This is a genomic window from Methylobacterium iners, from assembly GCF_022179305.1.
GTDB classification, from domain to species: domain Bacteria; phylum Pseudomonadota; class Alphaproteobacteria; order Rhizobiales; family Beijerinckiaceae; genus Methylobacterium; species Methylobacterium iners.
Genome location: NZ_BPQP01000029.1, coordinates 1 through 54862, shown reverse-complemented (window position 1 = coordinate 54862; position 54862 = coordinate 1). Strand labels below are relative to the sequence as shown.

General features: G+C 63.9%; 56 protein-coding genes, 2 tRNA genes and 1 pseudogene (1 of these 59 cut by a window edge). 19 read left to right on the top strand and 40 right to left on the bottom strand.

What is annotated here, in order from left to right:
• From MFF55_RS10195 to MFF55_RS10185, 3 genes are all read right to left on the bottom strand, one after another.
• On the bottom strand, window positions 1-2590 hold the 5' portion of the coding sequence (locus MFF55_RS10195) for a bifunctional metallophosphatase/5'-nucleotidase (RefSeq protein WP_238243973.1). 410 nt of this gene lie to the left of the window's left edge; the window shows 2590 of its 3000 coding nt (coding positions 1-2590); its start codon is at window positions 2588-2590; the stop codon falls past the left edge of the window.
• A gap of 343 nt (window positions 2591-2933) precedes the next feature.
• On the bottom strand, window positions 2934-3794 hold the full coding sequence (locus MFF55_RS10190; protein WP_238243972.1) for an SDR family oxidoreductase: 861 nt from the start codon (window positions 3792-3794) through the stop codon (window positions 2934-2936).
• 35 nt (window positions 3795-3829) lie between these two features.
• On the bottom strand, window positions 3830-4333 hold the full coding sequence (locus MFF55_RS10185) for a cupredoxin domain-containing protein (protein WP_238243971.1): 504 nt from the start codon (window positions 4331-4333) through the stop codon (window positions 3830-3832).
• Window positions 4334-4599: 266 nt separating this feature from the next.
• On the opposite strand from MFF55_RS10185, the gene MFF55_RS10180 reads away from it, so the two are divergent.
• Window positions 4600-5478 (top strand): DUF6662 family protein, encoded by an 879-nt coding sequence (locus MFF55_RS10180; RefSeq protein WP_238243970.1) that lies wholly within the window; start codon window positions 4600-4602, stop codon window positions 5476-5478.
• An 18-nt stretch (window positions 5479-5496) separates the two neighbouring features.
• On the opposite strand, the gene eno is transcribed toward MFF55_RS10180, so the two are convergent.
• The gene (eno, locus tag MFF55_RS10175; RefSeq protein ID WP_238243969.1) at window positions 5497-6786 is read right to left on the bottom strand and encodes a phosphopyruvate hydratase; all 1290 of its coding nucleotides are present in this window, start codon (window positions 6784-6786) and stop codon (window positions 5497-5499) included.
• 275 nt (window positions 6787-7061) lie between these two features.
• Here eno and queF point away from each other — a divergent pair, with 275 nt between their 5' ends.
• Window positions 7062-7526: a preQ(1) synthase gene (gene queF, locus MFF55_RS10170; RefSeq protein WP_238243968.1), complete on the top strand. Its 465-nt coding sequence runs from the start codon at window positions 7062-7064 to the stop codon at window positions 7524-7526.
• A 70-nt stretch (window positions 7527-7596) separates the two neighbouring features.
• Here the strand turns inward: queF and MFF55_RS10165 are convergent, their stop codons facing one another.
• From MFF55_RS10165 to MFF55_RS10100, 14 genes are all read right to left on the bottom strand, one after another.
• Window positions 7597-7911 carry a hypothetical protein gene (locus tag MFF55_RS10165; protein WP_238243967.1) on the bottom strand — a complete coding sequence of 105 codons (315 nt, stop codon included), beginning with the start codon at window positions 7909-7911 and terminating at the stop codon, window positions 7597-7599.
• A 66-nt stretch (window positions 7912-7977) separates the two neighbouring features.
• Window positions 7978-8829: a 3-deoxy-8-phosphooctulonate synthase gene (kdsA, locus tag MFF55_RS10160; protein ID WP_373874777.1), complete on the bottom strand. Its 852-nt coding sequence runs from the start codon at window positions 8827-8829 to the stop codon at window positions 7978-7980.
• A gap of 10 nt (window positions 8830-8839) precedes the next feature.
• Window positions 8840-9343 carry a hypothetical protein gene (locus MFF55_RS10155; protein WP_238243966.1) on the bottom strand — a complete coding sequence of 168 codons (504 nt, stop codon included), beginning with the start codon at window positions 9341-9343 and terminating at the stop codon, window positions 8840-8842.
• Window positions 9344-9393: 50 nt separating this feature from the next.
• Window positions 9394-9720, bottom strand: a complete 327-nt coding sequence (locus tag MFF55_RS10150; RefSeq protein ID WP_238243965.1) for a BrnA antitoxin family protein — start codon at window positions 9718-9720, stop codon at window positions 9394-9396.
• Window positions 9707-9979 (bottom strand): BrnT family toxin, encoded by a 273-nt coding sequence (locus MFF55_RS10145; protein ID WP_306421412.1) that lies wholly within the window; start codon window positions 9977-9979, stop codon window positions 9707-9709. Before MFF55_RS10145 ends, MFF55_RS10150 begins: the two co-directional genes overlap by 14 nt.
• A 49-nt stretch (window positions 9980-10028) precedes the next feature.
• Window positions 10029-10496 (bottom strand): hypothetical protein, encoded by a 468-nt coding sequence (locus tag MFF55_RS10140; RefSeq protein WP_238243964.1) that lies wholly within the window; start codon window positions 10494-10496, stop codon window positions 10029-10031.
• 162 nt (window positions 10497-10658) lie between these two features.
• Window positions 10659-12191: a Do family serine endopeptidase gene (locus tag MFF55_RS10135; protein ID WP_238243963.1), complete on the bottom strand. Its 1533-nt coding sequence runs from the start codon at window positions 12189-12191 to the stop codon at window positions 10659-10661.
• Between the two features lie 92 nt (window positions 12192-12283).
• The gene (locus MFF55_RS10130; protein ID WP_238243962.1) at window positions 12284-13021 is read right to left on the bottom strand and encodes a DUF2459 domain-containing protein; all 738 of its coding nucleotides are present in this window, start codon (window positions 13019-13021) and stop codon (window positions 12284-12286) included.
• 192 nt (window positions 13022-13213) lie between these two features.
• On the bottom strand, window positions 13214-15937 hold the full coding sequence (locus tag MFF55_RS10125; protein WP_238243961.1) for a valine--tRNA ligase: 2724 nt from the start codon (window positions 15935-15937) through the stop codon (window positions 13214-13216).
• Window positions 15938-16003: 66 nt separating this feature from the next.
• Window positions 16004-16624, bottom strand: a complete 621-nt coding sequence (locus tag MFF55_RS10120) for a PopZ family protein (RefSeq protein ID WP_373874776.1) — start codon at window positions 16622-16624, stop codon at window positions 16004-16006.
• 127 nt (window positions 16625-16751) lie between these two features.
• Window positions 16752-18137: a TolC family outer membrane protein gene (locus MFF55_RS10115; RefSeq protein ID WP_238243960.1), complete on the bottom strand. Its 1386-nt coding sequence runs from the start codon at window positions 18135-18137 to the stop codon at window positions 16752-16754.
• A gap of 188 nt (window positions 18138-18325) precedes the next feature.
• Window positions 18326-18964, bottom strand: a complete 639-nt coding sequence (locus tag MFF55_RS10110) for a protein-L-isoaspartate O-methyltransferase family protein (protein WP_238243959.1) — start codon at window positions 18962-18964, stop codon at window positions 18326-18328.
• A gap of 185 nt (window positions 18965-19149) precedes the next feature.
• Window positions 19150-20376 carry a matrixin family metalloprotease gene (locus MFF55_RS10105; RefSeq protein WP_238243958.1) on the bottom strand — a complete coding sequence of 409 codons (1227 nt, stop codon included), beginning with the start codon at window positions 20374-20376 and terminating at the stop codon, window positions 19150-19152.
• Between the two features lie 425 nt (window positions 20377-20801).
• Window positions 20802-20875: transfer RNA gene (locus tag MFF55_RS10100), tRNA-Cys, on the bottom strand.
• Between the two features lie 211 nt (window positions 20876-21086).
• On the opposite strand from MFF55_RS10100, the gene MFF55_RS10095 reads away from it, so the two are divergent.
• A tRNA-Asn gene (locus MFF55_RS10095) sits at window positions 21087-21162 on the top strand.
• A gap of 86 nt (window positions 21163-21248) precedes the next feature.
• Here the strand turns inward: MFF55_RS10095 and MFF55_RS10090 are convergent.
• From MFF55_RS10090 to MFF55_RS10050, 9 genes are all read right to left on the bottom strand, one after another.
• Window positions 21249-22412, bottom strand: coding sequence for a site-specific integrase (locus MFF55_RS10090; protein ID WP_238243957.1), 1164 nt, complete (start codon window positions 22410-22412; stop codon window positions 21249-21251).
• A 1589-nt stretch (window positions 22413-24001) separates the two neighbouring features.
• Window positions 24002-24295, bottom strand: coding sequence for a hypothetical protein (locus MFF55_RS10085; protein WP_238243956.1), 294 nt, complete (start codon window positions 24293-24295; stop codon window positions 24002-24004).
• Window positions 24295-24483 (bottom strand): hypothetical protein, encoded by a 189-nt coding sequence (locus tag MFF55_RS10080; RefSeq protein WP_238243955.1) that lies wholly within the window; start codon window positions 24481-24483, stop codon window positions 24295-24297. The genes MFF55_RS10085 and MFF55_RS10080 overlap by 1 nt, the downstream gene beginning before the upstream one ends.
• Window positions 24480-24944: a hypothetical protein gene (locus tag MFF55_RS10075; protein WP_238243954.1), complete on the bottom strand. Its 465-nt coding sequence runs from the start codon at window positions 24942-24944 to the stop codon at window positions 24480-24482. Before MFF55_RS10075 ends, MFF55_RS10080 begins: the two co-directional genes overlap by 4 nt.
• A gap of 28 nt (window positions 24945-24972) precedes the next feature.
• Complete coding sequence (locus tag MFF55_RS10070) at window positions 24973-25398, bottom strand: hypothetical protein (RefSeq protein WP_238243953.1); 426 nt, start codon at window positions 25396-25398, stop codon at window positions 24973-24975.
• Window positions 25399-25551: 153 nt separating this feature from the next.
• The gene (locus tag MFF55_RS10065; protein WP_238243952.1) at window positions 25552-25932 is read right to left on the bottom strand and encodes a hypothetical protein; all 381 of its coding nucleotides are present in this window, start codon (window positions 25930-25932) and stop codon (window positions 25552-25554) included.
• 180 nt (window positions 25933-26112) lie between these two features.
• The gene (locus tag MFF55_RS10060; protein ID WP_238243951.1) at window positions 26113-26319 is read right to left on the bottom strand and encodes a hypothetical protein; all 207 of its coding nucleotides are present in this window, start codon (window positions 26317-26319) and stop codon (window positions 26113-26115) included.
• A 365-nt stretch (window positions 26320-26684) separates the two neighbouring features.
• Window positions 26685-26960, bottom strand: coding sequence for a hypothetical protein (locus MFF55_RS10055; protein ID WP_238243950.1), 276 nt, complete (start codon window positions 26958-26960; stop codon window positions 26685-26687).
• Window positions 26957-27604, bottom strand: a complete 648-nt coding sequence (locus MFF55_RS10050) for a hypothetical protein (RefSeq protein WP_238243949.1) — start codon at window positions 27602-27604, stop codon at window positions 26957-26959. The genes MFF55_RS10055 and MFF55_RS10050 overlap by 4 nt, the downstream gene beginning before the upstream one ends.
• A 180-nt stretch (window positions 27605-27784) precedes the next feature.
• Here MFF55_RS10050 and MFF55_RS10045 point away from each other — a divergent pair, with 180 nt between their 5' ends.
• From MFF55_RS10045 to MFF55_RS10020, 6 genes are all read left to right on the top strand, one after another.
• Window positions 27785-28063: a hypothetical protein gene (locus MFF55_RS10045; RefSeq protein WP_238243948.1), complete on the top strand. Its 279-nt coding sequence runs from the start codon at window positions 27785-27787 to the stop codon at window positions 28061-28063.
• Entirely contained in the window at window positions 28063-28347 is a 285-nt protein-coding gene (locus MFF55_RS10040) for a hypothetical protein (protein WP_238243947.1), read from the top strand. Before MFF55_RS10045 ends, MFF55_RS10040 begins: the two co-directional genes overlap by 1 nt.
• Window positions 28347-28598 (top strand): hypothetical protein, encoded by a 252-nt coding sequence (locus tag MFF55_RS10035; protein WP_238243946.1) that lies wholly within the window; start codon window positions 28347-28349, stop codon window positions 28596-28598. The genes MFF55_RS10040 and MFF55_RS10035 overlap by 1 nt, the downstream gene beginning before the upstream one ends.
• Before the next feature lie 30 nt (window positions 28599-28628).
• Complete coding sequence (locus tag MFF55_RS10030; protein WP_238243945.1) at window positions 28629-28895, top strand: hypothetical protein; 267 nt, start codon at window positions 28629-28631, stop codon at window positions 28893-28895.
• Between the two features lie 226 nt (window positions 28896-29121).
• Window positions 29122-29628: a recombinase family protein gene (locus MFF55_RS10025; RefSeq protein ID WP_283206722.1), complete on the top strand. Its 507-nt coding sequence runs from the start codon at window positions 29122-29124 to the stop codon at window positions 29626-29628.
• Between the two features lie 96 nt (window positions 29629-29724).
• On the top strand, window positions 29725-31053 hold the full coding sequence (locus tag MFF55_RS10020; protein ID WP_238243943.1) for a recombinase family protein: 1329 nt from the start codon (window positions 29725-29727) through the stop codon (window positions 31051-31053).
• A gap of 859 nt (window positions 31054-31912) precedes the next feature.
• On the opposite strand, the pseudogene MFF55_RS10010 reads toward MFF55_RS10020, so the two are convergent.
• Window positions 31913-32242, bottom strand: a pseudogene (locus MFF55_RS10010) (MFS transporter); the annotation flags it as partial.
• Between the two features lie 138 nt (window positions 32243-32380).
• Between MFF55_RS10010 and MFF55_RS10005 the strand changes: the two are divergent.
• Window positions 32381-34390, top strand: coding sequence for an AAA family ATPase (locus MFF55_RS10005; RefSeq protein ID WP_238243942.1), 2010 nt, complete (start codon window positions 32381-32383; stop codon window positions 34388-34390).
• Between the two features lie 88 nt (window positions 34391-34478).
• Here the strand turns inward: MFF55_RS10005 and MFF55_RS10000 are convergent, their stop codons facing one another.
• The 3 genes from MFF55_RS10000 to MFF55_RS09990 all read right to left on the bottom strand — a co-directional run bounded on the left by MFF55_RS10000 (window position 34479) and on the right by MFF55_RS09990 (window position 37042).
• A complete protein-coding gene (locus MFF55_RS10000) occupies window positions 34479-34772 on the bottom strand; it encodes a recombinase family protein (protein WP_238243941.1) in 294 nt (97 codons plus the stop codon).
• A 750-nt stretch (window positions 34773-35522) separates the two neighbouring features.
• On the bottom strand, window positions 35523-35789 hold the full coding sequence (locus MFF55_RS09995) for a DUF2312 domain-containing protein (protein WP_238243993.1): 267 nt from the start codon (window positions 35787-35789) through the stop codon (window positions 35523-35525).
• Between the two features lie 62 nt (window positions 35790-35851).
• Window positions 35852-37042, bottom strand: coding sequence for a competence protein CoiA family protein (locus MFF55_RS09990; protein ID WP_238243940.1), 1191 nt, complete (start codon window positions 37040-37042; stop codon window positions 35852-35854).
• An 89-nt stretch (window positions 37043-37131) separates the two neighbouring features.
• Between MFF55_RS09990 and MFF55_RS09985 the strand changes: the two genes are divergently transcribed.
• Both MFF55_RS09985 and MFF55_RS09980 read left to right on the top strand, forming a co-directional pair.
• The gene (locus MFF55_RS09985; protein WP_238243939.1) at window positions 37132-37317 is read left to right on the top strand and encodes a hypothetical protein; all 186 of its coding nucleotides are present in this window, start codon (window positions 37132-37134) and stop codon (window positions 37315-37317) included.
• Window positions 37318-38268: 951 nt separating this feature from the next.
• Window positions 38269-38901 carry a 2,3-bisphosphoglycerate-dependent phosphoglycerate mutase gene (locus MFF55_RS09980; protein WP_238243938.1) on the top strand — a complete coding sequence of 211 codons (633 nt, stop codon included), beginning with the start codon at window positions 38269-38271 and terminating at the stop codon, window positions 38899-38901.
• 385 nt (window positions 38902-39286) lie between these two features.
• Here the strand turns inward: MFF55_RS09980 and MFF55_RS09975 are convergent, their stop codons facing one another.
• The 3 genes from MFF55_RS09975 to MFF55_RS09965 all read right to left on the bottom strand — a co-directional run bounded on the left by MFF55_RS09975 (window position 39287) and on the right by MFF55_RS09965 (window position 42575).
• Entirely contained in the window at window positions 39287-39991 is a 705-nt protein-coding gene (locus tag MFF55_RS09975; protein ID WP_238243937.1) for a sigma-70 family RNA polymerase sigma factor, read from the bottom strand.
• A 348-nt stretch (window positions 39992-40339) separates the two neighbouring features.
• The gene (locus MFF55_RS09970) at window positions 40340-40591 is read right to left on the bottom strand and encodes a hypothetical protein (protein ID WP_238243936.1); all 252 of its coding nucleotides are present in this window, start codon (window positions 40589-40591) and stop codon (window positions 40340-40342) included.
• Between the two features lie 1417 nt (window positions 40592-42008).
• On the bottom strand, window positions 42009-42575 hold the full coding sequence (locus tag MFF55_RS09965; protein WP_238243935.1) for a Ros/MucR family transcriptional regulator: 567 nt from the start codon (window positions 42573-42575) through the stop codon (window positions 42009-42011).
• Window positions 42576-42887: 312 nt separating this feature from the next.
• Here MFF55_RS09965 and MFF55_RS09960 point away from each other — a divergent pair, with 312 nt between their 5' ends.
• Together MFF55_RS09960 and MFF55_RS09955 are read left to right on the top strand one after the other, a co-directional pair.
• On the top strand, window positions 42888-44012 hold the full coding sequence (locus tag MFF55_RS09960; RefSeq protein WP_444980373.1) for an extracellular catalytic domain type 1 short-chain-length polyhydroxyalkanoate depolymerase: 1125 nt from the start codon (window positions 42888-42890) through the stop codon (window positions 44010-44012).
• 288 nt (window positions 44013-44300) lie between these two features.
• Complete coding sequence (locus tag MFF55_RS09955) at window positions 44301-44573, top strand: hypothetical protein (protein ID WP_306421411.1); 273 nt, start codon at window positions 44301-44303, stop codon at window positions 44571-44573.
• Window positions 44574-44605: 32 nt separating this feature from the next.
• On the opposite strand, the gene MFF55_RS09950 is transcribed toward MFF55_RS09955, so the two are convergent.
• Window positions 44606-45898, bottom strand: a complete 1293-nt coding sequence (locus tag MFF55_RS09950; protein WP_283206721.1) for a glycosyltransferase — start codon at window positions 45896-45898, stop codon at window positions 44606-44608.
• 353 nt (window positions 45899-46251) lie between these two features.
• Here MFF55_RS09950 and MFF55_RS09945 point away from each other — a divergent pair, with 353 nt between their 5' ends.
• Together MFF55_RS09945 and MFF55_RS09940 are read left to right on the top strand one after the other, a co-directional pair.
• Window positions 46252-46578 carry a hypothetical protein gene (locus tag MFF55_RS09945; RefSeq protein ID WP_238243933.1) on the top strand — a complete coding sequence of 109 codons (327 nt, stop codon included), beginning with the start codon at window positions 46252-46254 and terminating at the stop codon, window positions 46576-46578.
• A gap of 44 nt (window positions 46579-46622) precedes the next feature.
• Window positions 46623-47237, top strand: coding sequence for a 5-formyltetrahydrofolate cyclo-ligase (locus MFF55_RS09940; protein WP_238243932.1), 615 nt, complete (start codon window positions 46623-46625; stop codon window positions 47235-47237).
• 49 nt (window positions 47238-47286) lie between these two features.
• Here the strand turns inward: MFF55_RS09940 and MFF55_RS09935 are convergent, their stop codons facing one another.
• The 5 genes from MFF55_RS09935 to MFF55_RS09915 form a co-directional block, all read right to left on the bottom strand.
• Window positions 47287-48327: an SDR family oxidoreductase gene (locus MFF55_RS09935; protein ID WP_238243931.1), complete on the bottom strand. Its 1041-nt coding sequence runs from the start codon at window positions 48325-48327 to the stop codon at window positions 47287-47289.
• Window positions 48328-48534: 207 nt separating this feature from the next.
• Window positions 48535-49584, bottom strand: a complete 1050-nt coding sequence (locus MFF55_RS09930) for a ketopantoate reductase family protein (RefSeq protein WP_238243930.1) — start codon at window positions 49582-49584, stop codon at window positions 48535-48537.
• A 1266-nt stretch (window positions 49585-50850) separates the two neighbouring features.
• Complete coding sequence (locus MFF55_RS09925) at window positions 50851-51126, bottom strand: hypothetical protein (protein ID WP_238243929.1); 276 nt, start codon at window positions 51124-51126, stop codon at window positions 50851-50853.
• Between the two features lie 306 nt (window positions 51127-51432).
• Window positions 51433-51936 (bottom strand): monooxygenase family protein, encoded by a 504-nt coding sequence (locus tag MFF55_RS09920; RefSeq protein WP_238243928.1) that lies wholly within the window; start codon window positions 51934-51936, stop codon window positions 51433-51435.
• Window positions 51937-52071: 135 nt separating this feature from the next.
• The gene (locus MFF55_RS09915; RefSeq protein ID WP_238243927.1) at window positions 52072-52575 is read right to left on the bottom strand and encodes a hypothetical protein; all 504 of its coding nucleotides are present in this window, start codon (window positions 52573-52575) and stop codon (window positions 52072-52074) included.
• Between the two features lie 761 nt (window positions 52576-53336).
• Between MFF55_RS09915 and MFF55_RS09910 the strand changes: the two genes are divergently transcribed.
• The 3 genes from MFF55_RS09910 (at window position 53337) to MFF55_RS09900 (ending at window position 54775) form a co-directional block, all read left to right on the top strand.
• On the top strand, window positions 53337-53723 hold the full coding sequence (locus tag MFF55_RS09910; RefSeq protein WP_238243926.1) for a hypothetical protein: 387 nt from the start codon (window positions 53337-53339) through the stop codon (window positions 53721-53723).
• Between the two features lie 48 nt (window positions 53724-53771).
• Complete coding sequence (locus MFF55_RS09905) at window positions 53772-54440, top strand: general stress protein (protein WP_238243925.1); 669 nt, start codon at window positions 53772-53774, stop codon at window positions 54438-54440.
• A 134-nt stretch (window positions 54441-54574) separates the two neighbouring features.
• Window positions 54575-54775 carry a hypothetical protein gene (locus MFF55_RS09900; protein ID WP_238243924.1) on the top strand — a complete coding sequence of 67 codons (201 nt, stop codon included), beginning with the start codon at window positions 54575-54577 and terminating at the stop codon, window positions 54773-54775.
• Window positions 54776-54862 lie beyond the last annotated feature (87 nt).

The following is a 54862-nucleotide window of genomic DNA, read 5'->3' as shown; positions in this document are numbered from 1 at the left end:
CGATCTCGCCGGCGCGACCCACGGCGGCGTTGATGGTGCGACCCTCGGACTGGCCGAACTCGAGGTAGTGGGTCAGCGGGTTGACGTTGGCCGCGCGCACGTCGGCGTTGCGGGCGAGGTAGCCCTGCGTGTCGAAGGCCGCACCCGGATCGCGGCCCTCGCGGAAGCCGAACCCCTCGTAGTGGGTGAGCGGGTTGAGGCCGGCGGCGCGCACGTCCGAGTTGGCGGCGAGGTAGCCGGTGGTGGAGAAGAAGGCGTTCGGGTCGCGGCCCTCGCGGAAGCCGAACTCGGCGTAGTGCGCGTCCGCGTCCCGACCGGAGGCCGCCACGTCCGGGTTGTTGGCCAGGTAGAACAGGTCGTCCACCAGCGGCGCGCCGTCCCCCGTCGTCACCGTGCGATCCGTGAACTCGAACCGCTCGATGCCCGTCGCGACGTGACGGAAGCCATCGGGCCCGATCACCACGTCGCCGGCGCCCGTGCCGATCACCCGGGCGTCGGCGAGGCGGAAGTCGAAGATCAGCGCGTCGGTCCCGCCGCGCCCATTGAAGGAATCGTTGCCCTCGGAGATGCGGAAGCTGTCGTTGCCGGCGGTCCCGACCACCGGTGCCGAGTCGAACACCGCATCGGCCCGCAGGCGCAGGTTCTCGATACGGATGTCCTGCGAGGCGGGGGTGTCGGCGTCGTCGAAGGCGCGGTCGGGCGTGCCGTGCTCGGCGCGCACGAAGTCGGTGAAGGCCCGCTGCTCGCCCAGCGCGTTCGCCGGCACGTTGGCGGGCGCCGTGAAGTCGAGGCTCTCGTTGACCGGCGCCGAGAGGGTTCCGTTGTCGAGGAGAAAGCGGAAGTTGTCGCCGTTCTGCTTGGTCGGGTAGCCGTCGCCGCCATTGGCCGTGAAGTTCAGCGTCACAATGCTGATCGTGGCCGGCGCGTCCGCGACGAGGCGGCCGTTCTCGACGACGCGGGCGATGACGCGGTCGTCCTCGTCCACGAGGGCGACGTTGCGCACGCGCTGGCCGGCCGGCAGGCTCGGATCGTAGGAGAACTGGACGCCGCCAATCTGCGGGAAGCCGCCGTTGCCCGGCGGCAGCCCGGCGCCGTAGTTCAGGATGTTGAGGAGGCCCTGCGGCGTGGTGTCGAACACCATGAGCTTGTTGTCGAAGCGCAGCGCGTTCTCGGTGTCGAGCTGGGAGATGCCGCCGAGCGGCTTGTTGGCCGAGGGCACGGCCTCGGGCGGGCCCTTGGCGCCGGCATTCGGGTCGTTGCCGCCGCCGTCGTTGACCGAGCCGATCGAGGCGCGGATGCCGCCGCCGTTCTTGAGCGACACGATGAAGGGCTGGTTGGGAAGGGCGTTGGCCGCCGCTGCGGCATTGGCGTCGGCGGTGAGGTTGCCGAGATTGGTCTCCTCGGAACGGCCGGCCGTGCGGTCGCCCTCGAGATAGACGTCCGTGAAGCCGAAGACGTTGCCTTCCTTGGCGCGGATGACGCCGTCCACCGCGCCGGTGATCTGCTGGACGCGGGCGCCGATCGAGCCGGGCGCGAAGGCCTGGCCGATATCCGTGCCGTAGGCCGCCTGCAGGGTGGCCTGGTTTGAGGCGTAGGCGCCGTTGATGGCCGGGTTCAGGCTCGCGGGTACGATGCGGCCGGCCGCGTCGAAGGTGACGACGAGGCGGCCGAGATAGGTCGATTCGCTGTCGGTGTTGACGATGAGGGTCGGGTTGCCGTCGGCACCCGTGGTGGCGATCGGGTAGGGGCCGGCGAAGTTCGCGTCGTGGCCCGGGAAGGCGCCGGGCACGTCGGTGGAATCGCCCAGCCGCGTGTGCGAGCCGGCCGCCAGGATGACGTCCACGTTGCGCAGGAGCGGCGCCAGCGCGATCTCGTTCGAGAGGAGCTGGAGGTGGCTCTGCAGGATGATCCGGGTGACGCCCTGCGCCACCAGCGCGTCGATGACCGGCTGCAGCTGGCTCGCCAGCAGCGCCATGTCGTCCCGCTCGGTCTGGTTGTCGCCGGGCTGGCCGTTCAGGGGAAACCCGCGCACCTCGGTGCCGGTCGGCGATGAGATCCGCTCCAGCACCTGCGTCGTCGCGCCGACGAGGCCGACGCGCTCGCCGTTGATGGTCACGACGGCCGAGGGCGCGATCCGGCCGCGGATCGCGTCGACGTTCTGGCCGCCGGCCACGACGCTGCCCCGCAGCGCCGCATCGCCCGAGAAGTCGAGATTGGCCGAGAGGTAGGGGAACTGCGCGCCGGGGAAGCCGCCGCCCGCGGCGTAGGCGCCCTGCAGGGTCGCGGAGCCGAGGTCGAATTCGTGGTTGCCGATGGTCGAGGCGCGCACGCCGAAGGCGTTGTAGATCGCGATGTCCGGGCGCCCCAGCGCCGTCGTGCCGCCGACGGCCGCGTTGAGCGCCGGATCGGCGCCGGCGGTGAGGAACGGGCCGGGGATGAAGTTGTCGCCGCCCGCGAGCACCAGGGTGTTGGCGAACTGGTTGTCGAACCGGTCGATCAGCGCGCCCATGATCGGTGCGGTGGTCGGCGTCAGGGTCGAGCCCTCGCCGTCGGACATGTGAAGAAGCTGAAGCGTGAAGCCGCCGGCCATGACTTGGTCTCCAGACGATCGGGTATTCGGACCGGCCGCTTGGCGGCAGGCACCGTTATCAGCAGGAAAGTCGAAGGGAATCAGACCGGACAAGGTCCGCTATACTGCGGCTCCCCGGGATGTTTCCGCCCTGTTTCGCTGGGTAGCTGAGCCGTATGACGGTCGCATGAAGGTGAGCGCGCAGGCACGACTTGCTTGCGGCGAGCAAGGCCTCCGGCCAAGGCGGAAGGCCTCAGATTCGCAATGAAAAAACCCGCCCGGCGTCTGGATCGACGCGGCGGGCGGGTTCATCTCGGCCGAGGGGTTGAAGTCCCCGTAGAATCGAGACGCGTCGAGGGCGACCTCAGATGATCGGCTTGCCGCCGGTGACGGCGACGGTCGCGCCCGAGACGTAGCTCGATTCCGGACCAGCCAGCATGACGTAGACGGGCGCGAGCTCGCAGGGCTGGCCCGGCCGCTGCATCGGCACCTGGCTGCCGAAGGACTTCACCTTCTCCATCGGCATGGTCGAGGGGATCAGCGGCGTCCAGATCGGCCCCGGCGCTACGCAGTTCACGCGGATCTCGCGCTCGGCGAGCATCTGGGCGAGGCCGCCGGTGAAGTTCTGGATGGCGCCCTTGGTGGTGGCGTAGGCGAGCAATTGCGGGCTCGGACTGTCGGCGTTGACCGAGGTCGTGTTGATGATGGCCGAGCCCGGCCGCATGTGCGGGAGCGCGGCCTTCACGAGGTAGAACATCGCGTGGATGTTGATCGCGAAGGTGATCTCCCACTCGGTGTCGCTGATGTCCTCGGGCGCGGCGAAGGTGGCCTGGTGGGCCGCGTTGTTCACGAGGACGTCGACCCGCCCGAAGGCCGCCACCGCCTTTTCGACGATCGCGCGGCAATGGCGTGCGTCCGCGATATTGCCGGGCACGAGCACCGCCTTGCGCCCGGCCGACTCGACGAGGCGGCCTGTCTCGCGGGCGTCGTCGTGCTCGTCGAGGTAGCTGATCAGCACGTCCGCCCCCTCGCGGGCGAAGGCGAGGGCCACCGCCCGGCCGATGCCGCTATCGGCCCCGGTGATGATCGCCTTGCGGCCTTCGAGCCGGCCGGAGCCCTTGTAATGCGCCTCGCCGTAATCGGGGCGCGGGTCCATCTCCTCGTCGCGGCCCGGGGGCTTGATCGGCCGCTGGTTCTCGAACGGGGGCTTGGGGAAATCGACCATCGGGATCCTCCGAATCGTCCGCCGCGGGTCTTCGCTCAGTTCGCCGGGGCGGCGAGGGTGAGCGTGCCCTTGAAAGGGGCGTTCCGGTCGTTCGTGCTGGTGCAGGCGTAGGGGTACTGGCCCTCGGCGAGCGTGCGCACGCGCAGGAGGCCCTCGCCGCCCTGCTTGATCAGGTAGCCGTCGTCGCTCGCCACGTGGACGAGGTCGCCGTCGTGGTGGAGCACGTTCTTGTTCTCGAACATCTTCGGCGCGGTGAGCGTCACCTGATGCTTCGTGCGGTTGACGATCTGGAGCTGCACGTTGGTCTGGGCCGGCAGGCGCAGCTCGGCCGGATCGCAGCGGATGCGGCCGTCGACGAGCTCGGCCACGAGCTGCACGGGCGGCTGCAGATCCTCGTTCTTCGGCGCGCTCGTCGGCTTCTGCTCGGCAAGAGCCAAGGTTCCGCCGAGACAAAGCGTCGCCACGGCCGTAGCGGCCCAGCAGAGCGGCCGCAGGGCCGCGCGTGTTCCGGGCGTTCCCTGACGCGAATGCGTGGTCATGCTTGAGCAATCCTTGGAATGGTCGATGGAGGACGCAAGGTCCCGGCAGATCGTCTGGGAGGAACCGCGCTGCGGCGCGCCTGTTCCGATGCGGCGGCGCCCGGCCGCGGCAGCGATCCGCCAGGCCCGCGCGGCCCGCTTGCGTCCGGGCGCGTCGCGAATGCCACGCTGCGGGGAATTCGTCTGTCCGGACCCGGGTGCGACCGTTGGCAACACCGAGCGATCGGCGTCTAAGGCTGGGGCAGGCACCACCGAAGCGATCCACCATGAACCGCGCAGCCCCGATCCTCGCCGCCCTGGTGCTGATGCTCCAGCCGGTCCTGGCCGCCGACGTCGACACCGAGAACCTGTTCGGCTTCACCGAGGGCGCCGATACCGGCGAGGAGGGCGAGCAGGACGTCTTCCTCGACACGATCGGCCGGTTCGGCAAGCGCAAGGCCGGTCCGGGCTCCTCCCGCTACGGGGTCGCGGACACGAAGCTGAGCTACCAGTATGATCCGACGGGCAACTTCAGCATCGAGCTCGGCGTCTACGGCGACGCGCGGCGCGTGCGCAACATCGCCGACCTCGACGACAAGGCCTTCGCGACCTTCGACGGCGTCGAGGTGGACCTGAAGTACCAGTTCCTCAAAGGCTCCAAGGACCAGCCCTTCGGCCTCGCGATCGAGACGCGGCCGCGCTTCGCCCGCACCCTGCCGATCGAGGGGACGGGGGCGAACATCTTCGACGTCGAGACCCTGCTGCAGGCCGATCTCCAGATCGTGCCCGACAAGGTCTGGCTCGGTGCGAACCTAAGCTTCGAGGGCGCGGCCGGGCGCCTGCGCGGCTCAGGGCTCGGCGACCGCTCCTCGCTCTTCACGGTCTCGAACGCCCTCTCCGTGCGGGTGGGCGAGAACACCTTCCTCGGCCCGGAAATGCGCTACCTGCGCGCCTATGACGGGTCCTACCTCAACCGCTTCGAGGGCCACGCCGTCTTCGTCGGCGCGGGGCTCCACCACCGCTTCACCGAGAAGACCTTCGTGACCCTCGCCTATGCGGGACAGGTCTGGGGCCGCGATCGCGATCCGGCCTCTGCCGGCCGGAGCTTCGATCTCGCGCATTTCGAGCGGCACAACGTGCGCGTGAAGCTCGGCGTGATGTTCTAGGGCCTCCCGACGCCGCGATCAGCGCCCCGCCAGCGGCCGCAGGGCGCCGCGACCGGCATAGCGGGCCTGGCCGCCCAAGCCCTCCTCGATGCGGATGAGCTGGTTGTACTTCGCCAACCGGTCCGAGCGCGCGAGCGAGCCCGTCTTGATCTGCCCGCAATTGGTGGCGACGGCCAGATCCGCGATCGTCGAATCCTCGGTCTCGCCGGAGCGGTGGGACATCACCGCCGTGTAGCCGGCGCGCTGGGCCATATCGACGGCGGCCAGCGTCTCGGTGAGCGAGCCGATCTGGTTGACCTTGACCAGGATCGAGTTCGCGGTCCCTTCCGCGATACCGCGAGAGAGGCGCGTGACGTTCGTCACGAAGAGGTCGTCGCCCACCAGCTGGCAACGGTTGCCGACCTTGTCGGTGAGGAGCTTCCAGCCGGCCCAGTCGTCTTCGGACATGCCGTCCTCGATCGACAGGATCGGATAGGAATCGACGAGGCCGGCGAGGTAATCGACCTGCGCCGCGATGTCCCGGGTCTTGCCCTCGCCCTCGTAATGGTAGGCGCCGTCCTTGAAGAACTCGGTCGCGGCGCAATCCAGCGCCAGCACCATGTCGGCGCCCGGCTTGAATCCGGCCGCGGCGATCGATTCCATGACGAAGTCGAGCGCCGCCTCGGCCGAGGGAAGGTTCGGGGCGAAGCCGCCCTCGTCGCCGACATTGGTGTTGTGGCCGGCCTTCTTCAGCGCGCTCTTGAGGGTGTGGAACACCTCCGCGCCCATGCGCACCGCCTCGGCGAGGGAGGAGGCCCCCACCGGCATGATCATGAATTCCTGGAAGTCGATCGGATTGTCGGCGTGCGCCCCGCCATTGACGATGTTCATCATCGGCACGGGCAGCACGCGCGCCTGGGTGCCGCCGACGTAGCGGTAGAGCGGCAGGCCGGCGGTCTCGGCCGCGGCCTTGGCCACCGCGAGGGAGACGCCGAGGATGGCATTGGCGCCGAGCCGGGCCTTGTTGGGCGTGCCGTCGAGCTCGATCATCGCCTCGTCGATTGCCGCCTGATCCTCCGCATCCATGCCGCCGATGGCGTCGAGGATCTCGGTGCGCGCGGCCTCGACCGCCTTGCGCACGCCCTTGCCGGAGAACCGTGCCTTGTCGCCGTCGCGCAGCTCCACGGCCTCGTGGGCGCCGGTGGACGCACCCGAGGGCACGGCGGCGCGGCCGAAGGAGCCGTCCTCGAGGAGCACGTCGACCTCGATCGTCGGGTTGCCCCGGCTGTCGAGGATCTCGCGGGCGGCGATGTTGGTGATCGCGGTCATGCAGACCCCTTCTTGAAGCGTGATCCTGCGGGCCGCGTGCCCGCGGCCCGAGGGACGATCCCCGATCGCCCTCCTGTCTCGCCCTGCGATTCGCCAACGGCGCAGCCAGGGCCGCAGGCTTATCCGCCAACCTCAAACGTCCGGCAAGCGCCGGCCCGGGGCGGAAAGCACGGAGGCCAGTGAAGAATCTTCATCGGCGGCTCAAGAAATAGCCGCGACCCCGGGTCCCGCGCAGGAGAGATGCGCGAGCGGGGAGGGAGGGCTATAGCACCGGCATGACGCAAGAGACCCGACCCGACGCCCCGCTGCAGCTCGGCCAGAACGTCGCCTCGCCCGCGAGCCCCGACGCGGCGCAACTCGACCGGGTGCCGAACCCGCATCCGGACACCGATTACCTCGCGCGCTTCACCGCGCCCGAATTCACCTCGCTCTGCCCGGTGACGGGCCAGCCGGATTTCGCGATCCTGGTGATCGACTACGTGCCCGATCGATGGCTCGTGGAGTCGAAGTCGCTCAAGCTCTATCTCGGCGCCTTCCGCAACCACGGCGCCTTCCACGAGGATTGCACGGTCGGCATCGGCAAGCGCTTGACCGAGTTACTCGCACCGCGCTGGCTTCGCATCGGCGGCTACTGGTACCCGCGCGGGGGCATCCCGATCGACGTGTTCTGGCAGACCGGCGCGCCGCCGGCCTCGCTCTGGGTGCCGGACCAGGGCGTGCCGCCCTACCGCGCCCGCTAGGAGTCCTCACGAAAAAGGGCGGCCGGTGATGAACCGGCCGCCCTCTCATCCTGCGCCGCTGGCGCGTCGATCAATAACCGTAGCCGTAGGCCGGACGGCCGTAACCGTAGCCGCGGCGGCCGTAGCCGTCGTCGTAGGTCGACCGACGGTAGCCCTCGGCGGCGATGGCGCCGGCCGCGAGACCCGCGATCCCGAGGCCGACGGCCGCGCCGGTCCCGATGCCGCGGCGTCCACCGCCTCGATAGGCGTAGCCACGACCATAACCGCCCTTGGCATAGCCGCCATTGCCGTAGCCGTAACCGCGGGGTCCCGCGTCAGCCGAGGTCGAGACGGCCATCGCGCCGAGCGAGAGCGTCAGGGCAGAGACGAGTGCGAGCTTTCGCATGAAGATCCTCAGGTTGTTGCTTCCGATTAGGAAAGCGAACGAACCCGGAAAGGGGAGGTTCCGAAATTAGGCGGACGCCTTGGCCAGCCGGTCGAAGGCCTGGAGCTGGGCGAGGAGGGCCGGCATCGCCCTCAGGGGCACCATGTTCGGCCCGTCGGACGGGGCCCTGTCGGGGTCGGGATGGGTCTCGATGAAGATTCCGGCGACTCCCACCGCCACGGCGGCGCGGGCCAGCACCGGCACGAACTCCCGCTGCCCGCCGGACGTCGCGCCCTGGCCGCCCGGCTGCTGCACGGAATGGGTCGCGTCGAATACCACCGGCGCGCCGCCCGTGACGCGGGCCATGATGGGCAGGCTGCGCATGTCCGAGACCAGCGTGTTGTAGCCGAAGGAGGCGCCGCGCTCGGTGACGATGACGTTGGGATTGCCGGCCCCCGTCACCTTGGCGGCGACATGCGCCATGTCCCACGGCGCCAGGAACTGCCCCTTCTTGACGTTGACGACCCGGCCGGTGGCGGCGGCCGCGAGGAGCAGATCCGTCTGCCGGCAGAGGAAAGCCGGGATCTGGAGCACGTCGACGACTTCCGCCGCGAGCGCGCATTGCCCGGCCTCGTGCACGTCCGTGAGCACCGGCAGACGCAAGCGCTCCTTGATCTCGGCGAAGATGGGCAGGGCCTCGGCGAGACCGATACCCCGGGCCGTCGACCCCGAGGTCCGGTTCGCCTTGTCGAAGGAGGACTTGAAGACGATGCCGATCCCGAGCGCGTCGGTCATCGCCTTGAGCGCGCCTGCGACCTCAAGCGCATGATCGCGGCTCTCCATCTGGCAGGGGCCGGCGATCAGCGCGAGCGGCAGGTGGTTGGCGAAGGCGACGGATCCCGCCATCACGACGGGGCCGGGGGAGGGCATCTCGGACATGAGGGGCGGTCTAGCCCGCCTTCGCGGCGGCGGGAAGGCCCGCCCTCCGGCGCAGAGCCGCGGTCCGGTTCGGGGTCAGCCGACACACCGTCAGGTTGCCCGCGAGCGCGTCCAGGCGCGGGCCGGTCTCGCAGCGGAGCGCCGCGCGTCCGACATGGCCCGTGCGGGGAGTGCCGGTGAGCAGCGAGTCCTGGTGGAGGTTGAGCGCCAGCACCTCGACCGCCTCGGCGGAGGCGCCGGTGAGCGCCTCGGCCGCGAGCCCGATCAGCACGAAGTACGGCCGGATCGGCTCCCGCTGGCGGGCGCCGAAGATCATCTGCCGCTGCGGCGCGCATTCGAGGCTCATGCGCTCGGCATCGGCCGCGCGGAACACCGCGAGGGCACCCGTGCGCCCGGCGAGCGAGGCGCCCGTCGCGCGGATCATCTTGGCGGTCAGCGCATCGCAGGAATCGGCCGCCTGCGCCGGCGCGGCGAGGAGGAAGGCGAGGGCGCTCAGGCCGGCGTAGCGGATCATGACGAGCGATCTAACCTGCCCGCTCGCGGGAGGCCATGCCGCCGGGGGCCTCACGTCCCCATGCGTTCGCGCAGAAGGTTCTGGGCCGCGTCTCGCAGGACGTCGTTCATGCGGGTCTGCCAGCCGGGCCCCGTGGCCTTGAAGGCCTCGACGATCCCCTGATCCAGACGGATGGTGACGGGTATTTTCTTCGGCGACTTCTGTGGTCCCCGGGCACGTCGCAGGGCCTCGGCAAGGGCTGGAAAGGCCTCCGCGAAGGGGCGAGCCTTCCGAAAATCCTCCTCCGTCCATTCCGGATTGTCGCTGACCTCATCCCAATCCTCTTGAGAATACGCAGCGTTGGGCACATAGCCGGGAGCATGCTTAGCGGTGCTCATAGAGCATCCTTTCCGACGCGCTCGCTCGTCGAAGGCTGATGATCGCCAGCGCTTCCGTGCCGAGCGGGGACACGATGGCCGCCACGACCAGACGGCCCTCGAGCATGCCGATCAACTTGGTCCGAAGCCGCCCCGTTCGGCTCGGGCGCGCAGGGCGGTTGACCGAAGTCTCGAAATCGAAGCTGTCCTCGAACACCGCGAAATCCAGACCGTGCTTGGCAAGGTTCGCGATGCGCTTCGCCTCATCCCAGACGATCACAAAACGTATGTACGATCAGATGCTCGGTGCGTCAAACCGCGTGCGCCGTTCACCGTCGCAACGATCCCGTCGTCTCGCCCTGGCAGGCTTCGTGCGCGTGCGAGCGCAGGACCCGCGGCAGCCGGACCGAGCGGGCGCCGGTGCCATCCTCCAGGGTGCCGGTCAGCGCCTGCGCCTCCAGGACGCCCCGGAAGGCGAGGGGGCCGTCGGCCGTCTCGACCGTGAAGGCGACCTCGCGGCTCGCGTCGTCCAGGGCGATCGTCTCGACGCGGACCGGTCCGGGAAGGCCGCCGCGCTCGAGCGTGATGCCGTCGCCGTTCGGCGACCGGCGCAGCGTGATGCTGTGCCCGGCGCGACGGCCGTCGGCCTCCGTGCAGAGGTCGGCGTAGACGAAGGTGCCCGAGGTCCAGGTCGGCTTCGCCGCGGCCGGAGCCGACGCGCCGAGCGCCGCCGAGAGGGTCAGCAGGGGGAGGGCGTGCCGCCGGCTCCGGGCGGCGGGGTGCATCGTTCGATCCATGCGGCATCTCCGATCGCCATCGGTCTATCCCCGGTGGTTTTCCGAACGATGTCCGGATGGCCCCTCGATCAAGCAAGAAGGATGCGTGAACGCGAAACCGGCGCCGGCCCCTGGGGGCCGGCGCCGCCGGTCGGCTTCAATTCAGCGTGAGCGCGGGGCGGATCAGCCCGCCTTGCTGGTCAGGGCCACCGCCACGAAGCGGGTCTGGCCCTTGCTGTTCTTCACCCGCATCAGCACCGCCTTGCGGCCGGCGGCTTCCGCCGAGCGGATGCGCTCCGCGATCTCGGAGGGACGGGACACGGCCGACCCCGCCACGTCGAGGATGATGTCGCCCTGCTCGATGCCCTTGGCCGCGGCCGGGCCCTCCGGGTCGACATCCATGACCGCGACGCCCTCCTCGCCGGCGCCGACATCCGAGGCCGGCGCGAGGCTGAGGCCCAGGCGCGGCTGGCTGTCCTTGGCCGGACCCTGGCGGGCGTTGTCGTTGGCGGCGACCTTGGTGTCGTTCGGCAGGGTGCCGAGCTCGACCTTGGCGGTGGCCGACTTGCCGTTGCGCAGGTAGGCGATCTCGACCGTTCCGCCGGGCTTCAGCCCCGCGATCCGACGCGAGAGCTCGCGGGCATCGTTGATCGGCGTGCCGTTGACCGACTCGATCACGTCGCCGGTCTTCAGACCCGCCTTGGCCGCCGGCGTGCCGGACTCGGCCTGGCCGATCAGCGCGCCCTTGGCCTTGTCGAGGCCGAGGCTGTCGGCGATGTCCTTGGTCACCGGCTGGACCTGGACGCCGAGATAGCCGCGGGCGACCTTGCCGTCGGCGCGGAGCTGATCGACCACCGCCTGCACGGTCTCGGCGGGAATCGCGAAGGCGAGGCCGACGCTGCCGCCCGACGGCGAGGCGATCGCCGTGTTCACGCCCACGACCTCGCCGCCGACGTTGAAGGTCGGCCCGCCCGAGTTGCCCTTGTTGATGGGCGCGTCGATCTGCAGGAAGTCGTCGTAGGGACCCGCGCCGATGTCGCGGCCGCGCGCCGAGACGATGCCGGCCGTCACCGTTCCCCCTAGGCCGAACGGGTTGCCGATGGCCACCACCCAGTCGCCGACGCGGGGCGCGGTCTTGCCCAGCGAGACGTAAGGGTAGTTGCCGCCCTCGGTGATCTTGAGCAGCGCGAGGTCCGTCTTCGGGTCCTTGCCGACGACCTTCGCGTCAAGGGTCCGAGCGTCGTCGAGGGTGACCTGCACACTCTTCGCCTTGTCGACGACGTGGTTGTTGGTCACGACGTAGCCGTCGGCCGAGATGATGAAGCCGGAGCCCTGGCCGCCGCGCTGGCCCTTGCGCTGCGGGGGCATGCCGGGCGTGCCCTGCTGGCCGGGGCCGCCCTGGCCGAAGCGCTTGAAGAACTCGCGCAGCTGCGGGGGGACGTTCTGCTGGCCGCCGGGCCCGTCGTCATCGTCGGAGGCCCCCTCTTCGAGCTTCACCTTCACGGCGACGACGCCGGGCTTCACCTTGTCGACGACGTTGGCGAAGGAGCCGGGCGGGTGCTCGGGCGCATCGATCGGGTTCTTGGAGAGGGCCTGGGCAATGGCGGGCGTCGAGGGCTGGACGAGTCCACCGCCGACGGCACCGGCCGCGACGAGGGCGGCGGCCGCGACGGAGGCGAGGGCCTTGCGGCGGAAGGTGTTTGGCTGAGCGGTCATTCGGGTCTCCGAAACGCGTGTCTCATGGGCCCCGGAAGGAGCCATGCCCAACGTCGTAAGCCCGCCCGCCTGACCTCGAGATGGCGCGAAGATTACAGTTTGGACAGGTTGGGCGGCATTGGCCGCAGCCCCGATCGCCATTCCAGGTCGAGGAGCAGCCCCGCCGGATGCGTGTCGAGCACCGGCGTGACCGGCAGCCCGGCCGCGTTCAGCAGACCGGCCGTCCAGTGATTGCAGAGATGGGCGACGCTGAAGCGCCCTGCGCCCTCGTAGAACAGGCTCGGCCCGTAGAGGCCGGGACCCCCCTCGACCGAATGCCCGTCGGCGAGGCGGAAGCTCGCATCGAGCCGGGCGATGAGCCGCGCCAGCCCCGCCGCCGAGACCCGGACCGGCACGATGTCGGAATGGGGGAAGCTTACCCGCACGTCGCGTTCGAGGCCGACGACCTGCACCACCGCGTCGCTGCCGCCGGGGGTGAAGAGGGCGCTCAGGGCGAGACGCCAGTCGAACTCGTTCACGGTCGGCGTCGCTCGGTAGAAGCGGGCCTCGCCCCAGCCGAACTCGATCCTGGGATAGTCGCGAAACCGGGTGGCGATGTTGCGGAGCGCCGCGCCCGCGCCGTCCCCGGTCAGGGCCTCGCGCGGCAGGACGATGCCGGAATGCCAGCCGTGGCTGACGAGGTGGATCTCCCGGGTGTTCGCCGGGTCGCGCGCGGGAAAGAGCGCCGGATCGCCGGAACGCGCCGTGAGGACGACGGCCAGGGTCAGGATCGCCAGGAGGGCGGCGAGTCCTTGGGCGGGACGGAGGGCCCACCGTCTCAGAATGCTCACGAGAGTTCGGATACAAGTGCATCCACGATTGTCATTTCGGGGCGCCCCCCGGGTCCGGCCTTTGGCCGGTCCGAGGACAGGCTCCGGCGAGCCCGGAACCCAGAGCCGCTAACGGCGCAAACTGGATTGCAACCTGCGTTTCTGGGTTCCGGGCTCTGCTTCGCAGCCCCGGAATGACAAGCGTAGCAGCGCTCAAGTCGCCGTTCCGTCCGCCAGCCGCGCCAGCGCCTCCCCGATCTTCTCAAGGCGCGCGGCCTCGGCGTCGCGGCGCTCGCGGTTCTCCTCCACCACCTCTTCAGGGGCGCGGGCCACGAAATCGGCATTGCCGAGCTTGGCCTCGATCTTGGCGATCTCGGCCCGACCCTTGGCCTCCTCCTTCCGCAGCCGCGCCACCTCCGCCGCGAGGTCGACGATGCCCTCCAGCGGCAGCGCCGCGACCGTGCCGCGCACCAGGAGCTGCACCGCGTTCTTCGGGGGCGCCGCGGCGAAGCCGATTTCGGAGAGGCGCGCCAGCCGGATCAGGGTGTCGCCCCAGCGCTCGGCGCGCGCCCGCGCCGCCTCGTCGGCGCCCACCAGGACCAGCGGGATCTGCGCGGCCGCCGGCACGCTCGTCTCCGAGCGGGCGGAGCGGATCTCCGAGACGAGATCGACGACCCAGCCGATCTCGGCCTCGGATGCCGGGTCGTCCAGCCGCGCCAGATCCGGCCAAGAGGCCAGCGCGAGAAGCCCGCGATCGGGCAGCGCCTCGCCCTTGATCGCCCAGAGCTCCTCCGTGAGGAAGGGCATGAAGGGGTGGAGCAGCTTGGCGATCTGGTCGATCAGGAAGGCGATCGTGGCTTGCGTCTCGGCCTTCGAGGCCGCGTCGCCCTCGCCCTGGAGCACGGGCTTGGCCAGTTCCAGGTACCAGTCGCAGAAGACGTTCCAGACGAAGCGGTAGGCCGCCGCCGCCGCATCGTCGAAGCGGTAGGCTTCGAGCGCGGCCGTCACGGCCGCGACGGCGCGGGCCGCCTCGCCCAGCGCCCAGCGGTTCAGCACCTCGGTCGCGGCGTCCGGGCGGTAATCGGCCCGCAGCGCGCAGCCGTTCATCTCGGCGAAGCGTGCCGCGTTCCAGAGCTTCGTCGCGAAGTTGCGATAGCCCTCGACCCGGTTGACGGCGAGCTTGATGTCCCGCCCCGGCGCGTTGAGCGCGGCCAGCGTGAAGCGCAGCGCGTCGGCGCCGTATTGGTCGATCAGACCGAGCGGGTCGACGACGTTGCCCTTGGACTTCGACATCTTGGCGCCCGCGGCGTCCCGCACCAGGGTGTGCAGATAGACGGTGTCGAAGGGGACGCGGTCGGTGACGTGCAGGCCGACCATCATCATCCGGGCCACCCAGAAGAACAGGATGTCCTTGCCCGTCACCAGGGTGTTGGTGGGGTAGAAGCGCGCGAGCTCGGGCGTCGCATCGGGCCAGCCCAGCGTCGAGAAGGGCCAGAGGGCGGAGGAGAACCAAGTGTCGAGGACGTCGTCATCGCGCCGCAGGGCAACGGCGCGGCCGTGCTTGGCCTCAGCCTGAGCCAGGGCCTCTGCCTCGCTCTGGGCGACGAAGATGCCGCCGTCCTCGTCGTACCAGACCGGGATCTGATGGCCCCACCAGAGCTGGCGCGAGATGCACCACGGCTCGATGTTCTCAAGCCACTGGAAGAAGATCTTCTCGTAATTGCCTGGGATGAAACGAGTCTGCCCGTCGCGCACCGCCTGGAGCGCGCGCTCCGCCAGCGGCTTGACGTTCAGGTACCATTGGTCGGTGAGGTAGGGCTCGATCACGACGCCCGAGCGGTCGCCGTGGGGCACCGCGTGGGTGTTCGGCTCGACCAGCCTCAGGCGCCCGCGCTCCTCCATGAGGGCGACGACCGCCTTGCGCGCGGCCTCACGGCTGAGGCCGTCGAGGGCCAGGGCCTCGGGCTCCGGCGACGCATCGGCCAGGAAAGCGGCGTTGCCAGAGAGCGTTATGCGCGCTTCCGTATCCAGAACATTGATCGGGGTGCAGCCGTGCCGACGGCCGACCTCGAAATCGTTGAAGTCGTGGGCAGGCGTGATCTTGACCGCGCCGGTGCCCTTCTCCGGATCGGAGTAGTCGTCGGCGACGATCGAGATCAGGCGGCCGACGAGCGGCAGGCGCACGCGTCGGCCGACCAGCGCCGTGTAGCGCTCGTCGTCGGGATGCACGGCGACGGCCGTGTCGCCCAGCATGGTCTCGGGCCGCGTGGTCGCGACGGTGATGACCTCACCGGTCTCTCGGCCCGCCTCATCGACCACGGGATAGTCGAAGTGCCAGAGGTGGCCTTTCACCTCGACCTGCTGGACCTCGAGGTCCGAGATCGCGGTCTGGAACTTCGGGTCCCAGTTCACGAGGCGCTTGTCGCGATAGATCAGTCCCTGGGCGTGGAGGTCGACGAAGACCTTGGCGACGGCCTTCGACAGGCCCTCGTCCATGGTGAAGCGCTCGCGCGACCAGTCGCAGGAGGCGCCCAGCCGCTTGAGCTGGTTGACGATGGCGCCGCCCGATTCCGCCTTCCAGGCCCAGACCTTCTCCACGAAGGCCTCGCGGCCGAGCGCACGCCGGTCCGGCTGCTGCGTCTCCGCGAGGCGACGCTCGACCACCATCTGCGTGGCGATGCCGGCATGGTCCATGCCGGGCTGCCAGAGCACGTCGCGGCCGCGCATGCGCTCGAACCGGCAGAGGATGTCCTGCAGCGTGTTGTTGAGCGCGTGACCCATGTGCAGGCTGCCCGTGACGTTGGGCGGCGGGATCACGATGCAATAGGGTTCTCCACCCGCGCGGTCGGCGCGTCCGGCCTTGAACGCGTCGCCTGCCTCCCAGGCGGAGGCGATCCGCGCCTCGACGGCGGCAGGGTCGAAGGTTTTGTCCATCATGTCGGTGTTCGGGCCAATCGGGCTGAGGCGGCGTCGCGCCGCTTTCAACCCGCCGCGGCCCCGGCGTCAACGCCCGCGGGCGACGCGCTCGATCTCGGCGCGCACGAGGCGCTCCACCATCACCGGCAGGTTGTCGTCGAGCCAGGCCTTCAGCATCGGGCGCAGCATGTCCTGCACCAGGTCCTCCAGGGTGCGCGCGTTGGCGCTCAGCACCGTGTTGGAGAGCATCGAGAAGGCCTGCGCGACGCTGGCGTCCGTCACCGCCGAGGTGAGCCGCTCGGTCGGGCTCGCCTCGAACGGGTCCGGCTCGTAGACGGGCTGCGGCGGCGGGCGGGGCGCCGGTTGAGGCGCCTCCTGGCGGACGGGCTTCGGCGGCGGGGGCGGCTCGGGCTCGGGCTCGTCGTCGAAGGAGATCGCGTCGAAATCGATCTCGTCGGCGACAGTCTGCTCGGACCGGAAGTCGATCTCGGGCTCCTCGAAGGCGACGGGCTCCGGCTTGTGGGCGGGCTGCGCCACCTCGGCGAGATCGAGGACGTCGTCGTTCTCCGGAGCGGGAACGCGCGTCCCCTGCGCCTCCTCGGCCTTGGCGATCTGGTCGTCGGCGATGATGCGACGGATGGAGGCGAGGATCTCCTCCATCGAGGGCTCCTGCGCCTTGTCCTGCACCTTGGGGCTCGCTGCACTCATACGGACGACGCTCGGATCTTATGGTGAAGAAAGAGTTACCGATCGCGTCAGTATTTCACGCCTGAACCCGGAAACAAGCGCCCGGCACCCGCTCAGGGGGCGAAGCGGGCGCCATCCCCGGTGTTCTTCAGCGTCCGTCTGGGGTTCGCACGCCGAACCAGAGGTCCTTGACCTGGTCGAAGTGCTCCTTCGGGCTGTAGATGGCCACCGGCAGGGCCGTGTAGCGCACGGTCAGCCGGCCGATCGCCTGGACTACGTCGTATGTAAATACGACACGGTTGCGCTGGGCAACGATGAGGTTCACCCGGGCGCTCAGGAGCTCCTGCTGCGCGTTGAGCACGTCGAGGGTGGTGCGCTGGCCGACCCGGGCCTCCTCGCGCACGCCGTTCAGCGCCACCTCGTTGGCCTGCACCTGCGCCTGCGAGGCAATGACCTGCGCCTTGGAGGCTTCGAGCTGGCCCCAGGCCGTCACGATGGCGGAGCGGACCCGATCGCGCGCATCCTCGACGTTGATCCGCGCCTGGCCGACGAGTTCCTTGGCCTGGCGGATCTGCGAGTAGGTCAGGCCGCCCTCGTAGAGCGGGATCGAGATCTGGCCGACGATGGAGGCGGTCATGCCGTTGTCGCCCGGGAACTGGCTGTCGTAGCGCTGGTTCACCGCTCCCTGAAGGCTGGCCCGGGGATAGAGCTGCCCCTCCAGCACCTTCACCTGCGCCTCGGCGACGTCGACCTGGTGCAGGGTGGACAGGATCTGCGGATGCTCCTTGAGCCCGATCGTGACGGCGGCGTCGAGAGTGGCCGGCACGAAGCGGTCCAGCGGGCGCCCCGGCGCCAGCTGGCGCGGCTCGACCCCGATGAGGCGCCGGAACTCGCCGATCGAGGCGCGCAGCTGCGCCTCGGCCGCACTGACGTCGGAGCGGGCACGGGCGAGGCGGGCCTCGGCCTGGGCGACGTCGGTGCGGGTGACCTCGCCGACATTGAAGCGGTCCCGGGTCTGGCGGAGCTGCTCCTCCAGCACCTCGACGTTGTTGCGCTGCAGCTCCAGGTTGGCGGTGTCGCGCAGGACGTCCATGTACGCCTGTGCGGCGCGGAACAGGGTGTCCATCTCCGTGAGGCGCAGGGCCTCGCGGGTTCTCAGCACGTCCGACTCGGCCTGCCGCGTGCGGTTGTTGGTCTGGAAGCCGTCGAACAGGTTCTGGTTGATGGTCAGCCCAGCGCCGCCAGGCCGTGTCGTGAAATTGCGCTGATCCCCACCCACCCGGCCCTGGAACTGCTGGAGGCCGATATCGGCGCTCAGGCTGGCCGTCGGCCGGTAGCCCGACAGGGCCTGGGCCACGCCCTCGTCGGTGGCGCGCAAGCCCGCCCGCCCGGCATTCAGGGCCGGGTTGGCCATGTAGGCGCGTCCAAGCGCGCTCTCGAGCGTCTCCGCGGCGGCCGGTGCCGCCACGGCGAGCGCGAGAGCCGCGAGCGGAAGCGCAATGCCCGCCGCAGAGTTCCGTCGTCTCACGTTCATCAGCCCTTGCGGTTTCTCAATGAACCGGATGACCGTCCTGTCACGGCCAGCGCCTGTCAGCACGGATCCGGCTGCCCGCCTCGCAGCCAAGTCTAGCCGAGACGAGGGTGCGCCGCACAGGGGAGGCGCAGCGCGGCGCACAGATTGGTCAGGACGTGGCGCATAAAAGCGGCACCGGGATCGGTCGTTCAGAAGGCGAACCCGGCCTCCGCCGCGAAGCCTTCGAGGCCCGGCAGGGCGGCATCGAACAGGGGACGCGAACCGAAGGCGCTGCCTGCCCGCACGAACAGGGTCGTCTTCGCGGCGCGGTCCCGGCCCATCACGCAGACGAGGCGACCGCCCTCGCTCAACTGATCGAGCAGAGCCTGCGGCCGCACCTCGACGCGGCCGTTGACGAGGATGGCGTCGTAGGGCCCGTCCGCCGGCGCGCCGGCCGCGAGCGGTCCCTCGCGGACCGTCACGCCGGGCAGGCGCTCCCGGGCGGCGGCGGCAAGGGGCGCCTCGGACTCGAGGGCCACGACCTCGGCTCCGAGACGCGCCAGGACGGCCGCGCCGTAACCGTAGCCGCTGCCGACATCGAGGGCGCGAGTGCCGGAGGCGACCGCGAGCGCCTGGATCATCCTGGCGAGCAGCATCGGTGCCGGCATCCCGCGCCCGTGCCCGAGGGCCAGGGTCTGGTCGATATAGGCGAAGTCCTCCCGCCCCGGGGGCACGAAGCGCTCGCGCGGGACGTCGTCGAACGCGTCGAGGACGGCGATGTCGTTCACGTCGAAGGTCCGGAGCTGACAATCCACCATGAGGCGGCGCGCCTGCGCGTAATCGAGCATGGGTGCGGTCTCTCCTGGCGCAGGTTCGGGCCGCACGCGGCATGGGCGACGCGCGGGCATCAAGACCCGCGGCTTGTCGGGGATCGATTCCGAAAACGCAAGGTTCGGCAGCGCTGCCGCGGGCGGCCCGAGAGACCCCGACGTGCCCGGGATGGGGCGTCCGCGCCGGCGGGACAGGACGGGATTCAGATCACGAGCGTGCCGCCGAACGCGTCGTGGTGCTCGAAGGGGTTGAGGCTGGCGGGCGAGCCGGCCTCGTAGACGCCGTCCTCGTGAACGCCCTCCTCGACCGCGGGGCGCCCGTCGCTGCCGACGCGGGCCATGACGAAGCTCGGCCCCTCGAGGCGCCAACCCGGACCGGCATTGCCCGCCTGGATCCAGGCGGTTTCGCTGCCGCTCGAGTAGTGATGCATGTTGGACTGCGTGTTGTAGAACCGGTCGAGCACCAGCGCGTCCGGGTTCCCCGCCGCGGTCCCGTAGGCCTGGAAGGCCACTCCCTCGTATTGGAAGGTCGGCAGCGTGCGGATGACCTGATCGCGCTCGGCCTCGCTCGTCGTGAAGAAGTGGGCCTGGGTCGCCGTGTTGTAGAACCGGAACACGTCGACCGTGCCGGGACCGTCGTCGGGCGTCTCGAAAGCGACGCCCTCGAAGTGATAGTGCGGGATCGTCCGCAGGATCTGGTCGCGCTCGGCGACGCTCGCGGTGTAGAAATGGTCGCCCGTCCGCGTGTCGAAGAAGCGGAAGACCGGATCGGTGAGGTCCTCCAGCGACTGCGGCGGGGCGGTCGGGGCAGTCGGCACCGTTGGCGCGGTCGGCACGACGGGGGACGGCACCGGGACCACCGGAAGCGTCGCGTCGGGCGTGAAGCCGGTCTCGGCGTTGAAGGAGGGGGCGCCGGGGCGGACACCGTAGAGGGTCTGCGCCGCCTGGATGTCGTGCTGGGTCAGGCCAAAGAGGCGACCGGAGGAGATCGACGGATTCATCACCATCGTGGCGGCCGTCGAGTGATCGATGCCGATCGCGTGGCCGATCTCATGCAGGGCGACGAGATAGAGATCGACGCTGCCCCGGGCGGATTCGACATCGGTTCCATCGACGCGCCAGCCCTCGTCGGCATCGAACCGCACCGTGCCCCGAACGTATTCCTGGTTGCGGCCCAGGGTGTAGGAGGTGCTGGCGTAGGCGAGCGTGTTGGATGCGCCGTCGATCGAGGCGTTGCTGAAGGTGATCTCGGCACCCGCACCCGGCGCGACGCGCTGGAAATTGATGTTGGCGTAGGCCGACCAGCTCGCAAAGGCCTCCACGATGTCGGGCAGGAAGAAGCTCGGTATGGTCGGGTCGACGGCCCAGGTCACGTTGGCGACGGCGTCGCCGTGATCCCAGCGAGGTCCGAAAATCACGAAAGCAGGCATGATCCGTTCCGAGGGACGTTCCGGTGGTGAAGGCCGCATCTCCTTCTTGCAAGTAAAATCTTACAACTTGGCACAACGATGGCCGCACTTTGATTCATTTGAGATAAGGCTAATAGAAAATGAATGACGCGGCTCTTGTTTCGTAATACTTGCAACGGCAGCGATCCGAAGGAATTTTCCGCCCAGAGGAACTCCTCAATCCTGCCTGTCGCGGGTTTGCACGGCCCTCTCGCTCCCGCGAGCTATGATGCGCGGGCGCGAACTCGAGCCTGACGAGGATCGGTGATTGCGTGATTAGGACCAGCCGGCCCTGCCTGCGGCCGGCGGGGCACCGAGCTTCCTACGGCAGGCGTTCCAACCCGTTTCCCGAACCGCTCCCGACTTGAGAAGACAACCGGGCGGTTTGCGTATCTGAAGTTGGAAGATGGAGGCCTCGCCCGGAATCGAACCGGGGTGCAAGGATTTGCAGTCCTCTGCGTAACCACTCCGCCACGAGGCCGTCCCGAACGCGCAGGCTCCGAGGGCCGGCGAACGTCGCCGGATCGAGCGGCCGATCCGGGAGAGCGGTCTCTAGCAGAGGCGCGGGCCGCTCGGCAACGGTCCCGGCGCTGTCGGTGCACGGCGCGACGCCGCGAGCGTGATGCAAACGTCAAATGCCCGTCAGGCACCCTTGCGCGCCGAGGCCCCGCTGTGTAGAGAGCGCGCCGTGATCCCCGATAGCTCAGTTGGTAGAGCAAGCGACTGTTAATCGCTTTGTCGTAGGTTCGAGTCCTACTCGGGGAGCCATTTTTACCTCTTGTCCTCAGAGGCTTAGGACCAGAGGGGTGAAGTAGCGTGTTACCGCGTTCGCACTTCTGTTACCGCGGTATGTTTCAGCTTCGTTCCGTGCTCTTCCGACGGGCTGCCCAGAGGGCGGCAACTCGGCTCGACTGAACCACACTGCCACGGTTGTAGAGCATCGTGGTAGACATCTGCGTATGAGTCGCAGCCTTCATGATGTCGGTTGCCTGCGCTCCGGCCTCGAAACTCTCCGACACCGCTCCCGCCCTGCTGTCCATATTCCAGACCTCGTCGGGCCAGCCAGCGGCGCGTGCGATCTTACGGAAGGTGCGCGAGAAGTGACTGCGCCTCCATGGTAGGTTCGAGCGTTCATCGATGAGGACGGGACCAACGCCGCGTGCCGGAAGCTCGGCGAGCAGGTCGGGATAATGCTTGAGATCGTGCTCGGCGGTCTCGTTACCGTTGGATTTCGAGGTAGGCTTGCTAAGGACCATACCTGCGTCAATGTGGTTCCAGGTCAGGCCCCAGCTCCACACCCAAGCGCCATCTGTGATCGCGCCGGTGATCCTTGCACGATCTGCCTCTGTAGGACGGGTCCACTCCCCGATGACGTCCTTCTGTCGAAGCCCAAGCTCGAACTGCAAGGTGACTGCGAGCGCGATACTCGGCCGGCCTGCCTCGTGCGCAGCAAGTCGCAACGACACGATCTGATCATAGGTTGGCCGGCGCTTGCGCGCTTTCGGCATTGGGAACTCCGTCTTCTCCAGCACGGCCGCGAGCTCGATTGCTTTCGGGTTGCGCAGTTCGCAGCCGTAGTTCACCACGCGTCGCAACGTCTGGATGCAGGCGTAGCCGCCACGCACGCCAAGCTCGGCAACCCATTCTTTGTGCCAGCGGCGCACATCGCGCCCGACGATCTCCGACAGGTAGTATGCGCCGGCCTTATCGACGATGCTTCTGATGTACCGGCTGTAGAAGGTTCGGGTGTCCTGTCGCTTATCATGAAACGGCGAGTCGACGTCGGTCTCGAAGGCGCGGCATATCTGTTCAAGCGTGCCCATAGGCGCTGAGTTGCGGGACGGCTCGCGTCCTGATGCCCACTCTAGCATCTCAGCCTGCAGGATAGCGCAGCGGGACGCCAGCTCAGAAGAGGGCCACACGCCGAAGAGACGTACAGTCTTAGGAAGGTAACCCTTAGCGACAACTTTTTCGTCCGCGACCCAATAAAGATCGACGCGTCCGTTGTGACGCTTCATCCGTTTAAGACCGGGAGCGTACAAGTCTTGATCTCTCACCATTGATGATCTCCTACCCACGGCCGATCAGCCGGGACGAAGCATGGTCGCCGACATGATGCCGCCGGTCTAGGAAGGCCTTCACGGCCGGCCAGTAGCGTCCGCCCATCATCAAGTCGATTTTTGGCAGCCCGCCTCGCTCTAGTACCGTTGCGAGGCCGGGCCATGTCTTGGCACGGTCAGGTCCGAGAACAATTCGCGCGATCTCAGCCTCATTCGGATAGAGGCAGCTCGGTTCGGCTGAAGGGGTATCTGACCGGCGGCTCATTGCTAGATGATCAAGTCCTAGCAAACCTCAGCCAGCAACGTGGTCGGATCTGGAGAGACGCAGCACGGACCGCTTCGTCCTTGGCTTGGTCTTCGCGAACGAGCTCCAGCAGCCCTTCCAAGTTGCGGGGCCAACATTGCGACATTGTCAGCCACTGGCGTGAGCCAGAAAATGGCATTGCCATTGATCCCTGCAGTGTGGTCGCTGTGGAGGTCATGGCCTCGGCGATCATCCACCTTCAGCGCACGCTCCGCGTTCAGACGGGCCCCCAATCGTCGTCACGGACTGCTCTGCTGGCCAGCTGAAGAGGTCGAGTTGCTCTTCAAGAGGTGCGGCAATGGCTGATTTCAGTTTGCGAGTCGCAGAAGCGTGCTGACCTTGTGTCGGACCCTGCAGACATAGCAGTTCGAAAGGGAGTTCGGCCTGTATCATCTCTCACTCCACGAAAGATGCAGGTAGGTCAGAGAGCAGCATGACCCCGGCGGATATTCTGGCCGTCCGACGGATTCCGTTGAGGTTCATATGCCCAAGCTGTAGCAGGTGCACTGCACGAGAACTGTTGGTTCTCCATTGCTCAATGGAAGGCGGCCGGGATGAGGTGAGCCAATGGCGAGCACGAATAGGCTGGGCCGGTGCGGCATCAGCTCCGGCTAGATGCTGGCTGCCCCGCAGCTGCTTGGAAGATCGCGAATGAAGTCGCAGTGAGTTGATATCTGGCACACCGTTCTGCGCGCGAGGCACAAGGCCTCCGCCAAACAGCTGGCAAGCACATTGAAGACTGACAGAAGGGTTATCACCGCTCATTCCTAGGGCCTCCGGATCAAAGCCGCTTCAAGCACGCAGCAATCCGAACCAGCCCTGAGCCTCAGCCGAGCGCGAGCAGCCTTCATTCGGATCGAATGCATGAATGAAGGCGTTAAATAATCATCCCTTTATGCGCTCATCCGGAGCAGCGTGTCAACGGCGGTAATTGGGTGTATTTTGGTTAGACCAATTTTTTTATATCAGGAACTAAGCTTTATATAAAACTATCATGCTGTTACATTTACTTTGTAAAATATGACTGGCAAAAATGCCCTATTCAACTAAAGCTTTGTTCGGATAGATGGGTGGCATCAAAGATGCCTGCCATGTCTCGGCTCTGAAGATTGGCATGAAAGAGGTGGCCAACCCACTCCCGGTGCACGGTGGATTGTTGAATCTCGGCTCCGGCCGCCGGAGATCTCATCGTGCCCCAAAGCCTGCATCAAGGTGCGACCGGGCAGCTCGTCTTGGGTGACGGTTAGAAGATCTTACGCGCGGGCACGCCGGCTGGCCGAACCCTCCTGCCCTCACTCAGAAGAATGGACGGTACAAGGGCGGCGTTCCGACTGCACGCCGGCAGTCCGCTGAAATCATGCGGCTGAAAGGTGACGGCAAAACCGTAGGCCAGATCAACCGGCTCATCAGTGTCGTCAGCTTCCAGAATAGTCTCGTAGATCATCCCAATGATGGCCGGCGCGTTGGGACGCGGCGGCACCTCTCCAACGGCCACCATGATGCGAGCCACGGTGTAATCAATGCGCTTGTCGCTCATCACAGTGCTCCAATGTTCTTGATCGACTGGAGGACTGCAGTAGCAATCTCCTCAGCATTGTCGGGGTCGGTCTTGAGAAGGGCCTCGTAGATGAGCCTGATCGGCTCGATGTCCGAGGGACCGGGTGGGAGCGTCATGACACTCGCCATGATGCGAGCCACGTCGTCGTCAATGCGCTTCTCGCTCATGACAGGTTCGTCTCCTCGTAAAAGCCCATCCCGTCGCAATCGTCCTCCCAAAGCTCGTGGAGATCGTCGTCATCCAGGGCTTCGAGGGCGGACCGCTCGTGACAACGCGATAGATCCTTGTACTGAGCCTCGCGCAGGAACAGCCGTGCGGCCTCCTCGGTCGAGTGGACGGTCGTCCAACCGTGCCAATCGTCCGTGGCGATGTGCACGAACCAGACCGTCTTCGGCTTGGCTTTGGCGGGCGTAGGAAGCGCGGGTAGCTTGAAAACCTCCTCCAACCCCACGTGGGCGACGCGCTGGCCTTGCATCAGCATGTTATCGGCCGCCTTCTGCAACTCACCGGGGCCAAAGGTGGTAAAGGGAAGGTCGTGTTGCTCGTCTTGAAAGACGTCTGGGGGGATGGCCTTGTGCGCATTCATGATGCGGGCCACGTCGGCTTCTGGGCGTTTGTCTTCTCTCACTGAAAATCTCCTGATGAATGGGTTTGGATTACTTGCGATCCAGGCCGCCAATGGCGGTCTCAAGCATGATGTCCCAGCGGTCGTAGTTGGTCTCGCAGTCACCCAAGACCTTCTGGTTATTCGAGCTGCCCATGTTGCCGGCGAGGGCTTCGCAAGCACGTCCGAGGCGCGGGTGATCCTCAAGGTCAGGGCGGAATTCGATGACGAGGTATTCAAGCATCGAGGCGACCTCGCTGGGGTCGGCGGTCAGCGGGTTGAGAGGGCCGGGATCGCGATACGGCTTGCCGGTCACCATCTGCGTGATGAAGGCGTGGGCGCGCTCGTAAGGCCCACCATGGTCGGAGGCGTAGACAAGACCAGTCTCCATGTCCTGAACGACATGCATGAACTTGGTGAGGTCTACACCGGGTATCGAGGGGACGTTTTCGAGACGCTCAGGGTACTTGGAACGCATTGACTAAAATCCTCAAAATAATGAAGGCGGACTGTAGTAAACTGATCAGAGCCAACGCAATTTAAATTCGTTGGCGTGGTCGGGATGCTTGAACACGAGGCGGTGAGAAATCAGCTCCTTGCCCATTCGCAAGACGATGTCGGCGACGTTGGATCAAGGACAACCGCATGCGAGCCGGTCCACGTCGACTTGGCGGATGTACTCGGTCAGCTCAGGGGTGCGCTCGATCTCAACCGAGACCAGTCGGGCGCCTATGGGACGGTCGGCGGCCCATTGCAGAGCTTCCTTGAGCTGAGGGACTGTGGCTCGGACGCAGGCAAACCGACGCGCACTCTCGAAGGTGTCGCCGATCTCCTTCACGGAGACCCAAAGCTCTAAGGTCTGGGGATCGGGCCACTTCGGGCTCATGACGATCCAATTCCAGCCAGGGTCGGCGGCGATGTAATAGCCGCTAGGGTTGCGACGAGTGATTTCAAATGGTCGGGTCATGAAAATAGCCTCGGATAATTGTTTTTTTAAAATTTCCAAAGCCAACTTAGTCGACCGGTTTTAGCCTCGCGTGTGGAGAATGGGTAATATTATGGGGAGTGCCATTTCTGGTCTAACCGCCAACCCGTGTGCTGCTCTGCTCAATGTCGAGGATCACCACGTTCTCAAGCGCAATGGTCACGAACACGTCGGGGAAGAAGGTCGCGTTGAATGTCTTGCGTGGCATCAGAGCCACCGCATCTTGAAGTGGAGTGCTTGATCAGGCGTGTCGAAGACAACCCACCACGCCGATCCGATCCGTCGCTCGGTCGGGCGGAAGCCCTGCTCCTCGTACCACTCGATCAGCTCCGGTCCTGCCGCCATGCAGCGGTGCCATATCTGGTAGAGGGCGAAGCCCCGGTCCTTTACGTCGGTGATCTTGAGACGAGCCACAGAGGGAGATCCTTATATTAACGAATGTTAGTCGCGTCTCATTCCTTAGCCTTTGGGGCTGTCGGTGGACGGCGCAATTTCTTTTCATCTTGAGCCTCGAGGTCGGCTCTCGAATTTTTGAGTTGAGGAGCGACTGCGACCACTGTTCTTCTCTTCAAGGCTCCCTGAGAACGCGAGGTACGAGCGTTCTCTTAGATAGGTCGAGCTTGCGAGACCTATTGTAGGAGCGAAGCGACGCCCTGAGCTTCGAAGAAGCGAATTATAGGTGGCCAGCCGAAGGCCAAGACGCCGTTGAGATGTGAAATCTCATTATAATTAGAGTTACACATTAGAGATTACACATTGCATATTAGACATTAGAGCAGTTAGGACTTACGACGCATGAAAGACTCAACCGGATTGTCTTTGCCCATTGCCTCGATAGCTTTATCAAGATCGGACTGACACATCGTGTAGGACTGACCTGATCCGCTGTCCATCCGCTCACTCAGTGCGCGGACGTCCTTGACCAACTGCTCATTCCAATCGACCAGTCGGTTATTGTTCTTCCAGAGTTCCGCGTTTTCCTTCTCAAGCTCGGTGACGCGCTTGTTCAGATCGACCAGGGCTTCTGCGAGTTGTGTCGTGGTGATGGTGCTCATGGCTTGACCTTTCGGGTGTGCTTGGCCTTCCAGAGGCCCTGTGGATCGTAGCGACCGCGCAAGAGGTTCTTCGGGTCTTTGAGGTTGTTGGCTGGGTCACCCACGACGATGGACGCATAGGGTTCGAGGTTCGCATCCCGATAGATGTCGCAATTCAGCTCATCGAACTCGTCCCAGCGCAGGCGAACGCAGTCGCCCCAGTGGTTCACGTCGCCAGGATACTTGGTGCGGAACTGACCGATGCGTGGCCCATTCTTGAGCTTGGGCAGCTTCTGGGTCTCGATGTCGAGGTCCATGTAGAAGCGCCAGATGGCAGGGTCCATCTTCGCGGCGTGACCTTTGCCCTCAAGGTAGCGGATGAAGTGATCCGGGAGCAGGAGCTGTGTGGTTCCTGACCAGACAGCCAGCACCTTGCTTGGCGTGAACGGCTGGGTCTCTGTGAACATCTGCCAATTGAACGTGAAATTTGACTCGCTCCACTTGTCCTTCTGCTCAGGTGTGAAGCCGTTGTCGTAGTAGTTGATGCTCATCACAGTGACGTCGTCTGCCTCGGGGAAGGACTTCCCCTTAGGAAGCGGCGAGGTCTGGACTTGAACAGTGTCGACGGCCAGTTGTGCAGCTAATTGTGAGAAAATATCTGTCATCGATCTATGCCATTAATGAGTATGTTCCCGTATTAATCCTTTTGCCTGACGTTCAGGTATATCTTTGAACTAAGATTGTAGGGTGAATTTCTTTAAGCCGTTTTAGCCAATTGCTACACGCGATCTTCAAATCGGCGGCCTAGCATGTGCTGGCTCATGTAATTCTAAGGAGATTTCAACGTGAAGTTATTCAAGATCATCGCCAAGTGGGCGGACTCAGACGGCATTGAGAACCAAGACCTATACGTCCGCGCAGAGGACGCCGCACAGGCGTTCAATCTCTGGGTCAACTACTACGAGAAGGACGAGGATGGTCCGTACACCCTGGCTGATGCCAAGGCCCAGCATGACGTCGAGTGGAGGATCAAGGAGTTGAAGACCTACATTGGCTTCCCGAACCTCGATGCCGGCGTCATCCAGTGGGATGACTACGAGCGCATCCTGATCGCGGCGCTGTGATGCCCCTGCAACTCTTCCTGTTCAAGGGTGGCTCGAACTACGAGCAGACCTTCACCGAGAGCTACGACGCCTACGTCAGGGCTGAGCGTGCCGAGGACGTGCTCCCGATGATCCTCAAAGCCTATGACTGGCTCGATGCCGTCGAGTACCCCAACGACCCCAAGGGGAATGTCGAGATGTACGCCGATGGTGGCATCGAGGTCTTGCACATCAAGGACTATCCCGAGGACACCCCGCACGTGGCTGGTGTGATCCCGTGGGACGACGTGGAGGCGTTGCTCTGATGGCTGAGGTCAGCGACGCCGAACTGCAGGCACTGCTCGACGCCATCGACGCATTGGAGGCCAAGGTGCTGGCTCAGTCCGAGCAGATCGACTTCCTCTTGCGAGAGCGGATCATGTTGAGGGAAGGCGCAGCCGAGCTGCTCGAGGTGATGCCTTCGACCTCGACCCAGGAGCCTCTCAAGAAGCCACCACCCGGCCACGCCTATGGCGCCGCCGGCCAACTAATCCTGGTTGATCTGGCCTACAAATAAGGAGATCGCATCGTGACATAGACAATGCCAATGGTGGACGAATCCGAGCTGACCATCCGCACCACCGCCCTGTTCGATGGTGTGACCAAGGCCGAGTCGGCACCGCGCAATGACGGCACGCGCCTCTACCGGGTGTGGGCCAAGGGCAGTGTGATCCCGGTCCACCCGGTGCCTCAGCCCGGAGAAGATTCAATGATCGCCATCGAGGCGCAACTCGACAAGCATGAGGCCGGGATGCGTGTGATCAACGAGCGATACCGAACGAACAGACCAATATGGGTTCGCCGGGCAATCTGAATAGCGAAAGGCCACCCTACCGGGTGGCCTTTTTCGTTGGGGCATCCCCGCCCCTTGCTTGCTTAAGCGTCTCTCGAATGTACACCAATCCGAGTATTTGTCAAGGTCTCATGGCCGCAGACCAACTAGATATTCACACCTATATGATGACAACGCTGGCAAACATTTTGATATTTGTCTCGGTCGTCATTATATCTGGGCTCCCGCGCTTAGACAGGAGCACACAATGTTTCCACGCAACTACAGCCTACCGAAGGGGGTGATCCCTTCTACCATAGCACATCTCTATAGTCGTGTTAGTTCTGCAGCTCAGCTCGATGGGCAGGGCATGCGGCGCCAGCAGGAGGGTACGGATCAGTGGGTGGCCGATCATGGCCTTACGATCCTCAACTCCTACGAGGACCGGGGTGTCTCGGCGTACCGTGGCAAGAACCGGAAGGACGGTCAGCTTGCCGTGATCCTCAAGAAGATCGAGAGCGGCGTTATCAAGCCGGGCGAGCACCTGATCATCGAGAGCTTCGACCGCCTCAGCCGTCAGCCGCCGATGGATGCGATGAACCTGCTCAGCCAAATCCTCAAGAAGGGGATCATCGTCCACTCCGTCCTCGACCGCGCCGTCTACACGGAGCAGAGCGTCAATGAGAAGTCCGCCGAACTTCTCGTCATCATGCTCGGGATGATGCGGTCCAACGAGGAGAGCCGCCTCAAGGGCCATCGCATCGGCATGGCCTGAGCCAATAAGCGCCAGAGCGCCGACATCCTCACCAAGATGGCGCCGCGCTGGCTGAGGGTCATTGAGCGCCCTGGACTGGACGGCGAGCCAGTCGAGATGTTCGAGGTGATCCAGCAGCGCGCCGATAAGATCGTCTGGATGTTCGAGCAGATCGCCTCGGGTGTCAGTGTGTATGCAATTGCCTCAGCGCTGAACCAGCAGAACTACCCAACGTGGGGCCACTTCCGAAAGGTGACGGTGGGTCAGCGCTTCTGGGATGCGAAGGCCATCATGCGCATCGTGGCGAAGAAGGCGGTGCTCGGCCACTTTACTTCGCATACGTTCGAGTATGATGCCGAGGGCGAGGCCATTCGCGTCCCGGTGCGCACCCAGGAGAACTACTTCCCGGCGATTGTCTCACCGGCTCTCTGGCAGCGTGCCAACGACGTGCTCGCCGGCCGCCGCGCGACTGGCGTGGGTGGCGGTACTGGCAAGGGCTTCGCCAATCTCTTCACCAAGATGGTGCGCTGTGCATCGTGCGGCTCGGCAGTCGTGCGCGCAGGGTCGACGGCGTACTCGACGCTGACCTGCAGCGCTCGCCGGCTGCGCAAGTGCGACAGTGGGGGCACGATGCCCTACCAGACGTTCGATGACGAGGCGCTCGACTTCATCACCGAGGTCGATCTCACGGACAACCGGGACGAACAGCGCGTGGCCGTCGAGGCTCGGATCGCAACCCTCAGCTTCGAGATCGATCAGCTCAACGCCGCCAGCAACAATCTCCTCGACCTCATCGACACGGTGCCGATGGCCAAGCAGCGCCTCGTGGAGAACGCGGGGAAGGTGAGGGCGCTTGATGCCGAGAGGGAGGCAGAGCAGGCGCGACTCGACGGGCTTCGCGGTTCCGAGTCACCGACTGACCGCAAGGCTGCGCTGGCGCAGCTCCGGGCTCAAATGGACACCGACGATGAGGCTGAGCGTTACCGAGTGCGGGCCGCGCTGAACGTGCGGATGCAGCAGGTCATCGAGCGGATCGAGCTGGCCACGGACGGCCACGCCTACCTCACCCTGCGCAATCACCCCGGTACCCGTTATGGTTTCTACCGTGGGGTCTTCATGGCCATTCAGCGGCACCAGAACTTCGTCGTCAACGATGGCCCAATCAGTTGGGATAAAGAATTTTTGGACGAGGTTCCTATCACCCACGATGCTCGCGGGCCGGTGCCTAAGGTTGTGGTGCAACCCCGGCCAACGCGAGGGTGGAAGCACAGCGATGAGACCAAGCGTCGCCAGTCAGAGATTAAGCGCGCTCAGCGCGCGGCAAATGGCCACCCCTGCACCGGGAAGAAGTGGTCTGAGGAGCAGAAGGCAAAGCTCTCGGCGATCCACAAGGCACGGTTCGCGAAGAAGCGTGAGCAGGCGGCTGCGACTAACGCACAAACCTAACGCACAATCCGGTTTGATTGCCGCTAAGTCGTTGAAACCACACGCTAGCGCTCCCAAGGGGAGGGAGGACCCACGCTTGTGAATTCGTCACGGAAGCGAGCGTAAGCGCCGAAGGAACTTCCTTTGTCATACGTGCGAGCAGTTCAGGTTCTCAGGAGACACCACGCCTAAGAGTCGTTCTGCTGACCCTTCCATCCCAATCGGCTCCAGCCGGCACCCGTCTCAGACCGTCACTACCGCAGCCACAAGCCTTGCGATGATCGCCTGAACCCTGAGCACCGGCCAAGGTCCAGCAAGGCAAGCCCTATTTGGGCGGCGTACCTGCCTCGTAGACCTGCTCGGAGATGTGAGAAGGTCCGCGTGGCCACTCAAAGCGGGAGGGTGAGGATCTCCGCAGTTGCTAGAGGACGGCCTGCCTCGGCTCGCAGACGTAGCAGATTTATCTTCTTGAAGCGTAGGTCCCCAGACACCTCGAGCCCAACCCAATCCGGCTTCGAAAAGGGCTGATCCTCATGCTCAAGCTCAACTTCAGTCAGAACAATGCTTGCAAGGGCGCCTTGGTAGACATCGACTTCTCAGATCGATCCAGCGTACGGCACGCAGTAGCGAGTCTTCTCAATCTGAGGGCCGCAGACACTGCGCAATAGTTCATCTGCATCAGAGAGTGGGATCTCGTACTCGAACTTCAGCCGACTAAGCCCCTCCCTCGGACCTTTGACCGTGAGCCAAGAGCGTTCGCCATCCCGCCGCATCTGCACCTTACTGCTTTGGTAGAGGCCAATGAGACCATCACGCAGGGGGATTCTCACTTGCGGTAGAGCGCCAGCCGTCATGCGCAACCAGGAACTTTCGCTCGACCTCAAACGGCATCCGCACCTCCTCTGGCTCGATCATCTCGCTTCTCCAGCCGGCTTCCAAGCCAGAGACTGATCAGGAGCCAAGCGATCGACGGGGGAACGGCCGTCACGGCGACCGCCGTCGATCCGAGCCCCAGGGCCGCGATGCCGGTGAAGGTCCAGGCGCCGAGCTGGCCGCCGGTCAGATAGACCACCGTGTCGATAAAGTTCTTGGCCTTGTAGCGGTTCTCCCGCGGAACGACCGTGAACAGCACCTCGCGGATCGGCTTGGCGATGGCGAAGTTGCCCGCCCGCCGCAAGACCTGGAAGACGACGATGGCGGTGATGGTCGGCAACCATAGCAATCCTCAGGAGTTATAGCCTAGGGCCAAGCTTAACTCGTCTGCGCAGGACGAGAAGCAGGGGAGCCTAGGGGCGCGGACGGACGGCAGCGATTGTCGGGTTCGGAACCCGCAAGCATCGGGGCCGCCATGAAACTGAAGAGTGCCCGCGTTCAGAACTACCGGAGCATCAGGGACACGGGCGAGTTTTCCGTGGAAGACGGCAAGACCATCCTTGTCGGGCCCAACGAGGCGGGCAAGACCGCCATACTGCAGGCTTTGCAGAAACTCGAAAAACCAGAAGGCGTAAAAGGCTTCGATCCCCTGCGCGACTACCCGCGTGCTCTCTACAGCGACATCATCAAGGGAGACCTCGACCCGAAGGAAATCCCCGTCGTGACGGCTGTGTTCACGCTGGACGAGGACGATAAGGAAGCCTTGCCGCCGGCGTTCCGCGCCTGTGAATACAAGTTGACCCGATACCTAGGCAATAATGGCGTCCATGCCTTGCTTAATGCGCCCGTTTCTCCCTCCTACGCTGAACTGGAAAACGATCTGTTGAGGTTGGCGTCACACGCCGACGTCCAGGCCCAGGCAGCGGGCAAGCCGATACCGAGCGCTGCGCTCGCCGTCCTGTCGAAGGGTATCAATTCGAGGAACTACCTCGCGAGTGAGGTCGCCGAGGCGCTCAAGGACTGGTTGCGGCAAGTGCTGCCGTTCGTTGACGAGGACAACGCACGCGAGACCCAGCGGCTTGAAGCTCTTAAGGCGAAGGTAGAGCTCGCCGATGGGAGGCATGCGGCTCTCAAGGTACTCGGGGGCCGCGTTCCCATCTTTGTGCTCTTCAGCAACTACTTCCGCGTCCGGCCCATTATTCATCTCGCGCATCTGGCCCAACGGCTGGAAACGAACATGCTCGACGATGACGAGTACGACTATGGGAATTCCTGTCTCCTGTCGCTACTCGGCTTCACCGCAAAGGACCTGTCAGAGCTTGGTCAAGCCGTCGAGCCCGCGCACAACGAACCCGCGAAGCTGAAGACGTATCGCGATCAGCTCGACCAGCGGCGGTACCAGCTGAATGCCGCAAGCGTGAGGCTCACGGACGAGATCCGGGCGATCTGGAACCCGAACCCGGACCGGGTCGAGGCGGATAGGCTCAAGGTCCAGGCCGATGGCCAATACCTCAAAGTCGTCGTCGAGGACGACCTTGGCGTCGAGATCGAGCTCGACCAGCGCTCAGAAGGGTTCCAGTGGCTGGTGTCCTTCTTCGTCGTCTTCTTCGCCGAGGCCGCCGGCAAGCACAGCAATGCCATCCTCCTCCTCGACGAGCCCGGCATGAGCCTGCACGCGCTCAAGCAACGGGACTTCCGCGGCACCATCTCCCGGCTCGCCGAGAAGAACCAGACCCTCTACACCACCCATTCGCCGTTCCTGGTGGGTCCGGACGAACTCGACCTGGTTCGCGTGGTCCAGATGACGGACCGCAACGAGGGAACCAAGGTCCACACCTCTGTCACGTCCGGCGATCCCGCAGCCCTCCTGCCACTGCAGGAGGCTTTGGGGTACGACCTCGCGCACAGCCTGTTCGCGAACCAGAGGAACCTCGTCCTCGAAGGCCTGACGGATTACTGGTACGTTGAGGCCGTGGGCGCGCTGATGACGGCGTCGGGTGACGCGAAGCTCAACGAAAAGATCGCGCTAGTGCCTGCGGGCAGCGCTGGCAAAGTCGTCTACTTCGCCACGATCCTCAACGCGCACAAGCTGAAGGTGGCGGCCTTGCTCGACTCCGACACGGCGGGCGATCGAGCCGCGAACCAAGACACGCTCGTCCACATCCTTGGACAGAAAGCCATCCTGCGGACCAAGGATTATTGCGGCGGGTCGATTGCCAAGGCCGAGATCGAGGACCTCCTGCGAGACACCCTGGTCAGGGTCGCCAAGGACCAACTCGGCTGGGACGTTGAGGCCAAGGCAGCGGCGCAGCCCGGACGCCCCATCCTCGATCTGTTCACGGCGGAGATCCGCGACTTTAAGAAGTACAAGCTCGCAAAGGCTTTCCTGCGATGGGCCCGGGAGCATGAGGCCGATGACCTCTCGGTCGATGAGCGCACCCGCTGGAAGGCGCTGATTTTCGCCATCAACGCCGCGTTGAAGTGAACCCCGAAACCTCGTCCATCGCACGCGGTCGAGCCAAGGCCTCGCCACGTGCAAGCCGGACACCGATACCCGAGCGGAGCGGCTCCGCTCAGCCTGCGCGGCGGCCGTAGGTGCTGTCCGGGTGCGGCTCGAAATACTTTCCGTGGCTAGGCTTCGCCGTGTCCATGCCGATGTTGAGCACCCGCAGCTCGACACCCCTCTGAGCCAATTGGGCTTGGATTCGGCAGAAGTTGGGGACGCTGCGGGAGATTCGGCTGAGATCCGTCACGGCGAGTGTATCTCCCTCTCTAGACCACTCGATCGCGTTCTCAAGACCAGGTCGAGGTCCGACCGCGGATGTCTTCTCCACGAACAGCTTCTCGACGCCTGCCGCGAGCAGCACCGCTTTTGCGCTTCCAGTCCGGCTTCCTGCTCAAACGTCGAAGTTCGGGCGAGGCCAATCAGCATATGCGAGTGCTCCGTGCCACACGACTCTTAGGCTTTGTGGCACGACCGTGCCAATGCTCAAGGTTGATGTGTATGGCACGGTCAAAGCTGGTGAAATGGAAGTGACCGCGGTCTGCCATATGGCCCTGCCTCATTGGCACCGTCGCTTACGACTGATTCATCAAGGAAGGCTCGATTGAAGGTCCCGCAATCGCCTGGCAGAGCGACTGCGCTCATCAGCTATTTTGGCCTGAAGCTTGGCCATCCTTTCATTTTTCTTCCTAAGCTGCTCAGGATTCAAGGGCGGCTTAGGCTTGCTTGCAGCAGCCTCGAGGATCTCGCGGTAGGTCATAAGGGTATTTAGTTTTATCTCCGCAATCTAAGCGGTTGCCTTTTCCTGATTGGTAGCAGTTCGGGGAACATAAGCTTGAGCACGAAATCAGGACCGTCAAATCGAGTAGAGCCTGTCGGCGAGCTCAGTTTCGTACTGGCTCGGTGGCACTTCCCCTATGTGCCTGGTCGATCCGTGAGCAGATGGAAGAGCAAGGTGCATGGGCGCGACAAAGGACCTGCTGTGCTTACTCGGCATGACTAACGATCAAAGCTTCGGCGGGCTGCACACCAGACTGTCAGTCTCTGCAGTGCGATCGCTCGATGCCCGTGTGTCGGGGCGAGGACATCACCTCACCCCGATCAACGAACCGCCTTACGCTGCTGCGGCGACCGGCATGGGAGCGTCCATGGCGCGCAGGTAGACGTCGAGCAACGTCTCGTGCTCGTCACGCTCATCTTGATCGAGCTTGCGAAGCTTTAGGATCTCCTTGAGGATCTTCACGTCCAAGCCCTCGCCCTTCGCCTCGGCAAAGATCTCCTTCTTGCCTTCCATTAAGCCCTTGATCTCCTCGTCGAGTTGCTCGACGCGCTCAATGATGGAGCGAATGCGGTCGCCTGCGATGCCTACCGTGTCGGACATGGTCACTCCCAGCTCAATCGGGAGGGGCAATCTCGTGAGCTCGGGTAAGCGTGACGTTAAGGCTAGCTGCGCGACGCGGGCGGGCCCTGCGGCGTCGTAGCAACCGTCGCGCTTGTCGACCCATGCTGGCGCGCCTCTCGCACGAGCTGCAGCGTCTCCCGCCGGATCACCCACTGATCACGTACGCTGCTGGGCACCAGGATGCCCTGCCGCGACAAGGCCATTGCCCAAGCCGCAATGCCTGCAGCCGGTGGCGCAAACGAGGGCAGGGCGCCTTCGAGTGCGGTTACCTCCGCCGCTGAGAGCCGGCTGAACCGCTTATGTAACCAACCACGTTCTCGGAGTTGCTGCAGAGCGCCTTTGGTGCTCACAAACCCAGGTCTCCCTGACAAAGCACGATCAAGCGCGGACAGGAGGATGGCTGCTTGCCAATCAGCAGGGGCGACGTTGAAGCAGCCGAGGCCGGCGATCTCGACACCAATAGCATGCGAAAGACTGTCCGCTTGGATCCTGTTGGTGTCCAGGCTCCTGCTCCGCATCGCCTGCACCTCGCGGTAAGCTGACAGGTAGACGCGTTCGAGCGCGGCCATGGATTGCTCCCAATGCGACGCAGACCGACGGAGTTCCGGCTTTGGCACTGCCGAAGGAGTGGGGCTGAGCTTCGAGTTGTGCAGCCACCGTCGCGGCGCTTGGTTGAGGATGGCCTCCTCAAGCGCAGGCCGTGATGTGCTGAGTGCCACGCTTGAAAGGTCAATCTCGACAGCAGCGATGCCTAAGCTCGCGATCTTCGCAATCTTGTCGGCGTCACAGCGGTGGGTGACGCAGAACTCTACCAGCAGGTCTCGATCGGCTCGCCAGACGATGACGTCTGGGGTGATCGCTCCCAAACGCCTCTCCAAGGCTGCTGCATCGAAGCGATAGGGTCCACCCGTGTAGCTGCGCCTCCCCTCACCACCTCGCTCTAACGGCGGCAGCACGAGCGCGAGCCTGGATGCGAGCAGTTCCTTGGCAAACCTGTGCAGGGCGGTCTCGGGTCCGCTCCGGCAGGCACGTTCCTCTGCAGCACCGTAGTGGCCGAAGTGATGCACCATCTGCTCACCCTTGCGTGCCACCAAGGGTCTTTGGCAGCTCGGGCAGCGGCAGTGGCAGGCAATCCCAGAGGGCACCTCGGAGATATGCACCAGTGTGCCGTCCGCCCGTTCGCCAAAGAACAAGCTCTCACGGGCAAGCTGCGTCGTTATATCGACCAGCACGGGCGTTGAGCTTTCTTCGCGAGAGGTTCGGCCTCTGGCCGTAACGATGCTTTCACGACTCCTCAACCAGGCGGCGCCAGGATGGCGCCATGCTGAACCTCTCGCCACCACGCGCCATCACCTTCCTTGTGTCGCTCGTGCTTATCGGATTGGCCGTCGCCAGCTTATACATGCGCATCCCAACGATCGGGCCCACCGTCGTGAAGTTCCGAACTTGGTTCTTCATCGGCGCGTACGTTGTGCTGGCGCTTGGAATTGTCTCGAAGAACTTGTGATCTCGCAGGGACTTTTCCTGTACACCCGCTCGACAAGGATGGGATGCATCCCGTATGACCGAAATACGCAGTCAGCAGATTTTGTGTCGCTGAGCGTCTTGCTTTCAGGATTTTCTCATACATGAAGCGCCGTAGTGCGCGACCGTTCACGGTCGAAATCAAGCATACCCGTACATCCCGTGCCTCGCTCACCGATGCTACTGCACGCTCTCGGAAGGGTCAGGACCTCTGGCGAGGCTTGCCGATAGCCGAAGCTGACAAGCCTTCTGAGGTGCAATCCGCGCCCGGTGCTGGCGTCGAGCCAGCGCGAGGTGAGACGACGGTTCGGCGCGTATTGCCGAGCCTTGTACCGATGTTCTCTATGTCCGTTGAGCCTGAGGCGGTGGAGGTGCGCGCAACACCCGCAGTGGAGCGTCTGCCGCGGGTTCGCCGTCCCAAGCACAAGGAGCAGCCAGCAGCCGACGCGGCCACAGCAAGCACCGCGTCCCCGGCCGCTGAGCTGACGGTTCAGCCTCAAGTCGCGCCTGTCATCTGCGCTTCTTCCTCGAAGAAGGCACCCACCGACGCCAGCTGGGCTGCTTCGCTTCAGCCTCCCCCAGCACGGCGCACTCAGCAGGCGGTGATCTTACGGCCCGGTCAGCGGTGGAAGCGAAGGCTGCCGCGCGTACTTTGGTGACTTGATCCGGACAGCCGCCGCGATACCACGGCCGCCGCAGGGGCTCAGGGAGCGAGGGGCAGGCATGACTATCGAAGCTGACGGGCGCTCGTAAAGCGTCGCATGTGTGGATCTGCCTTCCCGCTCTCCGCTGGACGGTGAGGCCTGCGACACGCTTGGTCTCACAGAGGCTTGATCTACCACAGTGAGGGATCGCCACGGAACGCCGATTCCGTACGCCAACGCGGCTCTGCTGCGGACGCTGGCTGAGCGGTTGGACCTTCAAAGGGGACGCCATGGTACCAGGGAGTAGAACGCTTGTACTCGTGCGGCATGGACAAAGCAGCGACAACGAGCAGAACCTGTTCTCCGGATTTCGCAATCCAGATCTGACGGATCGCGGCGTTGCAGAAGCAAAGGCAGCAGGACGCAGGCTGAAAGAGCTTGGTCTTCGCTTCGAGCTCGCGTTCACCAGCAAACTGAGGCGTGCCCAGCGTACGCTGGCAATCATTCTCGAGGAACTGGCGCTGGCGGACCTGCCGGTTGAGGTGGACGAGGCGTTGAATGAACGGCACTACGGCGAGTTATCGGGCTTGAACAAGGCTGAAGCCTGCACCCAGTGGAGCCCGGAGCAGGTCCACCTCTGGCGCAAAACCTACGAGGCAGTTCCACCCGGTGGTGAGAGTCTTGCCATGACTGCAGCGAGGACGGTTCCCTTTTACGAGCGCCAGATCGCTTGGCGCCTCCAGGCGGAGCAGCAGGTCTTGATTGTTGCCCACGGCAATTCCTTGCGCTCCCTTGTCATGCACTTGGAAGAACTGAGCCCTGAGGCGATCATCACTCGCAACATCGCCACAAGCGAGATCCTGATCTACACCTTCGGCGCGTCCGGTGGCATGAGCAGCAAGGTCTCTGTACTTGCTGATTAACCCTCCACCAGTCACATTGGAGAAAACAGAAGATCCTCACGACGGTGGCAATGCGAAGCGTAGAGCAAATATAAATGTCTGAGCCTATATAAACCTGGTCAGCCTCGCAGTCCACGTGAGTCCATTCTGGACAATATGAGCGTCGCGGTTCCAATTTCTTTGGGTTAATACTTCAGGGGATTGCAGCGGAAGTGGCTTTCTCTGAGCGAGAGCTCGCCGAGGCGCAGGCCCCGTGCGTCGAGCTAGCCATCGATGCAGGAGAGCTCCAGGCCCAGATCAGGGCGCTGCGCATCCAGCTCTCGCTGGCTGAGAGCGACCGAGATGCATGGCGCAGCCGTGCATATGGAACTGCGTGGGCCCTGACGGGCTGACGGCCCCGCCTGCCTTACCTTGACATCCGGCGGCTTGGCACACCCAGTGATTCCGCCAGCAACGCTCGCGCACGGCTCACCCGGCTCTTGGCTGTGCCAACCTGGCAGCCCATCACCTGGGCCGCCGCCTCGTAGGTCAGGCCCTGTGCTCCCACCAGCAGCAAAGCCTCGCGCATCAACGGCGGCAGCTTGCCAAGTACTGCCCAGACCTGCTGCAACTCCACCCCATGCTCCTGGTCTGTCAGAGCAACCAGCGTACCGGCGTAGATGCCATCCGCATCCTCGACCTCGCGCTTGCGCTTACGGCACTCGCTGTAGAACTCGTTGCGCATGATTGTGCACAGCCACGCCATCAGGTTCGTGCCCGGCGCGAAGCGATCCTGCGCCGCCCACGCCTTCAGCACCGTGTTCTGAACTAGATCGTCCGCACGTGCCTCGTTGGCGACGAGCGACAGCGCAAAGGCCCGCAGACCTGGAAGAGCCCCAGTCAGGCCCTGGCGGAAGGCTTCCGCATCCGCCCGGCTCTGCAAGCCCAGTGCGCTGTCGAGTTGCGCGATCAGGTCGAGCAGACGTTGCGGCAGCTCAGCCTGGCTCAGCACGCCGTAGGCAGCCTGCAGTTGCACACCGAGATGGTCGCGTACCGCCGCAGGTAGCGTGCCCCACTCCGTTGCATTCGGTAGGTCCGTCTGCGGCGAACCAAGTCCACCTGCTACCAGCATGTCCCTCTATCCCTAACCTTCCGCAGAGCAGGCTGTGCTGTCGTGTTGAGACACAACCCTACGGTCGAGCTTGTAGCTGCACGGGAGGCGCTGCCCCCAGCGTGTCACACTGCGTAGCAGCAGGATCATGCCGCATCCGCAGCCCGAGAGCCTTGGTAGACCAGCCACTCTGACTATACAGTGAACATCTAACCTTGGGCGTAAGCGGGATCGTTCTCTGGGGCACTCACGTTGCAGTTCATATGTAGAGTTACCGCTTCGGATAGCTGCGCTCGACCGTACCGGAACAGCAAAAACCCGCCGCGGCGTGGGCCGGGCGGGCTCAGTTCGTAAGGTATGATCAGCAGATCAGGCGGCGCGCTTCAAAGCGCCGGCGGGAACGTTCTGGTTGCCAACCTTGACGGCGCTCACCTTGCTCGCAGCGGGAGCAGTCGGAGCAAGGGCGACGAACTCGCCAGCGGACACGGCAGTGCCGGCCTTCGAGCCCACACGGTCAGCCAAGAAGGCAACCAGTGCAACGTTGGCAGCACCAGCAGCAGCGAGGGTGAGAAGCAGGGTGATCATGGCAGGCATCTCGCGGGGTTGGTTGCGTTGCAGCATTTATGGCACCGCACGACGCTGATTGGCATACCAGATGCCAAATGCCAGCCATACGTCAGACGCATGCGTAGGGCTGATATCGAGCTGAGGCCCCCGCTCAGTGCACGATAGTGCCTGCTGACAAACTGCCGCGCTTTATTTTGCATGGACAGGCGCTGAAGAACCTGCTTAATGCGCCGCAACAGAGATGCTGCAGAACGGCTCCGCTCAAGCTTGAACAACAAGCATCGGCCGTCTTCGTCAGACAAACGTGGAAACGCTGCATGTACACCGCCAGGGCGCGCCAAGCTGAGGAACTGTGGGTTGAGCTGCCTGAGCCCAATCTTGACCGTTACCTGCTGCGTTCACGCCCCCGCGCAGCCAACGACAATCTCCGCCTCTCCTCTGTAGGCATCCGTGCTGTGCAGTTCAGTGCCTGCGTAGCTCTCGTCAGCGTTCTCTCGCTCGTCAGTGCTCTAGTCCAGTAAAGCAGTTCTACCAGACTGGACGTCTACAAAACCGGTTTGCGGGGTTTATAACGCTACGCTTGCAGGACCGTAGCGACGACCTGCTTGGCGCATTAGAAGTTGCCCGACGTCCTTCGTTGCAGCCTCGGCTCGCGACAACATATCAGCGGCCTGCAGCTGGGGCGGTCCTTTGGCCGTCACTACGAGCGAGGTTTCCGCTGTCCCGTCGACGCTGACAAGGGCTGCGTAATTCAACCTAGATTGCTCTGAGCTCACCAAAAGCTCGGGCTGGCTGGCTCAATCTGGAGCTTGGTCCACTGCGCAATCATCTGATGAAGGGCCGCCTTGCCAGCTTTGCGCGCCTCATCGAAGCTGCTGAAGGTATGAAGGGAGTGCACCCTGGGTGCGCCTGGTTGCCTGATCGAGTAGGTAAAGCGCCCCGGAAGGTACGGAACGGGCCGGATATCGAGGACAAAGGGATGCGGGAACATCATACCTTTGCGTAGCTGAGGCAGGTGGCACCCGACGAGAGGTCGTGCAGCCGCTCGGCAGGATGAGCCACAGCGCGGATCTATGATGGAGATGCAGCGGCAGAGCATGACAGGTCGCTGAGATGCTGCGGCTTCGTTCGTCCCGCTCTCTAGCCCACGTGCGATGCCGTCACCTGCGGTAGTGCTCAGCGGCCGATGCATCCTGCGTGATAGCGATGCGAGGCTTCGCTATCGGTCTCTCGAGATCTTAGAAGCTGAGGGTGAAAAGCAGATGCATACATATCACCGCTTGGTAAGGTGGCGCGAGCAGTCGTAACCAGACTAGGAGTCAGGGGCATATCACCCTGTGATGTCGCGCACCTGCACTCGGTAAGTCAAAAGACCCATCAATGTAACAGGTCTATCCTGAACAAAAATGAGCAGCCGAGCCGTTAAGCTCGACTGCTCGTATGCTTCCTGATCAGCTTGGCGTTGCTTGCCTCACTCAGCGGCAACCGCGACTTCGGCCTTCTTGCCGCCACGTGCCTTCGACGTTGATGCGGAGGCTGGTCGACCGCGACGTGCCTTAGGCGCTCCCTCGATGGTCTCGGCAACCTCCGCCGCCTTCGGTTGAGCGTTCCGCCGCTGCTGCCCAAGTCCCAGAGTGCGCGCAAGAGCAGACCGCTGCGCCGAGTAGGCGGCCGACGTCATCGGGTAATCAGCAGGCAGGCCATACTTGGCCCGGTAGGTTTCCGGCGTCAGGCCGCGGATCGTGAGATGACGCTTGAGCGTCTTGTAGGCCTTGCCATCCTCAAAGCTGATCAGGCCTTCGTCGGTGATCGACTTCTTGATCTGGGCTGGCGTGGCCTTCGCCACTTCGTTCTGAGCAGTAGCGGAGGGTTGGCCCAGGCCAACCACAGCCTGATGCACGGACTGGAGCAAATCTGCCAAGCCAGAGGCCGGAACCGAGTTGTTGGACACGAATGCGCAAACAATCTCGGCCGTTAGTTCAACGGGATTGGTTTGGCCTGCCTGATCGATGGATTGAGCTTCTACGTTGTCTGACATGGAGCGCCTCTTCGTGATTCGTGAGGCTGCAATCTATGAAAACCTACATCAATGCAAGCTTGTGGCGAACTTTTTGCCGTGGAGAGCAGCGCTATTCACCAGAATCTAAACAGCAACACCGCTGTAAGTCGATCCATGAGCTCCGCGACAAGGTGCGATAGAAGGTAGGCGAACACCGTCATGCTAATCCAATCTTCGACGACCTCGGTCGGCGAATAACAGCTGCGTGGCTGATCCTGAGACGAGAAGGTTTGAGCTTGGCAGCGGGTACATGGTAGATCTTGCTGCCGCTGTTCAGGTTGACCCACACGCATGGGCACTCAAGCAGGATCAGCCAGATCGATGTTAGCTTGGGGCTTGCGCCTGTGCCTGCTCAGTCGGGCCTCGCAGTGCACGAACCAAGTCATGCGATTGCTGGCTACGTGTGCCTTGACCGGCTGTGTGGTGTCAGCAGCGCACGCTGCCGAGACGGTCCAGGCTACCAGCCCGCGAGCGAACCCCGGCCACTTGCGCATGTACAAGTACGTGCCCGATAGCTTGCCCGCGGGCGCGCCGCTCGTCGTGGCCCTGCACGGGTGCAAGCAAAGCGCCGAGAGCTTCGACGACGAGAGCGGTTGGACCGCAAGCGCTGATGCGTTGCAGTTTGCTCTGCTCCTCCCTGAGCAGCAGGAAGCAAACCACCGCGACCGCTGCTTCCGGTTCTTCTCGAGCGGTCACAATCGGCGGGATCGAGGTGAAGCGGCTTCGATCCGGGCGATGATCGAGGAGATGAAGGCAAGCCACGGCATCGATCCCGGACGCATCTTCGTCACGGGTCTGTCTGCGGGCGGTGGGATGACGGCCGTGATGCTCGCTGCCTATCCAGAGGTGTTTCAGGCCGGTGCGATCATCGCGGGCCTGCCCTATGGCTGCGCCAGTACAAGCGGCAGCATCGCCTTGGCTTGGCAGCGGTACTGGACGGACCTCTGGTACGGCGAGGGTGCCTGGGCGACGGTCCGGTGTGGGATCACGCCTGATGGCTTCCCCGGCCGGCTGACCGTCGCTTCGCGAACACCGGAAGAGTGGCGTGAACGCCTGGCCGAGGCTGGGGGAAGGCGCCCTGCCGTTTGGCCAAGGGTCTCACTCTGGCAAGGGGATCAGGATGGAAGGGTCGATCCGGCAAACCTTGCGGAGTTGATGAAGCAGTGGACTGCCGCGCACGGTGTTGACCAGACCAGCGACGAGGAGAGCCTGCTCGGGTCGCCACCGACACACCGGCACCGGACGTACCAGGATGCGCAGGGCCGGGTCAGGGTCGAGACGAACGAGGTGGCGGGATTGGGCCATGCGCTCCCCGTTAGCCCCGGCTCAGGATGTGGTCGGCTTGGGAGAAGCTTCGAGGACGTGGGCGTGTGCGCGGCCACCTCAATCGCAAGCTCCTGGGGGCTGAGCCGCTGATCGCGATGGCTCAGGACCCCCAGAGGTCAGCCTTATCACCTCAGATCAGAGGCAAAGGGTGGCGTGCAGAGCTGAGGCATTTGACCTTGGTGCCGATGGTTCAGCTGGTAGCTGAGCTTCTCTGTCCTGCAACCCGCGACATCGCTGTCAGCCGCCAACCACAGTGCACATGCGTTGCCCCACCTCATGGTCCAGGGCTTTCACATGTCGCTTCGATCCGAGACACCGCCGACACCTGCCCACCTCGACTTCGGTCAGCCACCCGACTCAGACCAGCCCACATCAGCGATGCTGAAGGCAGACATCGACAGCGGACGCACGGGCGACAAGATCCCCCATGGCGATGTCGGCGCAGCCCCCCTTGGCACCTGCGAGGAGACTGGCGGCACGCCGCCCACACCGCAGGACGTGAAGCTCGCCCGTACCAACGAGGCTGCATCAGAGCGCGTGCAGAAAGCCGCCAACGTGCATGAGAGGTCGAAGTGGCTCGTGCCGGCGTCAATTGGCGTGTTGATCGCCTTCCCAGCCTTTTTTGGTCTAGCCATGTGGCTCGCTCGCTGACCACCATCATAACTCACCCTCACACTCCGCTACTACGGCAACCTTGGCAGCGTAGCAGGCGCCTCCAGCCAGTGTTTGAGAGCGTCCAGAGCCACGCGGTTGCCATCCTCTGCACGAACCTGGGCCACAAGCGCTGCAGCCCTGGCTTGGATCGGCTCGGCCATCACTCGGCGCAGCCCCTCTTTCAATCGTTTGGCATCAAGCTTGGCAAAGGGAATGTGGGCGCCGATGCCCAGCTGCTCCACGCGATGTCCCCAGAAGGGCTGATCCGCAAACACGGAGCAGATCAGAGACGGAATACCTGCATCAAGACTGGCTGCCGTGGTTCCTGCGCCACCATGATGGACGGCCGCAGCACAGTGCGGCAGCAACCAAGAATGGTCGCTACTCTGGATGAAGCAGGCCCGATCTGTGATCTGGTGGTGGGCAGCTCCCAGACCTGCCCAGCCGCCAGAGATGACAACACGAATGACCAGCTCGTCAGCCACGGTCAGCGCCATCTGCGTGAACGCGCTCGGGTTCCTGATCGGCATGCTGCCAAAGCCGAGGTAGACCGGCTTCGGCCCGCGAGGAAGCCAGTCCAGAAGGTGAGCTGGCGCTCCCTCACCTAAGCTCGATCGTACTGCCTTCGGCAAGCGCACAATGCCTGAGGTGATCACATTGGGTGGTAGATCACCCGCATGCGGGACGAGCACCTCGCTCCACATCTGAATGGCGAGAATGCCGGTGGATCGGGACCGTGAGAGGACGGAACTCGACCAGGGCGGCAGTGACAGGCTGGCGCGGAAGGGGGTAAGCGAGGGCTCGATGATCCGCCACCCGAGGCGAGCTACCAGCTTGTAGGTCAGTAGGTTCAGGAACTCGAATGGTAGGCGCGTTCGTGTCACGAGGATGTTAGGGAAGCATCGAGTTGGTTCCTGAGGGCAGGTGTACAGCAAGCAGGCACGCACCCGGTAATACTCGGCGAGCGTGACGGCGATGTCCTCGCAGAACGTCCCGCCGACGATGGCGTCAGCACCCTCGCAGATCTCCAGCGCGCTCTGGTAGATCCTTGGTGTCACTTCCAGGGAGATCTCGGCAACCTCTCTGAAGAAGGCGCGAACGTTGCCCGAACTCAGCCAGAGCTGACCTCTCTCGGACTGCAGGATGGCAAGGCTGTCGCCAGGCAGCTTGGCGTAGGTCACGCCAGCCGCCTCAACAAACGCTTGGAGGTTCTCGGGCGCTGCGAGAACCACATCGTGACCTACGTCACGTAAGCCTACCGCCAGGGCGACTTGCGGCTGGACATCGCCACGCGACCCATAGCTTAGGATGACAATCCGCATCCGCCTCTACTCACGTATGTCTCAGCCCCAGGGTAAGAGGAGGATGAGCCTCGCTCGGTTTGATGGATTGCTGCCGCAATCAAGCCGCCATCCTATTTCGGCCGTCGGAGGTGAAATCCTCTTGTCGCCTCGTTCGCTTCTGATCTTCCCCCTCTGGGTTGCAGAGATGAAGCGCCTGTGAGGTGGTCTGTGTTGAACCCGAAACTTGGTGATCCGAGCGAAGGTTCTGAGGCCACGGCACGATCGCTTCCTCCAAGCTACAGATTGTCAATCGCTCCGATTAGGAGGACATTGATCAACGAGTCCGACTTGTAGCTTGGCTGCGTTATGGTTCTCACATCAAGGTAGCACCGATGAGCGCGCAATCGAGCCGATCAGCGGACGAGTTGGGAGCCATCATCGCGGAGGCCTACGCGGAAAAGACGCGCCCTCCGCTGACCCCTGGTCTGATCGGTGAGATGCGAGAGATCATCACCGAAGCTGTCAGGGAAGCACAGGCGGCCGGCGCGTCGCAGGCGGAGTGGTGTGAGCGGATCAACCTGACGCTGGACCGCACCGAGATGTCCCTCCACTCTGCGGTAGGCCCCCGCTTGGCAGCCCTCGATGAAGATTTGGGGATCGCGCAGATGGTTCATCGTTCAGAGGCGGGTCACCCTCTGCGGGCGTTTGGTGGTCAGTAGCCGAGCAATGCTCGCAACACGGCTCCGTGCCCGAGGTTGATGAGATGGCGAGTGAGAAGACGATGCAGTCAGCGAGCAGCCCCGCCGCGCTCCCACCCGATGCCGATTGGGCAGCCGTGCGTGAGTGGCGCAAACAGACGCGAGCAGGGCTGATCCAGGTGCGGACCGGTATCTCCGCCTCAGACCGCGCAGCCTGGAGCGACAACATCAGTCGTGCACTCCTGGAGGCGCTGGACTCCAGCAACGCAACGATCATCGGCGTCTATTGGCCCTTCAGGGGCGAGTACGATCCACGTGAGGTCATGGCGAACCTGCGGGATCGGGGAACGCGCCTGGCCTTGCCGGTGATCGTCGAGCGCGGGCAGCCTTTGGTCTTTCGGGAGTGGCAGCCCGGCAGCCTCATGACCCAGGGCGTATGGAATGTGCCCATGCCTGAGAGCGGTCAGGCGGTGATGCCTGACCTGCTCGTTGTCCCCTTCGTCGGCTTTGACGCGCAGGGCTACCGGCTCGGCTACGGAGGTGGCTTTTACGACCGCACCATCGCAGCCATGCCGGCAAAGCCGCGCACCATCGGGGTTGGTTTCAAGCTGGGGCGCCTGGAGACGATCCACCCCCAGCCCCATGACATCGCTCTCGAACGCATCATCACGGAACAATGACGAAGGGCTGATCAGAGCAGTTCTCCGTCAGGGCCGCCGGGACCCATGACTACTGCATGCGGGCAGCGGCGAGGCGCTCTTCATCGCGTCGTCGCTCGCGGGTGTTGCGACCCATCGTGAACGCGGCCGCCGCCACGATGCCCACAAACCCCAATGCGGTGGCCAGCGGGTGCAGCGTCGCGCGCGTGTAGGCGCTGGTCCGCATGACGTAGATCGGTGGGTCACCCCGGACCTGCCCTGCGTTCCTGGGCGTGTGCAGGGCGCCCTCGGGCTCTCTTGGTGGCTCGGCGCGCTTCTGCAGGGCGATGATGGCCGGTGCCAACTCGTCGTAGGCACCGGGCGCGAACTCCTTGCCCATTACGAACAGTTTGCCGCCGCCGCCCACGAAGATGTCCCGCTGCGGATGCACCGCCGTGTGGAGGATGGCGTTGGCGACCTCCTCGGGTCGGTAGATCGGCGGCGGCAGCGAGGGCTCCCGGTCCATGTAGTTGCGAGCCCGCTGCGGCAGCGGCGTGTCGATGGACGCTGGCTTGACGAGCGTCACCGAGACCGGCGCGCCCTCGGCGATCAGCTCCATGCGCAACGTGTCGGTGAAGCCCTTCACGGCATGTTTCGAGGTCGCGTAGAGCCCCTGGAACGGGAAGGCGAGGTCCGAGGCCACGCTGCCGACGTTGATCACGGCACCGCCGCGCTTCCGCAGGTGCTCAGCCGCGGTCAGCGAACCGTGGATTGTGCCCCAGAGGTTGGTCTGGATGAGGCGCTCGTGATCCTCATAGGTGATCTCGCGCAAAGGGCCGTAGACGGTCAGGCCAGCGACGTTGACCCAGGTGTCGAAGCCGCCAAATGCCGCGATCGCCTTGTCTGCAATGGCCCGCACGTCCTCGCGTCGGCCCACATCGGCTGTGACGTGGATGGCCCGGCCGCCTGCGGCTTGGATGTCATGGGCGACTCGCGCGAGGACGTCGCCGCTCCGTGCGGCCAGCACGAGGCGGGCGCCGCGTCTCGCGGCCATGCGGGCTGTTGCCAGCCCGATGCCGCTCGAGGCTCCCGTGATCACGATGACCTGTTCGCTCAGCGGCTTGTGTTGCATCGCACTCGCGCTCCTCGTCGGGCATAAATTCCAGAAGGGGCTACGCACGAGCCGCGTCAGCGTTGCCTCGGCCGCTCAACGGAGCGATCTCGGCGGCATGGGCAGAGCGTGAGTCCACCAGCCCGCAGGACGTCGCAAGGTGTTCAGCGTATGGCGATCTTGGAGGGGAGCAGTGAAAGTGCAGCCAGCCCTGACTGATCGCCGGAATCAGGCCCCGACGATCCGCTCATTAAGCTTCTGATCCACGGTTTGAACCGTTTGATCAACGTCTGCGTTCGGTGCGCCAAGTTGATGCGAGATCAGCTTAACCAAGAGGTCGACCCGCTCGATGAAGGGGGCCCCGTTCGCAATCGCTCGGGCTGCCGATGAAGGATTCAGCAGGCTTTCTGCAGCTTTGGCATATTTATCGAATGGCACCAGATCTGCAGGATCGGCGCCCAAACGCTTGGCGATCGCATCGACATGCTCGTAGATGGCGCGCGAACGTGACAGGTCGCCGTGCACTGCATCCCGAATCGACTGCATCCCCTCGGACTCGATGCAACGATAATTGCCGGTCAGCAACATCGACCACTTCGCGAGAGGAACGAATAACGACTTGAAGACCTTCAGCTTGACGGGAACGTCCTGTCCATCGAGCCGCACGGCGTCGATGTCCGCCTCAAGCTCCCGGAGCAGGACATTGTGCGCTTCATCCGCAAACGTGGCGGCCTTGAAGTTTGTGGCCAGCCCGACGTGAAGAATGTTCGGGGCTTCACCTGATGGCCGAAAGGCTTGTGGATCGGGCGAGCAGAGTGACATCAGCCCTGGTTCAAAGCGGTCCCAAACGCCAGGATTGGTATAGGCATCCGCCAAGTCCATCTCGGCAAGAGCCGGGATCCGCTTCAGGTATGGCAACGGCGGCATATTCATAATCGACAGGCACGGCAGCTTTGCGCCTGCGATCTTGATCATCAACATGCGAATGGTGTGGTTGGTATATTGCGGCTCCTGCATCGCAAGGCTGACTAATTCATACCGGGTGAGATCGACGTCTTCCGGTGGGGTCGCGTCCAAAATTCCGGGGAGTTTACGCGAATAGATTGAACGATGATCCGATTCATCGCGAAATTTGATGCGGACCTCGGTGCCTTCACGGTTGATTAGGTCGGCCGTCTTTCTTCGGCAGACAAGCGTTACATTGTGACCAGCCATCAAAAGCTTCGTCGCAAGGAGGGAGCCGTACGAGGCCCCTAAAATTAGAATGTTGCGTGGCACGCTTGCTTCCCCCGAAATATCCGTACGCGTCCGGTCCGGGTTCGGAGTTAGGGCGCAGCCGACGGCCTCACCACGTGTGGCATGACCCACGGGACCAAGGGGGAGCTAGGCTGACTGTCGCTCTGCACACTACGCTCGAGACTCGCATCTCGCGCCCACCGCGTGAGTAGTCCGACTCTGCGCTTCGGACACTTGAACACATTGTTGGAAGGAACGAACCATGCCTCGAGAAGCAGGCTTGGCGGGTCGCTTTCCGTCGCAGAATCATGCAGGAACGCACGTACCTGGCTCACGTTCGCCGCCCAACCTACGTAAGCCAGGCGCAGAGCGGGCCTGACCAGCAAGGACATCGGCAGAATCTACGAAGGCGCGCGGCGCAACACGCTCGCTCTGGAGAAGCAGGGCCTAGATCAGATGGAGCACCAGCTCTTCAGGCTCGAGCGCTACCCTGAATATGCCGCCGTCCTACGCCGTCATGTCGAGACCACGAGGGGCAGGTCGCACGCTTGAAGAGAGCGTAGGAGGCTATCAGCGAGAGCGCGTCAACACTCAAGGAGACGGTCACGAGCGTGGCGGCCTCGCTCGGTGAGGCCGTGCATGCCGCTGCTCAGGATGAGACCCTGAAGAACCTCTACAAGGTTACGCCTGCCAGTACGACCAGATCGCCGCCTACCGCTAGCTTGTCGTCATCGCTGAGCGCGCCGGCAAGGCAGACCAAGCCCCCTGTTCCAGACAGGGGTTGAGGAGGAGACAAGGCGGCCGGGGATATTGCGGCGCTGATCGAGCCGGTTACCAAGAACTACCTCGACCTGACGCTCAGTGGGTCGAAGACCGGCAGCTAAGGAACGTCGCCGTGGACGACCCCACTCCTGTTGCTGTCACCGTCGAGGCTTGCGGTGAGAGCCAGGCGCGTTTCCGCTGGCACCTGACGGACGCGAACGGGGTGTCCGTTCGGGTCTCGTCGGAATCCTACGACTCCGCTGAGGATACCAGTGAGGCAAGTCAGCAGGTGCGGTTTAGACGCCGATCAACGTGCTCAGAGCTTGATTGCAAAGTGAGCGGATGAATCTCCTTGGGATGCTGATCCCATCAGGAACTGATCCGATTAGTCGTGAGAGCGCGGCGGTGCCAGAGCGCAGCGGGGAGGTCAGAGGAGCACGTGTCCGTTCTGTGTGGGACGATGCGCTACTGAAGCTGCGGGCAAAGACGGCACCTGTCGCCTAACGGGCAAGTCGCTCTGCGTTGGCAGGCCCGCTAACCGGCGGGCTATTTGGGTTGTCTTCCCTTGTCTGACGGCAAGCTCGTGAAGCTCTTGTTGCCGGGTTGACGCACAGCAGCGGCTACAGTCTTGCAGGCGAGCGTTACCGTCTTCACCGACCAGCCTTCCACAGGGTGGAAGGCTTTCTTGCGCACGGGCGTGCACACGGGAATCGGTGCTGGGGTAATTGCCACCTTGGTGGATTTGGTGGGGGCCATCGCCGGACGGGCGGAAGCCGTTCCTGACGCAAGCAACAGAGCAATGAGGAGGAAGCGGTAGGCCATGGAGGAGACCTCGAAGAGCGCCCAACAAGACAACGCTTCAACCTGAACCGTTGTTCAGGAAACGAGGCAGGATCTCTGAAGAATATTGGACCGACGACAAAGGGGAGGGGCGGGGTCACAGATCTGCCTTACCCGGCTCAGGCTTCAGCAGGCCGCGCGCTCACTTTCAACCGTGGTCGAGGACTGCATAGGCAACGTGTGCCGTCGCTGGTGCGCCTGGGGCTGCAGCCGTCGCGGTGGGCGCAAATGCTTGTGCGGGAAGTAAGCGCCTATCGCGTGATGAAGTGATGATCTGCCGACCCTTCATCACTCTGGAGCTTCTGACGCCGCAAGTGCGGCCAACTCTGTCGCTGATTGCGCTCGCACACGTGAGCCAATCGTGCCCCGAGCCGGCACCATCGGCAGAAAGGCAGACAATCCGAAGGGCTCACGCATATCGAAGTAGATGGCCTGCATGCCACCGCGCTTGTGGTAGGTCTCGTGCCAGAACTCAGTTCCGCCTGTGTCGCGTGAGAAGCGCGCCCACCATGCGCGATGTGGCTCGGACCTCGCCCAGGTTTCCATGGATTGAAGGTCGCGCCAGTACCATCGCATTCCAGCGTGCAGTGGGAAGAACTGAAAGATGATGTTGTTCTCGTACCTGAGCAGCCCCTCAGGCCCATTCCCACCGGCTCTGTCGATCGGTGGGCCGATCTTCAGGATCGTGAGGGCACCACGAAAGCTCTTGGCGCGCATGCCCAGGATCATGACGACCAGATCGGGATAGGCAGAGAAGTCAGGCGTTTCCGCCTTGACCCTGTAACCGGCCATCTTGAGCACTCCAGGAGCGTCGACCCGACGAGAGGTGTTCGCGAATGAAGCGCGCTGGGGATTGGGGGATTTGCACCACGCCAGCGCGCTCAGTTTCCCAGCATTCGCAAGCCAACTACCAACCGACTGGTCCAGTTAGCGCTGGGATGATTTCTGCTTTGGCAGCTTCACCTCGCCCTTCCACTCCCCAGTGAAGTCGGTCTTCGAGCTGTAAGCGACTGAGAACGTGCCTTGGCCTTTGACCCCAGCGAACTCACCCGTGGCCCCACTGTCGCGGTAAGTGCCTGAAGCGGTGACGCGGCCCAGTGCATCGGTGGTGACCGTGCCCTTGTAGGCGCTGGACGTCGACCCTGTGGGAGTGGTGAAGGTGATGGTCCCCTGCACCGGGCCTTGGCCGTTCTTCAACGTCACCGTCTCGCGCCACTGGACCTTTGCACCATCGAGCGGCGTGCCAGGACCTGTGTTCACGCCGGTGGCAGTTTGTTCGATCTTGATGTGATCAGGGCTGCCGAGTGGCTGCACGTTCTGACCATCGACGCGTCCCGTGTAGGTTCCGCCCATGGGCATTGCGTATGCAGGGGCCGCGAAGGAAAGCGCAACACACAGGGTGGCAGTGGGGAGGGCTAACATCTGGTACATGGAATTCGCGCTCCATGAGTTCAGCCGAAAGCTAGACCGCACTTCAATGTGTCGGTCGAAAACTAGGGTAAGTTGCAACGAAAGCTGTCGTCAATGCGAAAGCAGCATCCTCGGCTTCAGTTTCTTCCAACTCTGTCGCACCGGCTGGTGGACAAGGTTCGAGATGCCTGAGGACCCTACCGAAGCGTTAGACGACGACACCACGGGGTAGACGGTGGTGCTTTCCGTGAAGGAGTTTGTAGACACGGAGGTGATCGATGGCGGCGACACGGTCGTCCTGCGCTTCAAGGCACCTGATGATCGCGAGGTGATCCTTCTCGTCCCCTAGCATGTCATTGCAGACCTGAGCGCCCGTTTTGCGGGTAAAATGAGCTCGTGGCAGTAGCGCGGCCCACAAGGCTGCCGCCCTGGTCTAAGCGTAGCATTAGTCTCCCATGAGCGCTCGTCTTCTGTCACCTCATGCCCAGCGCGTTCTCGCCTCGCTGTCGGATGAGTTCGCCACACCCGGCCAGATCGCCCTCAGAGCTGACCTGCCAAAGCGCACACGAGCCGCAACCGTGGCAAGGATCTGCGATGCTCTGGTTCAGGATGGGCTGGCAGAACGGGCCGTCATCCACGAGCGACAGCGATGGCGGAAGGCGTTAGGGCCTGGTGTGTAAGCGGCGTTCACGCTGAAGAGTTGTCTAGCAACAAGGCTGCAGCTTTAGGAACGTTCTCTCAGGCTCATGCATTGAGGCAGGCGTTAACTTGGGAGAAGTTCCATGCGTCTGCCACTCAGCACACTCACCGTGTTTGCCATCTTGTCCGCCAGCTCGGCCATTGCCCAGACCAGCGTCACTGGGCAGCCCGCACCGGATGCCAGCACCAGCGAGAAGTCAGGTGGTCAGAAGGCCGTGACGCGCCCGAACACTGACCGTCCCGACGCCAACAACCCCGCCTCCGCAGGCGCCGCATCGAGTGCCAAGCTCGAAGAGGGCGCAAACAGCTTCACCGAAGATCAGACCCGCAAGCGCCTTGAGGATGCGGGCTACAAGGAGGTGAAGGAGCTGAAGAAGAACGACAAGGGCATCTGGCAAGGTAAGGCGATGCTCAACGGCAAGTCAGTGACTGTCGGCGTGGACTTCAAGGGCAACGTCGCAGCTCAGTAAGCGGCAGCGTTTCCCACAGACCTAGAAACAAGAACATTGGAGGCCGCCATGGCTCAGCAAACCATCACAGCTCTGTTCGATCGTTACGAAGAGGCAAGCGCCGCTGTTGCAAAGCTCGAAGCAACGGGCATCCCGCACTCTGACATTAGCATCGTCGCCAACAACGAGAGTGACCGCCACACCAGCCTGATCGGACGGGATGACGGGGACCACAAGGAAGCTAAAGAGGGCGCTGAGACCGGCGCAGGGACTGGTGCCTCGCTTGGCACGGTTGCAGGCGGAGCTCTCGGACTTCTCACCGGGCTTGGCCTGATGGCTATTCCTGGCGTTGGGCCCGTCGTGGCAGCCGGCTGGTTGGTGACGACGCTTGCCGGAGCCGGCATCGGTGCAGCTGCCGGTGGTCTCATTGGTGGACTGACGGGAGCGGGCGTGAACGAGGCTGACGCCCACACCTACTCGGAGGGCGTGCGGCGGGGTGGTACGCTCGTGACGGTACGGGCAGATGAAACACGGGCCGTTGCTGCTATGGATATCTTGGAGCAGCACGGCTCCGTCGATGTTGATGAGCGGGCGCAATCCTGGCGCTCGGAGGGCTGGACCTCGCCCGCTGCAACTGAGCACAGCAGGGTGACCGGCTCTGCAGCGGGAGCAGGGTTGACCTCAGCTGGTGTCGTAGAGGGGCGTCCCCGTGTTCGCTCCTACACGACGGGGACCTAAAGCGTCGGGGACGCTGCCGAAACCTAAAACGATTTGAGCCCGCCCAGCTATGCTGTGGCGGGCTTTTGCTATCTGCTTGCAGCAGCACGCTGTCAGCGTGGTGGGTGGTAGTCACAACCTGCCGATTGCGCCTGTTGCATCATCCGCTGCACCCGCATCCTGGCAAACGCAGCCTCGATTTCGCGCAGCCCAGCTTCGGCCTCAGTGGTGTCGGCGTCCTCAGCCATCCGGAAGGCGATATGGAGCATCTGCTCGATCCGACGTTCTTCGAGAATGGTAATCAGGCGGTCGAGACCAGAGAGCCGATCCTCCGCTATCATCCGCCCGCCTTTTGATCCTGCTCACGCATTACTGCTGTTCATCATGTACTACAATCGTGCACGCATCAGCAGCTTCGCGTAGATGCGTGCACGATTGTAGTA

Coding starts and splice junctions, on each gene's coding strand:
- MFF55_RS10090 (WP_238243957.1), bottom strand. CDS start 22,412: ATGAAGCGTCACAACGGACGCGTCGATCTTTATTGGGTCGCGGACGAA.
- MFF55_RS10070 (WP_238243953.1), bottom strand. CDS start 25,398: ATGCGTTCCAAGTACCCTGAGCGTCTCGAAAACGTCCCCTCGATACCC.
- MFF55_RS09985 (WP_238243939.1), top strand. CDS start 37,132: ATGCTGAACCTCTCGCCACCACGCGCCATCACCTTCCTTGTGTCGCTC.
- MFF55_RS10120 (WP_373874776.1), bottom strand. CDS start 16,624: ATGAGTGCAGCGAGCCCCAAGGTGCAGGACAAGGCGCAGGAGCCCTCG.
- MFF55_RS09940 (WP_238243932.1), top strand. CDS start 46,623: ATGGCGAGTGAGAAGACGATGCAGTCAGCGAGCAGCCCCGCCGCGCTC.
- MFF55_RS09970 (WP_238243936.1), bottom strand. CDS start 40,591: ATGCTGCAACGCAACCAACCCCGCGAGATGCCTGCCATGATCACCCTG.
- kdsA (WP_373874777.1), bottom strand. CDS start 8,829: ATGTCCGAGATGCCCTCCCCCGGCCCCGTCGTGATGGCGGGATCCGTC.
- MFF55_RS09965 (WP_238243935.1), bottom strand. CDS start 42,575: ATGTCAGACAACGTAGAAGCTCAATCCATCGATCAGGCAGGCCAAACC.
- MFF55_RS09935 (WP_238243931.1), bottom strand. CDS start 48,327: ATGCAACACAAGCCGCTGAGCGAACAGGTCATCGTGATCACGGGAGCC.
- MFF55_RS09920 (WP_238243928.1), bottom strand. CDS start 51,936: ATGGCCGGTTACAGGGTCAAGGCGGAAACGCCTGACTTCTCTGCCTAT.
- MFF55_RS09955 (WP_306421411.1), top strand. CDS start 44,301: ATGCTGAAGGCAGACATCGACAGCGGACGCACGGGCGACAAGATCCCC.
- MFF55_RS10050 (WP_238243949.1), bottom strand. CDS start 27,604: ATGACAGATATTTTCTCACAATTAGCTGCACAACTGGCCGTCGACACT.
- MFF55_RS09945 (WP_238243933.1), top strand. CDS start 46,252: ATGAGCGCGCAATCGAGCCGATCAGCGGACGAGTTGGGAGCCATCATC.
- MFF55_RS10105 (WP_238243958.1), bottom strand. CDS start 20,376: ATGCCTGCTTTCGTGATTTTCGGACCTCGCTGGGATCACGGCGACGCC.
- MFF55_RS10135 (WP_238243963.1), bottom strand. CDS start 12,191: ATGACCGCTCAGCCAAACACCTTCCGCCGCAAGGCCCTCGCCTCCGTC.
- MFF55_RS10165 (WP_238243967.1), bottom strand. CDS start 7,911: ATGCGAAAGCTCGCACTCGTCTCTGCCCTGACGCTCTCGCTCGGCGCG.
- MFF55_RS10005 (WP_238243942.1), top strand. CDS start 32,381: ATGAAACTGAAGAGTGCCCGCGTTCAGAACTACCGGAGCATCAGGGAC.
- eno (WP_238243969.1), bottom strand. CDS start 6,786: ATGACCGCGATCACCAACATCGCCGCCCGCGAGATCCTCGACAGCCGG.
- MFF55_RS09975 (WP_238243937.1), bottom strand. CDS start 39,991: ATGCTGGTAGCAGGTGGACTTGGTTCGCCGCAGACGGACCTACCGAAT.
- MFF55_RS10125 (WP_238243961.1), bottom strand. CDS start 15,937: ATGATGGACAAAACCTTCGACCCTGCCGCCGTCGAGGCGCGGATCGCC.
- MFF55_RS10080 (WP_238243955.1), bottom strand. CDS start 24,483: ATGAGCGAGAAGCGCATTGACGACGACGTGGCTCGCATCATGGCGAGT.
- MFF55_RS10140 (WP_238243964.1), bottom strand. CDS start 10,496: ATGGATCGAACGATGCACCCCGCCGCCCGGAGCCGGCGGCACGCCCTC.
- MFF55_RS10115 (WP_238243960.1), bottom strand. CDS start 18,137: ATGAACGTGAGACGACGGAACTCTGCGGCGGGCATTGCGCTTCCGCTC.
- MFF55_RS10055 (WP_238243950.1), bottom strand. CDS start 26,960: ATGAGCACCATCACCACGACACAACTCGCAGAAGCCCTGGTCGATCTG.
- MFF55_RS10155 (WP_238243966.1), bottom strand. CDS start 9,343: ATGATCCGCTACGCCGGCCTGAGCGCCCTCGCCTTCCTCCTCGCCGCG.
- MFF55_RS10190 (WP_238243972.1), bottom strand. CDS start 3,794: ATGGTCGATTTCCCCAAGCCCCCGTTCGAGAACCAGCGGCCGATCAAG.
- MFF55_RS09995 (WP_238243993.1), bottom strand. CDS start 35,789: ATGTCCGACACGGTAGGCATCGCAGGCGACCGCATTCGCTCCATCATT.
- MFF55_RS09910 (WP_238243926.1), top strand. CDS start 53,337: ATGCGTCTGCCACTCAGCACACTCACCGTGTTTGCCATCTTGTCCGCC.
- MFF55_RS10025 (WP_283206722.1), top strand. CDS start 29,122: ATGTTTCCACGCAACTACAGCCTACCGAAGGGGGTGATCCCTTCTACC.
- queF (WP_238243968.1), top strand. CDS start 7,062: ATGACGCAAGAGACCCGACCCGACGCCCCGCTGCAGCTCGGCCAGAAC.
- MFF55_RS09925 (WP_238243929.1), bottom strand. CDS start 51,126: ATGGCCTACCGCTTCCTCCTCATTGCTCTGTTGCTTGCGTCAGGAACG.
- MFF55_RS09905 (WP_238243925.1), top strand. CDS start 53,772: ATGGCTCAGCAAACCATCACAGCTCTGTTCGATCGTTACGAAGAGGCA.
- MFF55_RS09980 (WP_238243938.1), top strand. CDS start 38,269: ATGGTACCAGGGAGTAGAACGCTTGTACTCGTGCGGCATGGACAAAGC.
- MFF55_RS10040 (WP_238243947.1), top strand. CDS start 28,063: ATGCCCCTGCAACTCTTCCTGTTCAAGGGTGGCTCGAACTACGAGCAG.
- MFF55_RS10085 (WP_238243956.1), bottom strand. CDS start 24,295: ATGAGCGACAAGCGCATTGATTACACCGTGGCTCGCATCATGGTGGCC.
- MFF55_RS10180 (WP_238243970.1), top strand. CDS start 4,600: ATGAACCGCGCAGCCCCGATCCTCGCCGCCCTGGTGCTGATGCTCCAG.
- MFF55_RS10185 (WP_238243971.1), bottom strand. CDS start 4,333: ATGACCACGCATTCGCGTCAGGGAACGCCCGGAACACGCGCGGCCCTG.
- MFF55_RS10150 (WP_238243965.1), bottom strand. CDS start 9,720: ATGAGCACCGCTAAGCATGCTCCCGGCTATGTGCCCAACGCTGCGTAT.
- MFF55_RS10110 (WP_238243959.1), bottom strand. CDS start 18,964: ATGCTCGATTACGCGCAGGCGCGCCGCCTCATGGTGGATTGTCAGCTC.
- MFF55_RS09950 (WP_283206721.1), bottom strand. CDS start 45,898: ATGCGGATTGTCATCCTAAGCTATGGGTCGCGTGGCGATGTCCAGCCG.
- MFF55_RS10035 (WP_238243946.1), top strand. CDS start 28,347: ATGGCTGAGGTCAGCGACGCCGAACTGCAGGCACTGCTCGACGCCATC.
- MFF55_RS09960 (WP_444980373.1), top strand. CDS start 42,888: ATGGGCACTCAAGCAGGATCAGCCAGATCGATGTTAGCTTGGGGCTTG.
- MFF55_RS10020 (WP_238243943.1), top strand. CDS start 29,725: ATGTTCGAGGTGATCCAGCAGCGCGCCGATAAGATCGTCTGGATGTTC.
- MFF55_RS10030 (WP_238243945.1), top strand. CDS start 28,629: ATGGTGGACGAATCCGAGCTGACCATCCGCACCACCGCCCTGTTCGAT.
- MFF55_RS09915 (WP_238243927.1), bottom strand. CDS start 52,575: ATGTACCAGATGTTAGCCCTCCCCACTGCCACCCTGTGTGTTGCGCTT.